The 56507-nt window shown below is 49.7% G+C and carries 56 protein-coding genes and 1 riboswitch (2 of these 57 cut by a window edge); of the genes, 33 read left to right on the top strand and 23 right to left on the bottom strand.

Annotated elements, in window-relative coordinates:
• From C0068_RS01195 to C0068_RS01180, 4 genes are all read left to right on the top strand, one after another.
• Positions 1–868 carry the 3' portion of a type I glyceraldehyde-3-phosphate dehydrogenase gene (locus C0068_RS01195; RefSeq protein ID WP_103682665.1) on the top strand. It extends 134 nt beyond the left edge of the window, so 868 of the gene's 1002 nt are visible here — the last part of the coding sequence; the start codon falls outside the window, past its left edge; it ends in the stop codon at positions 866–868.
• A gap of 120 nt (positions 869–988) precedes the next feature.
• Positions 989–2152 (top strand): phosphoglycerate kinase, encoded by a 1164-nt coding sequence (locus C0068_RS01190; protein ID WP_103682664.1) that lies wholly within the window; start codon positions 989–991, stop codon positions 2150–2152.
• Between the two features lie 100 nt (positions 2153–2252).
• The gene (fba, locus tag C0068_RS01185) at positions 2253–3317 is read left to right on the top strand and encodes a class II fructose-bisphosphate aldolase (RefSeq protein ID WP_103682663.1); all 1065 of its coding nucleotides are present in this window, start codon (positions 2253–2255) and stop codon (positions 3315–3317) included.
• 263 nt (positions 3318–3580) lie between these two features.
• Positions 3581–3949 carry a hypothetical protein gene (locus C0068_RS01180; RefSeq protein WP_146047814.1) on the top strand — a complete coding sequence of 123 codons (369 nt, stop codon included), beginning with the start codon at positions 3581–3583 and terminating at the stop codon, positions 3947–3949.
• 65 nt (positions 3950–4014) lie between these two features.
• Here the strand turns inward: C0068_RS01180 and C0068_RS01175 are convergent, their stop codons facing one another.
• Positions 4015–4698, bottom strand: a complete 684-nt coding sequence (locus tag C0068_RS01175; RefSeq protein ID WP_146047813.1) for a hypothetical protein — start codon at positions 4696–4698, stop codon at positions 4015–4017.
• Positions 4699–4898: 200 nt separating this feature from the next.
• Here C0068_RS01175 and C0068_RS01170 point away from each other — a divergent pair, with 200 nt between their 5' ends.
• The 4 genes from C0068_RS01170 (at position 4899) to C0068_RS01155 (ending at position 9927) form a co-directional block, all read left to right on the top strand.
• The gene (locus C0068_RS01170; protein WP_103682660.1) at positions 4899–6344 is read left to right on the top strand and encodes a coniferyl aldehyde dehydrogenase; all 1446 of its coding nucleotides are present in this window, start codon (positions 4899–4901) and stop codon (positions 6342–6344) included.
• A 233-nt stretch (positions 6345–6577) separates the two neighbouring features.
• Positions 6578–7051, top strand: a complete 474-nt coding sequence (locus C0068_RS01165; protein ID WP_103682659.1) for a (2Fe-2S)-binding protein — start codon at positions 6578–6580, stop codon at positions 7049–7051.
• Entirely contained in the window at positions 7048–9183 is a 2136-nt protein-coding gene (locus C0068_RS01160; RefSeq protein WP_199176074.1) for a xanthine dehydrogenase family protein molybdopterin-binding subunit, read from the top strand. Before C0068_RS01165 ends, C0068_RS01160 begins: the two co-directional genes overlap by 4 nt.
• Positions 9184–9315: 132 nt before the next feature.
• Entirely contained in the window at positions 9316–9927 is a 612-nt protein-coding gene (locus C0068_RS01155; protein WP_103682658.1) for a hypothetical protein, read from the top strand.
• 12 nt (positions 9928–9939) lie between these two features.
• Here C0068_RS01155 and C0068_RS01150 read toward each other — a convergent pair whose 3' ends face one another.
• Complete coding sequence (locus C0068_RS01150; RefSeq protein WP_103682657.1) at positions 9940–10479, bottom strand: pyridoxamine 5'-phosphate oxidase family protein; 540 nt, start codon at positions 10477–10479, stop codon at positions 9940–9942.
• A 331-nt stretch (positions 10480–10810) separates the two neighbouring features.
• On the bottom strand, positions 10811–11401 hold the full coding sequence (locus C0068_RS01145; protein ID WP_158249890.1) for a TetR/AcrR family transcriptional regulator: 591 nt from the start codon (positions 11399–11401) through the stop codon (positions 10811–10813).
• 165 nt (positions 11402–11566) lie between these two features.
• On the opposite strand from C0068_RS01145, the gene C0068_RS01140 reads away from it, so the two are divergent.
• On the top strand, positions 11567–12934 hold the full coding sequence (locus C0068_RS01140) for a cytochrome P450 (protein ID WP_103682655.1): 1368 nt from the start codon (positions 11567–11569) through the stop codon (positions 12932–12934).
• Between the two features lie 178 nt (positions 12935–13112).
• Here C0068_RS01140 and C0068_RS01135 read toward each other — a convergent pair whose 3' ends face one another.
• On the bottom strand, positions 13113–13991 hold the full coding sequence (locus C0068_RS01135) for a TIGR03619 family F420-dependent LLM class oxidoreductase (RefSeq protein WP_103682654.1): 879 nt from the start codon (positions 13989–13991) through the stop codon (positions 13113–13115).
• 168 nt (positions 13992–14159) lie between these two features.
• The gene (locus C0068_RS01130; RefSeq protein ID WP_103682653.1) at positions 14160–14420 is read right to left on the bottom strand and encodes a hypothetical protein; all 261 of its coding nucleotides are present in this window, start codon (positions 14418–14420) and stop codon (positions 14160–14162) included.
• 235 nt (positions 14421–14655) lie between these two features.
• On the opposite strand from C0068_RS01130, the gene C0068_RS01125 reads away from it, so the two are divergent.
• Together C0068_RS01125 and C0068_RS01120 are read left to right on the top strand one after the other, a co-directional pair.
• A complete protein-coding gene (locus C0068_RS01125; protein ID WP_103682652.1) occupies positions 14656–15630 on the top strand; it encodes a class 1 fructose-bisphosphatase in 975 nt (324 codons plus the stop codon).
• Positions 15631–15662: 32 nt separating this feature from the next.
• On the top strand, positions 15663–16496 hold the full coding sequence (locus tag C0068_RS01120; protein ID WP_103682651.1) for a 23S rRNA (adenine(2030)-N(6))-methyltransferase RlmJ: 834 nt from the start codon (positions 15663–15665) through the stop codon (positions 16494–16496).
• 59 nt (positions 16497–16555) lie between these two features.
• On the opposite strand, the gene C0068_RS01115 is transcribed toward C0068_RS01120, so the two are convergent.
• The 4 genes from C0068_RS01115 to C0068_RS01100 all read right to left on the bottom strand — a co-directional run bounded on the left by C0068_RS01115 (position 16556) and on the right by C0068_RS01100 (position 20780).
• Positions 16556–17578 carry an LLM class F420-dependent oxidoreductase gene (locus C0068_RS01115; protein ID WP_103682650.1) on the bottom strand — a complete coding sequence of 341 codons (1023 nt, stop codon included), beginning with the start codon at positions 17576–17578 and terminating at the stop codon, positions 16556–16558.
• A 205-nt stretch (positions 17579–17783) separates the two neighbouring features.
• Positions 17784–18404 carry a class I SAM-dependent methyltransferase gene (locus tag C0068_RS01110; RefSeq protein ID WP_103682649.1) on the bottom strand — a complete coding sequence of 207 codons (621 nt, stop codon included), beginning with the start codon at positions 18402–18404 and terminating at the stop codon, positions 17784–17786.
• A gap of 101 nt (positions 18405–18505) precedes the next feature.
• Positions 18506–18970 (bottom strand): 6,7-dimethyl-8-ribityllumazine synthase, encoded by a 465-nt coding sequence (locus C0068_RS01105; RefSeq protein WP_103682648.1) that lies wholly within the window; start codon positions 18968–18970, stop codon positions 18506–18508.
• A 90-nt stretch (positions 18971–19060) separates the two neighbouring features.
• A riboswitch (FMN riboswitch) is annotated at positions 19061–19215 on the bottom strand.
• 194 nt (positions 19216–19409) lie between these two features.
• Positions 19410–20780: an FAD-dependent oxidoreductase gene (locus tag C0068_RS01100; RefSeq protein WP_103682647.1), complete on the bottom strand. Its 1371-nt coding sequence runs from the start codon at positions 20778–20780 to the stop codon at positions 19410–19412.
• A gap of 207 nt (positions 20781–20987) precedes the next feature.
• Here C0068_RS01100 and C0068_RS01095 point away from each other — a divergent pair, with 207 nt between their 5' ends.
• Genes C0068_RS01095 through C0068_RS01085 form a run of 3 tightly spaced genes read left to right on the top strand, consistent with a single transcriptional unit; the run spans position 20988 to position 23641 of the window.
• Positions 20988–21545, top strand: a complete 558-nt coding sequence (locus C0068_RS01095; RefSeq protein ID WP_158249889.1) for a chorismate--pyruvate lyase family protein — start codon at positions 20988–20990, stop codon at positions 21543–21545.
• 60 nt (positions 21546–21605) lie between these two features.
• Positions 21606–22490 (top strand): 4-hydroxybenzoate octaprenyltransferase, encoded by an 885-nt coding sequence (gene ubiA, locus C0068_RS01090; RefSeq protein ID WP_103682645.1) that lies wholly within the window; start codon positions 21606–21608, stop codon positions 22488–22490.
• Entirely contained in the window at positions 22487–23641 is a 1155-nt protein-coding gene (locus C0068_RS01085) for a GNAT family N-acetyltransferase (RefSeq protein ID WP_233208698.1), read from the top strand. The genes ubiA and C0068_RS01085 overlap by 4 nt, the downstream gene beginning before the upstream one ends.
• A 16-nt stretch (positions 23642–23657) precedes the next feature.
• Here C0068_RS01085 and C0068_RS01080 read toward each other — a convergent pair whose 3' ends face one another.
• Positions 23658–24041, bottom strand: a complete 384-nt coding sequence (locus tag C0068_RS01080; protein ID WP_103682644.1) for a hypothetical protein — start codon at positions 24039–24041, stop codon at positions 23658–23660.
• 26 nt (positions 24042–24067) lie between these two features.
• Positions 24068–25381, bottom strand: a complete 1314-nt coding sequence (gene trhP / locus C0068_RS01075) for a prephenate-dependent tRNA uridine(34) hydroxylase TrhP (protein WP_103682643.1) — start codon at positions 25379–25381, stop codon at positions 24068–24070.
• A 301-nt stretch (positions 25382–25682) separates the two neighbouring features.
• Here trhP and C0068_RS01070 point away from each other — a divergent pair, with 301 nt between their 5' ends.
• The gene (locus C0068_RS01070; protein ID WP_103682642.1) at positions 25683–26351 is read left to right on the top strand and encodes an OmpA family protein; all 669 of its coding nucleotides are present in this window, start codon (positions 25683–25685) and stop codon (positions 26349–26351) included.
• 233 nt (positions 26352–26584) lie between these two features.
• Entirely contained in the window at positions 26585–28171 is a 1587-nt protein-coding gene (locus tag C0068_RS01065; RefSeq protein ID WP_158249888.1) for an OmpA family protein, read from the top strand.
• 96 nt (positions 28172–28267) lie between these two features.
• Here C0068_RS01065 and C0068_RS01060 read toward each other — a convergent pair whose 3' ends face one another.
• Complete coding sequence (locus tag C0068_RS01060; protein ID WP_103682640.1) at positions 28268–28870, bottom strand: DUF938 domain-containing protein; 603 nt, start codon at positions 28868–28870, stop codon at positions 28268–28270.
• Between the two features lie 81 nt (positions 28871–28951).
• Here C0068_RS01060 and C0068_RS01055 point away from each other — a divergent pair, with 81 nt between their 5' ends.
• Positions 28952–29410: an EVE domain-containing protein gene (locus C0068_RS01055; protein ID WP_103682685.1), complete on the top strand. Its 459-nt coding sequence runs from the start codon at positions 28952–28954 to the stop codon at positions 29408–29410.
• Between the two features lie 23 nt (positions 29411–29433).
• On the opposite strand, the gene yaaA is transcribed toward C0068_RS01055, so the two are convergent.
• From yaaA to C0068_RS01040, 3 genes are all read right to left on the bottom strand, one after another.
• Complete coding sequence (gene yaaA / locus C0068_RS01050; RefSeq protein ID WP_103682639.1) at positions 29434–30210, bottom strand: peroxide stress protein YaaA; 777 nt, start codon at positions 30208–30210, stop codon at positions 29434–29436.
• Positions 30211–30221: 11 nt separating this feature from the next.
• Complete coding sequence (locus tag C0068_RS01045; protein WP_103682638.1) at positions 30222–30725, bottom strand: DUF4265 domain-containing protein; 504 nt, start codon at positions 30723–30725, stop codon at positions 30222–30224.
• 104 nt (positions 30726–30829) lie between these two features.
• The gene (locus tag C0068_RS01040; protein ID WP_103682637.1) at positions 30830–31477 is read right to left on the bottom strand and encodes a hypothetical protein; all 648 of its coding nucleotides are present in this window, start codon (positions 31475–31477) and stop codon (positions 30830–30832) included.
• 68 nt (positions 31478–31545) lie between these two features.
• Here C0068_RS01040 and C0068_RS01035 point away from each other — a divergent pair, with 68 nt between their 5' ends.
• The 4 genes from C0068_RS01035 to C0068_RS01020 all read left to right on the top strand — a co-directional run bounded on the left by C0068_RS01035 (position 31546) and on the right by C0068_RS01020 (position 34837).
• Positions 31546–32064: a TRAP transporter small permease subunit gene (locus tag C0068_RS01035; RefSeq protein WP_103682636.1), complete on the top strand. Its 519-nt coding sequence runs from the start codon at positions 31546–31548 to the stop codon at positions 32062–32064.
• A complete protein-coding gene (locus C0068_RS01030) occupies positions 32057–33427 on the top strand; it encodes a TRAP transporter large permease (protein ID WP_103682684.1) in 1371 nt (456 codons plus the stop codon). Before C0068_RS01035 ends, C0068_RS01030 begins: the two co-directional genes overlap by 8 nt.
• An 82-nt stretch (positions 33428–33509) precedes the next feature.
• The gene (locus C0068_RS01025; RefSeq protein ID WP_103682635.1) at positions 33510–33899 is read left to right on the top strand and encodes an acyl-CoA thioesterase; all 390 of its coding nucleotides are present in this window, start codon (positions 33510–33512) and stop codon (positions 33897–33899) included.
• A gap of 83 nt (positions 33900–33982) precedes the next feature.
• Entirely contained in the window at positions 33983–34837 is an 855-nt protein-coding gene (locus tag C0068_RS01020; RefSeq protein ID WP_233208697.1) for an SDR family oxidoreductase, read from the top strand.
• An 86-nt stretch (positions 34838–34923) separates the two neighbouring features.
• Here the strand turns inward: C0068_RS01020 and C0068_RS01015 are convergent, their stop codons facing one another.
• Positions 34924–36060, bottom strand: a complete 1137-nt coding sequence (locus C0068_RS01015) for a TRAP transporter substrate-binding protein (RefSeq protein ID WP_103682634.1) — start codon at positions 36058–36060, stop codon at positions 34924–34926.
• A 16-nt stretch (positions 36061–36076) separates the two neighbouring features.
• Entirely contained in the window at positions 36077–38248 is a 2172-nt protein-coding gene (uvrD, locus tag C0068_RS01010; protein ID WP_103682633.1) for a DNA helicase II, read from the bottom strand.
• A 134-nt stretch (positions 38249–38382) separates the two neighbouring features.
• Here uvrD and C0068_RS01005 point away from each other — a divergent pair, with 134 nt between their 5' ends.
• The gene (locus tag C0068_RS01005; RefSeq protein ID WP_318261742.1) at positions 38383–39249 is read left to right on the top strand and encodes an SIS domain-containing protein; all 867 of its coding nucleotides are present in this window, start codon (positions 38383–38385) and stop codon (positions 39247–39249) included.
• An 83-nt stretch (positions 39250–39332) separates the two neighbouring features.
• Here C0068_RS01005 and C0068_RS01000 read toward each other — a convergent pair whose 3' ends face one another.
• Complete coding sequence (locus C0068_RS01000; RefSeq protein ID WP_158249887.1) at positions 39333–41498, bottom strand: molybdopterin-containing oxidoreductase family protein; 2166 nt, start codon at positions 41496–41498, stop codon at positions 39333–39335.
• Between the two features lie 249 nt (positions 41499–41747).
• Between C0068_RS01000 and C0068_RS00995 the strand changes: the two genes are divergently transcribed.
• From C0068_RS00995 to C0068_RS00950, 10 genes are read left to right on the top strand one after another with little or no spacing between them, the layout of a single operon-like run.
• Positions 41748–42476: a thermostable hemolysin gene (locus C0068_RS00995; RefSeq protein ID WP_103682630.1), complete on the top strand. Its 729-nt coding sequence runs from the start codon at positions 41748–41750 to the stop codon at positions 42474–42476.
• Positions 42469–44007 carry an AMP-binding protein gene (locus C0068_RS00990; protein ID WP_103682629.1) on the top strand — a complete coding sequence of 513 codons (1539 nt, stop codon included), beginning with the start codon at positions 42469–42471 and terminating at the stop codon, positions 44005–44007. Before C0068_RS00995 ends, C0068_RS00990 begins: the two co-directional genes overlap by 8 nt.
• Positions 44008–44049: 42 nt before the next feature.
• Positions 44050–44721, top strand: a complete 672-nt coding sequence (locus tag C0068_RS00985) for an iron-containing redox enzyme family protein (RefSeq protein WP_103682628.1) — start codon at positions 44050–44052, stop codon at positions 44719–44721.
• Positions 44722–44748: 27 nt separating this feature from the next.
• The gene (locus C0068_RS00980; protein ID WP_103682627.1) at positions 44749–45540 is read left to right on the top strand and encodes an SDR family oxidoreductase; all 792 of its coding nucleotides are present in this window, start codon (positions 44749–44751) and stop codon (positions 45538–45540) included.
• Between the two features lie 30 nt (positions 45541–45570).
• Entirely contained in the window at positions 45571–46242 is a 672-nt protein-coding gene (locus tag C0068_RS00975; RefSeq protein WP_103682626.1) for a tetratricopeptide repeat protein, read from the top strand.
• A 23-nt stretch (positions 46243–46265) separates the two neighbouring features.
• Positions 46266–46928 carry a response regulator gene (locus C0068_RS00970; RefSeq protein WP_103682625.1) on the top strand — a complete coding sequence of 221 codons (663 nt, stop codon included), beginning with the start codon at positions 46266–46268 and terminating at the stop codon, positions 46926–46928.
• A complete protein-coding gene (locus C0068_RS00965; protein WP_103682624.1) occupies positions 46925–48253 on the top strand; it encodes a sensor histidine kinase in 1329 nt (442 codons plus the stop codon). Before C0068_RS00970 ends, C0068_RS00965 begins: the two co-directional genes overlap by 4 nt.
• Positions 48254–48284: 31 nt before the next feature.
• Entirely contained in the window at positions 48285–48635 is a 351-nt protein-coding gene (locus C0068_RS00960) for a cupredoxin domain-containing protein (RefSeq protein WP_404810268.1), read from the top strand.
• Between the two features lie 41 nt (positions 48636–48676).
• Positions 48677–49489 (top strand): FTR1 family protein, encoded by an 813-nt coding sequence (locus tag C0068_RS00955; RefSeq protein ID WP_103682623.1) that lies wholly within the window; start codon positions 48677–48679, stop codon positions 49487–49489.
• Positions 49479–50198 carry a hypothetical protein gene (locus C0068_RS00950; RefSeq protein WP_103682622.1) on the top strand — a complete coding sequence of 240 codons (720 nt, stop codon included), beginning with the start codon at positions 49479–49481 and terminating at the stop codon, positions 50196–50198. Before C0068_RS00955 ends, C0068_RS00950 begins: the two co-directional genes overlap by 11 nt.
• Before the next feature lie 10 nt (positions 50199–50208).
• Here C0068_RS00950 and C0068_RS00945 read toward each other — a convergent pair whose 3' ends face one another.
• From C0068_RS00945 to C0068_RS00925, 5 genes are all read right to left on the bottom strand, one after another.
• On the bottom strand, positions 50209–50583 hold the full coding sequence (locus tag C0068_RS00945; RefSeq protein ID WP_103682621.1) for a hypothetical protein: 375 nt from the start codon (positions 50581–50583) through the stop codon (positions 50209–50211).
• A gap of 49 nt (positions 50584–50632) precedes the next feature.
• Positions 50633–51511: a dihydrodipicolinate synthase family protein gene (locus tag C0068_RS00940; protein WP_158249886.1), complete on the bottom strand. Its 879-nt coding sequence runs from the start codon at positions 51509–51511 to the stop codon at positions 50633–50635.
• Positions 51512–51641: 130 nt separating this feature from the next.
• Positions 51642–53732 carry an ATP-dependent DNA helicase RecG gene (gene recG, locus C0068_RS00935; protein WP_103682619.1) on the bottom strand — a complete coding sequence of 697 codons (2091 nt, stop codon included), beginning with the start codon at positions 53730–53732 and terminating at the stop codon, positions 51642–51644.
• Positions 53732–54670: a hydrogen peroxide-inducible genes activator gene (locus tag C0068_RS00930; protein WP_103682618.1), complete on the bottom strand. Its 939-nt coding sequence runs from the start codon at positions 54668–54670 to the stop codon at positions 53732–53734. The genes recG and C0068_RS00930 overlap by 1 nt, the downstream gene beginning before the upstream one ends.
• Before the next feature lie 93 nt (positions 54671–54763).
• Complete coding sequence (locus tag C0068_RS00925) at positions 54764–55753, bottom strand: NAD(P)H-quinone oxidoreductase (protein ID WP_103682617.1); 990 nt, start codon at positions 55751–55753, stop codon at positions 54764–54766.
• A gap of 123 nt (positions 55754–55876) precedes the next feature.
• On the opposite strand from C0068_RS00925, the gene C0068_RS00920 reads away from it, so the two are divergent.
• Positions 55877–56507, top strand: partial view of a Rossmann-fold NAD(P)-binding domain-containing protein gene (locus C0068_RS00920; protein WP_103682616.1) — the 5' portion only. Its footprint extends 236 nt past the window's final position; 631 of the gene's 867 nt are visible here — the first part of the coding sequence; it begins with the start codon at positions 55877–55879; the stop codon falls past the right edge of the window.

Here is a 56507-nt window from a genome sequence, read left to right as displayed (position 1 = left end):
CCTAACGCGATACGACAGCACTCACGGGCGTTTCCCTGGTTCTGTGGAACATCGTCACGGCAGTTTAGTGATTAATGACGACGTGATTGCAGTTAGCCATCACGATGATATGGCGAATGTTGACTGGACTCGCCATAACGTCGATGTGGTGTTGGAATGTTCGGGTGTGATCAGCCGCTACGCGGACTTAGAGGCTCATATTGAACGCGGTGCTCGCCATGTTTTGCTATCGCAACCCGGCGAGCCGGGTATCCCGACAATTGTATACGGGCTAAACCACCAAGAACTTGATCCCGAGCAGCGCATTGTTTCTAACGCGTCCTGTACAACAAATGGCATTGTGCCGGTGATTGATGTTTTAAATAAGGCTTTTGGCGTGCGCTCCGGTTGTATTACGACTATTCATTCGGCGATGAATGATCAGCCGGTATTGGATGCATATCACCACACTGATTTGCGTAAAACCCGTGCGGCTGGCCTTTCAATGATTCCAGTCGATACCGGATTAGCGGCGGGTATTGGCCGTATTATTCCAGAGCTGGATGGACGTTTTGCAGCGAGGGCGGTGCGTATTCCCACCCACAATGTGTCGGCAATGGAATTAACTGTCAGTCTGGATGCCGACGTCAGTGCTGAAGATGTAAACGCAGCCTTAAAGATGGCCGCAAATGGGCGTCTATCTGGCATTTTGGGATATAGCGACGAACCCTTGGCGTCCTGTGATTTTAACCACGATCCGCGCTCGGCAATTGTCGACGCAGGGCAGACCCGAATAGCTGGTGAACTAGTTAGCTTATTTACTTGGTTCGACAATGAGTGGGGCTACGCGAATCGCATGTTGGATGTGACAGCATTCTGGCTGTCCTAAGATGTTTTTGCGGTCTGTGAATGGCTGGCGTCAACGCTAATGTTTAGCGCATAAAATTTTTATTTTTAAGCCTTCATGGCTTATCTGAAACAGACTCTCGAAAAGGCAGGGGATAAAAACATGGCCGTAATTAAAATGCAGGATTTGGATCTGGCGGGTAAACGCGTACTGATTCGTGAAGATCTGAATGTACCCATTGCCGATGGCAAAGTAAGTTCAGATGCGCGCCTGCGTGCGGCACTGCCAACCTTGAAGTTAGCGATTGATGCCGGCGCGAAAGTCATTGTGATGTCCCATCTTGGTCGTCCGACCGAGGGTGAGTTTGATGAGCAGTACTCTCTTAAACCCGTTGCCGATTATTTAAGCGAGGCACTGGGGGCGCCAGTAGCACTTTTAAATGATTGGCAAAATGGTGTGTCTCTCGAAAACGGCCAGCTCGCGCTACTAGAGAACGTGCGTTTTAATGCCGGCGAGAAAAAAGACGACGAGACCTTATCAAAAGCCTATGCAGCACTTTGCGATGTATTTGTAATGGACGCATTTGGCACGGCGCATCGCGCCCAAGCATCGACCCACGGCGTAGCTAAATACGCGCCAATTGCTTGTGCTGGCCCCTTGCTAGCCAGTGAATTAGAGAACCTAGAACGCGCCTTGGCAAACCCAGCACGGCCCTTTGTTGCTATTGTTGGCGGCTCAAAAGTATCGACGAAATTGACCGTGCTCGAAACCTTGTCAGATAAAGTTGACCAACTCGTAGTAGGTGGCGGCATCGCCAATACCTTCCTTGCGGCGGCCGGCTACAATGTGGGCAAATCCTTGTACGAAAAGGACCTGATTCCGCAGGCTAAAGCCTTGATGGAGAAGTGTCACATTCCGATTCCGACGGATGTGATTACTGGTAAGCAATTCGATGTGAATGAGCCCGCAACATTACGCCCAGTTGAAAACATGGGTAATGACGATATGATTTTCGATATCGGTCCCGTGTCCTCCGCATGTCTTGCCGAAATACTAAGGCAGGCCGGCACCATTATATGGAACGGCCCTGTTGGTGTGTTTGAGTTTGATCAATTTGCCGACGGCACCAAAGATATCGCCTGTGCTATTGCTGAATCCTGCGCTTTTTCCATCGCGGGCGGTGGTGATACCCTAGCCGCCGTAGATAAATTCGGCATCGCCGATCAAGTGTCGTACATCTCGACCGGCGGCGGTGCATTTTTAGAATATGTAGAAGGTAAAGTCTTGCCGGCGGTAGCAATCTTAGAAGAGCGGGCAAAAGGTTAAGGGAGGCGCTGGACGGTAGATGGAAGACGCTTTGTTCTTAGCCTCTCCCGTCTTCCGTCCAGCATCTAGCAAACAAATTAAAACTTAAAAGGAACTCACGATGGCACTTATTAGTCTGCGTCAAATGTTGGACCATGCCGCCGAATACGGTTATGGCGTGCCGGCATTCAATGTGAATAATTTAGAACAAACCCGCGCCATTATGGAAGCGGCCCGCGAAACCGATAGCCCCGTTATCATGCAGGCTTCTGCGGGTGCGCGGAAGTACGCTGGCGCGCCATTTCTACGCCACATGATTTTGGCGGCAATTGAAGAATTTCCTGAAATACCAGTGGTTATGCATCAAGACCACGGCACCAGCCCCGCAATTTGCCAGCGCTCTATGCAGCTGGGATTTAGCTCGGTGATGATGGACGGCTCATTATTAGAAGACGGCAAAACACCCGCTGATTACGATTACAACGTTGATGTGACCCGTAAAGTGGTTGATATGGCCCATGCCTGTGGCGTTTCGGTTGAGGGTGAATTGGGTTGCCTAGGCTCGCTGGAAACAGGCCAAGCCGGTGAGGAAGATGGCGTTGGCGCAGAGGGCACATTGTCTCACGATCAAATGCTGACAGATCCTGAAGAAGCGGCCGACTTTGTTGCTAAAACTGGTGTTGATGCTTTGGCAATTGCCTGCGGAACTAGCCACGGCGCTTACAAATTTACCCGTCCACCAACAGGGGATATTTTGGCAATCGACCGTATCAAAGCGATTCATGCCCGAATTCCAGACACGCATTTAGTCATGCACGGCAGTTCTAGTGTGCCGCAGGATTGGTTGGCCATTATTAATGAATACGGCGGCAAAATTCCTGAAACCTACGGTGTGCCGGTTGAGCAAATTGCTGAAGGTATTAAATACGGTGTGCGTAAAGTAAATATCGACACGGATTTGCGTTTGGCATCGACCGGTGCGATTCGTCGCTTTTTGGCTAATAACCCCAGCGAATTCGACCCGCGTAAATACCTGAAAGAAACCATTACGGAAATGAAGGCAATCTGTGTTGCACGCTATGAAGCCTTCGGTACCGCAGGCAATGCGTCTAAAATCAAACCAATGAGTTTAGAGGCGATGTATATGGAATATGAATCAGGTCGTTTGAATCCAAAAGTTAAGTAAATTTTTGACTGGCTGCCCAAGTTCTTGGGCAGCCGATTTCTGCTCTTTCTATTTTTAATCCCCTTTTATTTAATTGCGTAAATTGATTATTTTCGCACTATATCTGTCATAAATAATTATTAGCTTAATGGCCCTTGAATTATGTGAATTTTGTTCTCATATAGTTGCCGTAGCGCGTAGTGAAATTAATCACAAAAAGTGCTTTTTGATCCTTGCGGATACTATTATTAATTTTTTTTAAAAGGTAAGTTATGGATATCTCTATGCTGCAGAAGCAATTGCAGGAAGAACATAAGGCGTTGGATAAAAAATTTAAGTTCATCACTGATTTGCAGGCATTGATGACAAAATACGATCAAAGTACAGAGGATTTATTAGCAATACTGTCCTCGGCTTCAGCTACGCCAGTCAGCAAGCGTGGTAGAAAGCCTGGAATTAAAAAATCAACGGCTAAAGTTAGTGCTAGTTCAGCGTTAAAAAAGCCACGTAAGAAAGCGGCACCGCGCCCGCTGCGAACGTTTAAGCACCCTAAGTCTGGTGAGGTAACGGAAACTCGTGCACCTCAGGTAGACAAGGTGATAAAAGCCTGGGCTAAAGAGCTAAAAGTAGATTGGCGAAGCTTAGAAGTATAAGTATTAAAGGGGGCGAAGCCCCCTTGGTTTCTTTTTCGGTGCGACAGATGCAGTATTCGGTAAGATCAGGTTTGGCGTTTAACAGTCGCAAATAGTAAGTAACTCATTATGCTAATCCACGCGGCAAAAATACCCAGTGGTACCCAAAAAGGAAACAAGCCATTCCATGCAAATACACCTGATTTAAAGAAAAATGGCAGCATGGCAGGAATGAGCAATACTGCTACCCACAGAGTGAAATAGCCGGCCCAGCGCGGAAATATTGGTGTGGCATTTTTGTCTGTAAGTATGGCGGCGCCTAAGCTAAGTGCTTGCAGTAGAAACGGGGGCGCGGGGGTGATTAATAGCAGCCAGCCAATGTCATTTAACAATAAAATAAGCTCGGCATCTCGTTCGGGTCTGAAAGCAGCAAATTCAAAGAAAAAAGCAGGTAGTAGAAAAAACAAGCTGCCGATGGTGCCGCCCATTAATTGCCCTGGGCTGAAAAAGCCGTTCTCGCCTTCTATTGTTTTTATTGCTGCAGACAAGCTAATACTCCAAGCGATATAAAATGCCGAGGCGAGCATCATGAACAACATTCCGATGCGGATACCTGTCACATTATTTTGATATATTGCAGCTACCTCGGCTGCCGATGCACTTGGTTGGTGAGCGGGGATGTAGTGCGCAAAAACCAACATACCTACGCCAAGTAAAAACATAAAAATGAAGCCTGACCATGCGCCGGCTAGGTGAGATCGTGAAAGCATTGTGCTGTCCCTATATTATTTGGTGGGGTCTATAGTAGGTTTTCACATGTTGAGAATCTAGAAATGGTTTTATGGGGGTGTGCTGGTGGGCATGATCCGAGGGTGAGACCTCGTTCATCGCAAGGTGTATGATTGGTTTGATATGCTCCATAAAATAACGTCTAAAAAGCACACATAATAATCTGGAAGGGGTAAGCGCCATGAATAGCAGTGTTGAAATAGCGGAAAATATTGAACAAGCATCTGTCTTGCAAGGGGCATTTAAAGCCCAGCGGTCGGCATATTTGGCTCAGCCAATGCCAGATTATAATCAGCGTAAGCAAGATTTATTGACCTTGAAGCGTATGATCAATGAAAACCGCGATGCCATTATTGCTGCAATATCAGAGGATTACGGCAATCGCTCGCGCCATGAAAGTTTGTTTGCTGAAATTATTACGGTCACTGACGGCATCAACGGCATTATTAAAAAGATGAAGGGCTGGATGAAGGTTCAGCGTCGTCATGTTGACCAGATGATGTTTCCTGGTGGTAAAAATAGAGTGATTCCTCAGCCGCTAGGTGTGGTTGGTTTGATTATTCCGTGGAATTTCCCGATTAACCTAAGCATGACCCAAATTACTGCAGCCTTTGCGGCGGGTAATCGTGTCATGGTGAAAATGTCTGAAAACTCCATCGCCCTTACTCGCTTGCTAATCTCGATAGTGCCGAATTACTTCCCGCCAGAAAAATTGGTGTTTTTTGAAGAAACCGGGCAGGTGGGAATAGAGTTTTCAACCATCCCCTTTGATTTATTGGTGTTTACCGGTTCTGGTCAAACAGGCCGTGCGGTGATGGCGGCGGCAGCAAAAAATCTTACGCCGGTGGTGCTAGAGCTAGGTGGTAAGGCGCCGGCCATTGTTGATCCGGATTACCCGTTAGAAAAAGCGGTAGATCGCATTCTATTTATTAAGCAGTTTAATGCTGGGCAAATCTGCACCAACGTCGATTATGTGTTTGTTCACCATAGCAAAATTGAAGAGTTTGTCAGTGCATCGCAGGCATGGGTGAAAAAGCACTGCCCTGACATAAATAGCCCTGATTACACGTCGATTATTGATGGTCGCTCTATGCTGCGCCTAGAGGGTACGCTGGAGGATGCGCGTAGCAAAGGCGCACGGGTAATTAATTTACATGGCGAGCAAGGAAGTGACTCGGCAACACGTAAGATGCCACTGCATTTGATTTTAGATACCACCGCCGACATGAATATTCGCAGCCGCGAAACCTTTGGGCCGCTGTTGCTGGTGATGGGCTACGATAAGCCAAGTGAAGTGATTGACTACGTCAATGCCAACGACCGGCCACTGGCAATTTATCCCTTTACCAATAAGCGCGCATTACAAGATGAATATATTGAGCGGATCATGTCCGGCGGTGTGACGGTTAACGACGCGTTGTTCCATGTGGCGCAGCACGATATTCCTTTTGGCGGCGTTGGCCCAAGTGGAATGGGGCATTACCATGGTTATGAAGGGTTTGTGACATTCTCTAAATTGCGGCCGATTTATTACCAGCCGGCGTTTTCGCCAATGAAATTTTTGCGGCCACCCTATGGTAAGTTTGCCACGCAGTTTTATGATTTTTTAGTGAAGTTTAAGAGTTGAGGCGGTAAAGTTTAGTCTTGTTCGTTTTTCTTTGATCAACGTGCTGTTCAATACACTCATTGAGTAGCACGTTGAATGTGATAGTGTAGGCGCGCGGTGTGCTCGCTTAAACTTAGATTTTCATTTTAGTATCGCTGCGGACGTTCAAGCTCAGCACTTTATTTATTACTGTTAATTGCTACCCCTTCCTGTTTTTGAAACGCAATGCTCACCGGAACAAACGGAGATTCGTCATGGCTATAAATTTTACTCTTAACGGTAAGCCGGCTGAAGTTGATGTCGCGCCCGACACCCCATTGTTATGGGTCTTGCGTGACGAGCTGAAAATGACCGGCACCAAGTTTGGTTGCGGCATTGCCCAATGCGGTGCCTGCACTGTGCATTTCAATGGGAACGCGATGCGCTCTTGCTCGCTTCCGGTACAGGCGGTAGCAGGTCAGAGCGTGACGACGATAGAAGGTGAGCACAGTCCAGAGGCAAAGGCCTTGCAAACCGCTTGGGAGGAACTCGCTGTCTACCAATGTGGTTATTGTCAGTCGGGGCAATTAATGTCCGCCGTTAAATTGTTACGGGATAAGCCAAAACCTAGCGACGAGGATATTGATCAGTTTATGTCTGGCAATATCTGTCGGTGTTCAACGTATCAACGCATTCGCGCGGGAATTAAGCAGGCCGCGTCGAGCTTGGCCACGGAGGTAGTGGCATGATGAGTACTCAAGCGGGATTAAGCCGCAGATTGTTTCTTATTCGCAGCGCACAGGCCGGCGCGGGTTTGACGCTAGGCATGAGTATAAGCGGTCAATTATTGGCGGCGGGCGAAACAGGCGATTTTGAGCCAAATGCCTTTGTGGCTATTCAAGCGGACAACACCATTGTTATTACCATTAAACATTTGGAAATGGGCCAGGGGACGTTTACCGGATTGGCGACGCTTATTGCGGAGGAGCTCGACGCAGATTGGTCGCAAATAAAGACGGTGGGCGCGCCGGCAAATACTAAAAAATATGCAAATTTGGCGATGGGGCTTCAGCTTACCGGTGGCAGCACCGCTATCGCTAATTCATATACCCAAATGCGTGAGGCGGGCGCTACCGCTAAAGCGATGTTGCTCGCTGCCGCCGCTGAGCGCTGGAAACAGCCGCTTTCAAGTCTGGCGGTTAAATCTGGCAAGGTAATTCATACCGCGTCTGGCCGTCAGGCTAGCTTTGGTGAATTGGCGGCTGCTGCGGCTACGCAAGCAATGCCCAAGAAAATTACGCTCAAAGACCCCAGTGAGTTTGTGCTTATTGGCAAGGCCAAGCTGAGCCGGAAAGACAGCGGTAAAACCGATGGCACGGCCATTTTTACCCAAGATGTGCAATTGCCAAATATGTTGACCGCCGTGGTGGCGCATCCACCACTATTTGGTGCCACCTTAAAGTCTGTCGATGCCAGCCAAGCAAAAGCGCTGCCGGGCGTGAAGGCTGTGGTACAAATTCCCAGCGGCGTGGCGGTATTGGCAGAGAGTTTTTGGCAGGCGAAAAAAGGCCGCGATGCGCTTAAATTGCAATGGACTGGCGGCAGTGAGCGAAGCTCTGCAGATATTATTGCCGACTACAAAAAGCTGGCTGAAAAACCCGGTTTGAGCGCGGCTAAAAAAGGCAGTGTGGCGCCAGCCTTGGCCAGCGCTAAGCATGTTTTAGAGGCGGAGTTTGAGTTCCCCTTTTTAGCTCACGCGGCGATGGAGCCCATGAACTGCGCCTTGCAGAAGACAAAGAGCGGCGTAGAAATGTGGTATGGCTGCCAAGGGCAAAGTTGGGATCAGCAAAATGTGGCCAAGGTCTTTGGCATTGCGCCTGAACAGATCACTATCAATACCCTGTATGCCGGCGGCAGCTTTGGTCGCCGTGCGACGACCTTGTCTGATTATCCTGTCGAATTGGCGGAAATTGTGAAAGCTTGGGGTGGCCCAGCGCCGGTCAAACTCGTGTGGACCCGAGAAGACGACACCCTCAGTGGGTATTATCGGCCGATGTATGTCCACAAAGTGACGGCGGCGTTGAGTGCGTCGGGCGAACTCAGTGCGTGGCAGCAGCGTATTGTTGGTCAGTCTATTATGGGGGCGGGAAAATCCGTGGATCACACCTCGGTTGAGGGTGCATCAAACCTTCCGTACGCAATTCCTAATCTCAGCGTTGAGGCCCACAACACTCAAGAAGCGGTACCGATTTCGTGGTGGCGCAGCGTGGGTTCTACTCACACCGCGTATGCGGTAGAAACCTTTATCGACGAGCTGGCTCACAAAGCTGAGCGCGACCCCGTCGAGTTTCGCTTGGCGCTGCTAAAAGATGAACCTCGCTACCAGGGTGTTTTAAAGCTCGCGGCAAATAAAGCGCAGTGGTCTAAACCCTTGCCTGAAGGGCATTTTCGCGGTGTAGCACTGCATAAATCTTTTGGCACCTATGTCGCTCAGGTGGCGGAGATTGCAGCGCAGAAAGACGGCAGATTCAAAGTTGTTAAAGTGACCTGTGCCGTTGACTGCGGTGTGGCGGTAAATCCCGATGTGATCGCTGCGCAAATGGAAGGAGGGATTGGTTTTGGGCTGTCGCCACTGATGTTCAGTGAAATCACTCTAAAAGATGGCAAGCCTGAACAGCGTAATTTTGATGCCTATAAAGTATTGCGTATGCGCCACATGCCCGAGGTTTCGGTGCACATTGTGCCGTCTGCAGAAGCGCCGACGGGGGTGGGTGAGCCCGGCACGCCGGTCATCGCTCCGGCAGTGGCCAATGCCTTGTTCGCCGCAACGGGCAAGCGCTTGCGTAAATTACCTGCGGGGGGCGAATACTTCACCGCATAAAAATCTGTTTTCATCTACTCTTCGTACATATTGATTGAAAGGTCAATTTTGTGTGCGATGACTGTGCTTCCCTGCGGAGCGCAGTCATCGTGCTTGCAGAATAATAAAGACTAATAGTCCGAAGGAGGGTGTATGAAACGACTAATTACGGTGTTGCTAGGTGCGTGCTTGTCGATGGCGGCACAGGCAGATAGCGCAGATGTATTAACAGTGAAGGAAATGGTTGAGCTTACTCAGTACCATCGAGTGGGGGCTGATCGTGATCCGGTGCTACGCGGTATGAGCATCACAAAGCGTATTCCAAAAGGCTGGGTAGACGACGTCAGCGAACGCTATATTCGCACTATTGTTGATGATGAAGGTATAACGCGCCACCAGGTATTGTTGGAAGTGAGGTATGTTGGGGGCTGGCGCTACTACCGCGCAGCGAGCCTGGCAGATGGCCAAGAACTGGCATTTAACGCTGAAGAGCGTCGGTTTTCTCGCTGCTCAAGTGCCTTCCTCAAATGTGATCAGCGCGAAGTCGTCACCGCAGAGCTTAGCCACGAACAGCTTAAAGACGCGATGACAAACGGCTTGGCAGTGTATTTTGACGCTAAAAAGCCGGGTCGAGATACCGTGGCGCAGTTTCCGCCAGCCTACGTCTTAGCCTACCTAATTAAGCTAGACGGTGAAGATGCCGTGTTGCCTGCTGGTGGCGAGACAGAAAAATCTAAAATCGTCGCCATAAATGCCAGCAGGTGATTTTAGGGTTTTCTAGGGCGTTAGCCAGCGTAATATTCCGGCAGATATTTCTGCCCGCTGGTGCCCTTCTGGGTTCAATGACAGCCAATCCATATGGGTGATTTTGGCGCTGATAATAGCCAAATGATGGGTATGACCTAATTCCATTGGCGCCTCAGCGGGTAAGGCATCGCCCGGAGACAGAGGTGATAGATAGTCTTGTCGTGCGGGACTTTGTTCGACTTGCCGCCAAGCAGCATCTACGGCGGCACCAGTAGTTTCAATCGTGATCTGCGCAGTTACGCGCAACTGCCAATTTAGCGCATTACTCCAAAATACTATTTGAGCCTGGGGCGAAGTACTTAACTGCGTCACTTTCGGGCTGCGGGAGTCGGTAAAAAATTGCAGTACTTGAGAGTCGCTATCCACATTTCTTAGCACTACCGTGCGAGCGTGAGGCAATCCCCTGCTATCAATACTCGCGAGCACCGGCGTGCGCCAGGGATGCTGACGATCATCTTTGGCGAGGGCGAGCTGATTCCAGATGGTGTGTGGCAGGTGTATTAAATCCATATGAGAAGCTCGTTTAAAAATATGCTGGTCGTCATTTTTAGATATTGCCTGAATTAAAAGGTGGTGTCTGGCAGAGTTTGCTTATCAAAATAAGAACTAGAAGTACTTTGATTTTATGGTCGAGAAATACAGATATTGAGAGGCCTTTTGAAGCTCGTGTGTGTTTAGCTTATGTATTAAACGTCAATTAGGTTGTCTTTTAGGGGTGAAGGCTGAGGCCTTGCCGCAGTGTTTATTGAATATGCTTAACTACCCATAATCTTCATATATAACAATATTTTGCATCGCCAAGAGTATGGTATGCCTTTTGTGCCAACTTAAAGTAGAGCCTTTACACGGCTCCCAAATATCCGATTAGTCGGAATAGGTATTCGGCTTTTGCTTCGCGTTCTTCGAAGGGGCACATGAGTAGGTTTTTGGCCATGCCGTTAACGAGGTCGAAGGCGAGGCTGGTGATGTCTTCTGCGCTGAGTTCTTTGATGACGTGTCCTTTGTCTTGCATTCCCGCAATCATGACTGTCATTAAGTCTCTGAATTGTTGATTTTTTTCTCGCTCTGCTAGAAGGCTGGCGTCGTGGGTGAGGGCAAAAGTGTGTAGGTTGAGGCGCACTCGCCATTCAAGGTCTGATTCTACGTCTAGGGGTAGGCCAGCTTTAATGACGGGGAAAAACGATTGGATGTTGGGGCTTTCGTCGGCAACGGCTTCTTGCATGCGTAGGTCTATGCGTTGGTCTGCCCAGCGGAATGCGGCGATGACGATTTCTTCTTTGCTGCTGAAGTAGTGAGACAGTACGCCTATGGAACAGCCAAGCTCCTTGGCTAGTGCGCGGGTAGTGAGTGCTTCCAAACCTTTGTTCGCGATCAAGCGGGCGGCTGCGGCTGCCACTTCTTCACGGCGGCTGTCGTGATCTACTTTCCTCAATTTTCTTACCTTGTGCTTATGGTGTTTGACGCGTCTTCGCCATTGTAGGCGAATAATATACCGAAGATGACCAATATTTCATATCGGACGCTTGATATGTATGTTGTGCAAGCCTATGATTGGCTCAAATAACAATGTCATCGCACCCCGTTTGGAGGGCCGATTATGAGTACCGCAGCAAACCCTGATTATAAGTTAGCCAAGAACAATGAAAACCTAGATCACATTCCGGGTTCATTTGGCCTGCCGATTATTGGCCAGACCTTTCAGTTGGTGAATGACCTTTATGGCACCATTGATAATCAATATAAAAAATATGGAAACGTGAGTCGTTTCGGTTTGGCTGGGTTTCGCGGTGCTTTGTTGGTCGGCCCCGATTTGTACAAAGAGGTTTATTTAGACAAAGATAAAAACTTCTCTGCTGAAATGGGTTATATGGGATCATTGGGGCGCTTTTATAAAGGGGCTCTTTTACTGCGTGACCACGAAGAGCATAAATTCCAGCGCCGCATGATGCAGTCGGCGTTTAAGAACGATGCGATGAAAGGTTACATCGGTACGATGGGGCCAATGATTGGCGACGCAATTGCTGATTGGGGTGATAAAGGGGAGTTATTGTTTTTCCCTGCGATTAAACAAATTTTATTAGACGTTGCCGCGCAGATTTTTGTTGGTTTGCATGAGAGTGATGAGCGTGCTGCCAAACTGAACAAGGCTTTTTTAGATATTGCTAACGGCTTGATGGGGATAATCACCAAAGAGTTGCCGGGTACAAAATATCGTAAGGGCAAGATTGGTGAGCGTTATCTTAAAGAGTTTTTTGGCGGTTTAATTGCTGAGCGTCGCGCCGGTGATGGGGTCGATACTTTTAGTTATTTTACTCGCGAAAAAACCGAAGACGGTGAGTATTTTTCTGACGAAGATATTATTGCGCATATGAGCTTTTTGCTGTTTGCTGCTCACGACACGACCACAAGTGCTTTGAGCCATATGCTATATCACTTGGGTCAAAACCAAGAGTTGCAGCAGCGTTTACGCGATGAAGCAATGGCTATTGATAAGCCCTATTTAGAATATGAAGATTTAGAAAAAATGCCGCTGATGGAGGTGGCAGTGAAGGAGGGGCTGCGTTTGCATCCCTCGGTTATGATGATGCAGCGCCGCACTATTAATGAATGTGAATTGGGTGGCTATACCTTGCCGCCGAATACAATTTTATTCTTGGCGCCACAACATAATCACCGTATGGCGGAATATTGGGATGAGCCTGAAAAGTTCGACATTGATCGTTGGTTAGAGCCGCGCAATGAGCACAAGCGCCATACCTTCAGCTTTGTTGGTTTTGGTGGTGGTGCGCATAAATGTATCGGTATGCACTTTGCGTTGATGCAGGTTAAAAACTTTATGCATCAGTTCTTGCGCGAATATGAATTTAGTTTGGCGGATAATTTCAGCAGTAAAATGCAGACCGTTCCGCTGCCTAAGCCAGTAGATGATTTGCCGATAGTCGTAAAGCGTATTGCTAAGGGCTAACTAAGAGCGCGGGTGACTTGGGTTTTGTCTGGCTAAGATGAAGCCCACATTGCTATGAAGTGAGCGTGTTTTTCATTTCATCGAACAAGTCGATTATTTAATTATTTTTATTCCTAAGCCATATCCCTGTGGGATATGGCTTTTTTCTGAGTTTTAAAAATGCAGTGAGTTTGTGATGTTATTGCTTAGACTTTGCAATGACTTCATTTGCGTACCAGCTCATCATGCCAATTTTTTCTTCTACAGTTTTGTCGTCCGCCTCTGATGCGTAAACATCACGGAATGCGACGAGCACCTCATCAATACCAATATCTTCTAAGCGTTTTATGCCATCGGCAGAATAGGCTTCGGCGGTCATTGCATGAAACTCAAAGGGTAGATGGTCGCGGCCGTATTCCTTGCGGAACTCATTAATTTTATCGACCATTGTTTTTATCGAGTCTAACTCACCGCCGGCGGCGATCCAGCCATCACCTAAGCGTGCGGCGCGGCGTAGAGCAGGTGTTGAATGTCCTCCAACTAAAATGGGTGGGCGAACCGTTGGTACGGGGCAGATTTTTATTTCTGGCATGTCGAATATTTCGCCTTTGTAACCGAAGTACTCGCCAGTCATTAAGCCGTTGATGATTTCAATCATCTCATCCATGCGCTTGCCGCGTTTATCCCATGGCACGTTTGTTACTTCAAAGTCTTCTGCCCAAGGGCTTATGCCAACGCCGTAGCCGAAGCGATTGCCGGTAAGAATGGCAAGGCTAGATAATGATTTCGCAATTAGGGCCGGTTCATGTACCGCCAGTTTGTGCACCGATGTGGTGAAGCGAATTTTGCTGGTGAGTGCGGCTAAATGCGCAGTGAGCAAAAAGGGTTCGATAAATGGTACGCCGTCTAAAAATTCTCGACTGCCATCACTATTGTAGGGATATTTAGAGCTGCCTTCTTTGGGGTAGCAAATGCTGTCTGGCATGGTGATGGTGTCAAAGCCGAGCTTTTCCGCCTCGATTGTTAGCGGGAGGTATTGTTCGGTCGGACACATGCTGTGGTGGTAGGCGAATTTCATTGCAGAGATTCCTCGGCGGTCATTATTGTTTTGGTGTTTGTGTGGGTTATACACACGCAAGCTGTGATCCCTTGACAATAATACAAAGCGAAATTCGTCGCCTCATCCGAACGGCGCAGCAGTGCTAAGAAATAGGTGATTTTTAGTGCTGCCGCGCGATTTTCTGCCTTACATCATGTCGCGTTCTAGATCCCGCAGGCGCCGAGAATAGTAGCGGCAGTTTTTCCATATCCAATCTTCTTTGGCGCGGCGGGCTTTTTTCATTGCAGCGCCGCTGGCGTAGCCCTTTAATTTTTTGCCTTTTCCTAGGGCTTGCTCAAGTCGCACAGCTTCTATTTTGCGGGCGCGGCAGGCATCCCAGTTGGAGGCATGTAAATCTGCGCTCAGAAAAAGGCTTAATGAGAGGGGGAGTGCTAGCGATTTTTTCATAATGACCTCCGTGTCATTGCTGAAAGTTGTCCGATAACAATAAGCCACTAGTTGGTCAGTTGCAAAATTGGCGGCCTTATTTCTTGCTTTAGATTTTCGGCGGATTGTCGAATGAATGCCTCTGGAAAACGAGGTACGGCTATAAAGCGCCGTGTTAGCCCTTGGCGCTCCTGTCTTCTATCTACCTCGAATGGCATAATAGCTGCAGTATTCATTGCAAATTGGAATTTATTACATGAGCAGAGTTGCCCTGCCCCAGTATTTAGAGAACGCTGCCGTCGCCGCGGAGCTGCAATCTGTCATTCTTGGTCTAGCCGAGGTTAGTGTTGATATTAGTAAGTCTTTGGCCAAAGGTGCGCTTGCTGGCGTTCTAGGCGCCGCCGGTGCGGAGAATGTACAGGGTGAAGATCAAAAGAAGTTAGATGTTATTGCAAACGATATGATTAAAGACGCATTAGCTGCCCTTCCTGCGGTAAGGGGGCTCGCGTCGGAAGAAGAGGCAGAGGTAGTGCATTGCCATACCGCCGGTAGTTATTTGGTGACCTTTGATCCGCTGGATGGCTCGTCGAATATCGATATTAATAGCATGGTTGGCACCATTTTTTCGGTGCTGCCTCATCGCGGTGAAGCGCCGGTGACGGAGCAGGACTTTTTGCAGCCTGGCCGTCATCAGCAAGCTGCGGGCTATGTTTTGTACGGGCCGTCGGTCATGTTGGTGTTAAGCACCGGCAATGGTGTGGCGATGTTTACCCTTGACCAAGATAACGGTACATACTTGCTTACCGAATCTGAGGTAGTGATTCCCGCAGACGCCAAAGAGTTTTCGATCAATATGTCGAATCAGCGTCATTGGGCGGCGCCAATGCAGGCTTATATTGCTGATTTAATCAGTGGTAAAGATGGCCCGCGCGCTAAGGATTTTAATATGCGTTGGGTTGCGGCAATGGTGGCAGACGTGCACCGCATATTATGCCGTGGTGGTTTATTTACCTATCCTTGGGATAGCCGCAAGCCGGATCAGGCGGGCAAGCTACGCTTGATGTACGAAGCTAATCCTATGGGATTTTTGGTAGAGCAGGCCGGTGGCGAAATTTGGACCCCCGAGGGTAAGATTCTCGATATTCAACCAGAGCATATCCATCAACGCGTTCCCGTCATTTTGGGTGCAGCGAATGAGGTCGCGCTTTGCGTTGACTACCATCAGCGCTGAAATCACCCAGCCCAGTACCGGAATATTAGCTAATGCTTAGTTATCGCCACGGCTTTCATGCCGGTAATCACGCCGATGTACTTAAACACCTAGTCGAGGTGCTTATTCTCGACTACCTCATGCAAAAGCCCACGGCGCTGTCTTATATTGATACCCATGCGGGGGCGGGGTTCTATCACTTTGCCAGTAGCTTTAGCGCTCAGAATCGCGAGTTTGATACGGGTATCGCCAAGCTACGTGCTAGCCCGCTTGCTTTGCCTGAGCCCTTGGCAAGGTATTTAGAGGTGGTAGCGACATGCTGTGCTGGCGAGGCAGAAGGCTATCCCGGTTCGCCAGCCATTGCGCTGGCGATGTTGCGTGAGCAAGACAAGGCGCATCTGTTTGAATTGCACCCCAACGATCATCAAAATTTGAGTAAGCGTTTTAAGGGCCGTGCTCGTATTAATGAGGCGGATGGCTTTGCCGGCTTGAAGGGTTTGCTGCCGCCCCCGAGCAAGCGCGGCTTGGTCTTGATTGACCCGCCATATGAAGATAAAAATGATTACCGCAATGTGATTAACGCATTAAAAGACAGTCAGCGTCGTTTTCCCAATGGGGTGTATGCGCTGTGGTATCCGCTAATACCCAGAGAAGAATCCAAAGACCTAGGTCGCCGCCTAAAAGCCTTGTCGCCTAATAATTATCTTCACGCGCAATTGTGTGTGCAGGCTGAGCAGGGCAGCCACGGTATGTATGGCAGTGCGATGTTTGTTATTAATCCGCCGTGGCAGCTAAACGCACAGTTGCAGGAAGTGATGCCGGTATTGCAAACCCTATTAGCGAACGACGAGAGCAAGCCTTTTGTTCTCGATGCCGTGATCGCCTAAAGTTTTGGCAAAAAAAGCCCGTCGATTTTGGCGGGCTTTATAGCGCTGGGGTTTAAGACTTACACCACTTCGCTGGCAATAAACTCCATAGTGTCTATTGACGTTTCAAAGTGATCGCGGTGGCCGATGATAAGGGTGCTGACATCGGATTTTTTCCAGTCTTGTAGGCGTTCTTTAATACGTTCTTTGGGGCCGACTAGCGAGATTTCATCTACCAATGCATCTGGCACGGCTTTGATAGCTTCGTCATGTTTACCTTCGTACCACAGGTCCTGCACTTTTTCGGCCTCTTCACCAAAGCCCATTCGTCCCATGAGATTTTTGTGGAAATTGTCTTGCCGCGCGCCCATGCCGCCAAGATAGAGTGCCATTGTCATTTTGCCTGGGTACATGGCTTCCTCTAAATTGTCGTTAATTATGCAGTTCACCATGGCGTTTATTTCAAAGTCGTCTGATTTATTGGCTAGGCTGTCGTCGAAAATATTCATGCGGTAGGGCGACACAAATATGGGCATCCAGCCGTCGAATTTCTCCGCCGCTAACGCGATATTCTTGGGGCCTTCCGCGCCGAGGAAAACCGGAATTTTTTTGCGTAAAGGGTGGGTAATACTCTTTAAGGGCTTGCCGAGGTTTAGGCTGTTTGGGCCCTTATATGGCAGATTGTATTGCTCACCACTAAATTCTACTGGTGCCTCGCGGGAAACCGCTTGCTGAAAAATATCTAGCCATTCGCGTGTGCGCTCAAGTGGGCGCTTAAACTGTTGGCCGTACCAACCCTCGACCACCTGCGGCCCAGATACGCCAACCCCCAAGCATAGGCGGCCATTGGACAAGTGATCTAAGGTCATGGCGGTCATTGCGGCGCATACTGGCGTGCGGGCAGATAATTGCATCACCCCTGTGCAAAGGCGAATTTTACTCGTTGTGGCGGCAATGGCGGCGAGGGGGGTAAAACAGTCCGAGCCGTATGCCTCTGCGGTAAACACGGAGTCGAATCCCATCTTCTCAGCTGCTTGGGCCAATTCTAGAAAACGGTCGGTGGGGTGCTTTTGCCAATATCCGAGATGTAGTCCGAGTTTCATACCAAATCCTCTTTATTATTCCGCTAAGGCTGTAAGGATTATACGGCGCGAATAGGGAGAACTAGATGACATCTCCGCTCAAATACAGGGTATTGGAGGTGACGAAAAAGATCAGGATGACTGCGGAAAATGGGGTGTGGAGAGGCTGCGGTGTAGAGAATATTTACATCGTGGCCGCCCCATAGGAGCGGCATAGAGAGCTAGGCTAGGCCTTTACGGCTTCGCCGTAGTACATAAAGCCGGCAATTTTGGGTACGCCTTCGGCGTAGCAGGTTTCCAGTTTGTTTATGGTAAAACCGCAGCTGGTGATGGATTCAGCGATGGGCCGATTAAGATGGCAGCCGCCCACCAGTTTTTTCCAGACGGGCGTTACTCTATGCTGCCAGTTTTGCACTGCGCTGGTTTCGGCTAGACCGTGTTCGCAGAATAATAATTTGCCGTTGGGCTTAAGCACACGGTGCATTTGCTCTAAAGCGCGTTGCCAGTCGGGGATGGTGCAGAGGGTGTACGTTAGCAAAACGGTATCGACGCTATTGCTATCAAGTGGAATATCTTCACCGCGTAGATCCAGCCATTTTACCTCTATTGATGATTTGTCGAGATTGCGCTGGGCCTTTTTGCGCATGCCCTCAGAGGGTTCCAGTCCCCAAACAAAATCTATATTGTCGGGCTCATACAGCGCTAGATTAATGCCGCTGCCCATGCCGACTTCTAAGACCACGCCCCTAGCGAGGGGAACGACTTTTTTACGCAAGTCCATAATAGACGCCATCGAACAGGCTTTGTCGATGATGACTGGCAGTATTTTATTATCATAAAAGCCCATAGCTAATTCCTGCTGTTTTACATGGCCGGCAAATTTACCGGCCTAAAATGCAGATTAGCACAGGCTTGCGGAGGAGTCCGCAGCGCTTAAAAGCGGCCTTATTAAGCTTTAAGTTTGGCGAGACTAGCAAGGGTGCTAATACAGGCAGATGCCGCTTCTGCACCTTTCACCACAAAATGCTCGCGGAAAAAGCTGATGTGCTCCTCGCTGTTGTGGAAATTGTGGGGGGTAAGCACTACGGAGAATACTGGGGTTGTGGTTTCTAGCTGTACCTGCATGAGGCCAGACACGACGGCTTGGGCGACATATTCGTGCCGGTATATACCGCTATTGGTCACCAGACCTGCGCCGACGATGGCGGCGTATTTGCCGGTTTGAGCGAGGAGTTTGGCGTGCAGCGGAATTTCAAAGGCGCCGGCGACTTCAAAGCACTCTACGTTTATATCGCTACGTGAGGACATTTCCTTTTGAAAGGATTCTTTGCAGCGGTCGACAATGTCACGGTGCCAGCAGGCTTGAATAAAAGCGACGGTTTGCTTTGATGATGTTGTGTCTGTCGATGTCATGTTTTTGTCCCAAGTGAATACGGCAGGGCAAAGATGAGCTGACAGACCAGTGTGGGCGTAGCGATGGAAGCTAGGCGTGGTGGCGTGTAACGATCTTTTCTCATAACCGGACTCTAACCGTCGGCTCTGGAATCGCACCAGATCTGCTGTCCTTATGAGCTGTGAGGCTCAATAAGCGCCCGCGGGCTACATGTTGAAACATGATTACCGCCGGTGGGGACTTCCACCCCGCCCTGAGAACCCCCAATAGGCATATAGGCGCTATCGGGGCGCGCGAATATTAGCAACCTGCGGCGGATTTGTATACTCGCAGCCAATATTTGCTGAGTGAGCTTGGTCTCGGCATTGTGTGAATGGATTGAACAGGCCGTGAGGTTTGGATGAAAAAAAGGCGGAGTGTTTAGCCCCGCCCTTTGTCTTTTTCTAGGCTTTATAAACCCTAGGGCATAATCGCCGGCAAGAGTTTTTGCAGCGCCATTTTTTGCTTGGTGCCTTCACCGGTAAGAGCAAAGCCTAGCAATTCGCCGTCGGTGCTGACAAAGCGTGCAACCACATTGATACCGTCTTGCTCTATTTCCCATGTGCCTTTGGCGTCGCGGGGCGCAGGGCTGACCGTGACGGGGCAAGCTGGGGTTTTAATGGTGACCGGCATAGCTGGGTAGCTCACTTCGGTAGCCTCACCACTGAGAGTTTTTGCTAGGGCGCGAGCTTGGGCCATTAGTGGCGCAACATAGACCAAAACGTGGCCAGCGACTTCCGCGCAGTCACCCATTGCGTAAACATTGGGTGCGCTGGTTTCTAGCAGGCGGTTGGTGGCGATACCGCGATTTACTGTCAAACCCGCTTCTTGTGCTAGTTTGATTTGCGGGCGCACGCCAACGGCAGACAACACCAAGTCGCAGCTGATGGTTTCGCCGTTATTCAGGCTGACGATCAAACCCTCGCTTGATTTGTTCACCTCAGTGACCAGTGGACCGAAATGGAATTTTGCGCCCTTGGCTTCGAGTCCGGCTTGCACCGCTTTACCGGCAGCTTCTGGCAGCAGGGTCGGCAGACAGTAGCCAAGCGGGTCAACGGTTTCGGTCTCGATACCGCCATTAAGCAGATCGTTGGTAAATTCGCAGCCGATTAAACCGCCACCAATAATGCAGACCTTCTTCACATTATTTTTTGCAACGGCGGTGCGGAAGTCGTGGTAGTCCAGCAGGTCGTTCACTGAATATACGTATTCCAAGGCATTACCCTGAATGGGCGGGCGGATAACATCGGCGCCTAAAGCCAGTACCAATTTCTTGTAGTGAACTTGGGTTTCTTTGTCGCCAATGGTAATGACTTGGGCAGCGGTATTGATGGCGGTGACTTTGGTCGAAGTCCACACGCTGGCATTTAGGTCTTCACCCATGCCGCCGGCGTCTTTCTGCGCCAGTGCATCAGCGTCGGTGTTTTTGGTAAAGCCAGTAGAGAGCATGGGCTTAGAGTATGCGCGGCCGTCATCAGAGGTAATCATGATGACTGGGCTGTCTTTGTCGTATTTGCGCAGTTCGCGCACTAAACCGTAGCCCGCTAAACCGGTGCCGATGACCACAATGGCGGCTTCGCTACTGGCGGAGGCGGGTTCATCGTGGTGGGGAAGGTCGCTTTCCTCGGATTTCTCAATCATCTCGAAGTCTTCTTTACCCACACCGCAGTCTGGGCATAGCCAGTCGTCGGGCACGTCTTCCCAGCGCGTTCCTGCTGCGATACCAGAATCAGGATCGCCGACTTTCTCGTCGTAAACCCAGCCACAAACAATACATTCCCACTTACTCATTAAGCCAATTCCTCATAAACCATATGCTTCTGTCAGCGAAGCTTAAAATATTTTTTTGATAGATATCATCGCCTGTTTGGTTGATATCATCGCTTGCAAGTCGCAGGTGATTCGCGCATTCTGCCGCCACACATTTGTTTAGATTGCTGCGCGTTTATGGTGTGGCAGCGCTTATGTTCAGTGACCTTCAACACTGGAAGCCGAGTATTGTACGCTTTTCAAACATCACGATTCCACAAACAAGAGCCAAACTGGCTAGATTGTAAGAAATTTCCTCGTTCTGCCCTGCCCGCAAAAGACGCGCGCTGGCTGCTCGACACTGGCTCCTTGACCGCCCATTTGCGCCGCGTGTCCCAGGGGCAGTTTCACGTAGAAGTGCTATTTCAGCGCTGGCAAATCCCGCGTCTGTCTGAGCGTCGCTTGCTGGGTATGGGTGATCGCGACTGGGGTTTGATCAGAGAAGTTCGCTTGCATTGCCACAATGAACCTTGGGTTTACGCCCGCAGTGTGCTGCCGGCTACCTCCTTGGTTGGGCGTTTAGATCGTTTGCGTACCTTGGATAACCGACCCTTGGGGCATTTGCTGTTTACTGATCCCCATATGTCCCGCGACCGCTATGAAATCTGCCGAGTGCCGGCAATGGCTGTGGGGGCGCCTGAGTCAGAACAAAACGATGGCTTGTGGGGGCGGCGTTCGCGGTTTTTGCTCAGTGGGCACCCAATTATGGTAAGTGAGATATTTTTGCCGGCGTTTCGGCCTTGGTAGTTTTTCATCTGGCGTGGTCGTGCTGATATACTTTTGCCATAAGACTTCGACGGCTACGTTATGAGCGCACTACTCCAGCACCTTAAAAAGCAAACTCCCCAATATTTGGCCTTGATGCGAGTTGATCGCCCGATAGGTACGTATTTGGTGTTATGGCCGACCCTGTGGGCACTTTGGTTTGCTGCAGGCGGTTTTCCGGCTTGGCATGTATTGATTATTTTTGTGGCCGGCACTTTTTTAATGCGCTCTGCGGGCTGCGTGATTAATGACTTTGCGGATCGAAAAATTGATGCCCATGTTAGCCGCACCAAGCAGCGCCCATTTGCCACCGGCGCGGTGACGGAAAAAGAAGCATTGCTGCTGTTTACGACCCTCTGTCTCGTTGCCTTTGTCTTAGTTCTATTTACCAATCTACTTACCGTTTTATTCTCCTTTGGCGCTGTCGCCTTGGCGGCGTGCTACCCCTTTATGAAGCGCTACACCCATTTACCCCAATTAGTGCTGGGCGCGGCCTTTGCGTGGGGAATTCCGATGGCCTTCACCGCCCAAACGGGCGAGCTGCCGCCACCGGCAGCGTGGTTGCTTTACATCGGAGTGCTGATTTGGACGGTGGCTTACGACACGTTTTACGCGATGGTTGACCGCGAAGATGATTTGAAAATTGGCGTGAAGTCGACGGCGATTTTGTTTGGCGACGACGACAAAGTCATTACCGCTATGCTGCAGGTATGCGTGATCATTGTATTGCTAATGGCGGGGCCGCGTTTTGATATGAGCTTTATGTACTACGCTGGGCTGATGGCTGCGAGTGGTCTGTTTGTTTATCAGCAGCAGCTTATTCGCTACCGCGAAACCGACAAATGCTTTAAGGCATTTTTAAATAATAACTGGGTGGGCGCGGTTATTTTTGCGGGTATTGTGCTGCACTATCTTATAGGGGCGTGAGCATTAGTAAACTGGAGCTAGAGTTTGTCGCCGCGATAGACGAGGTGGGTGCTGAGGCTTGGAATAGCGCGGCGGGTGTAGACTACCCCTTTACCCGCTATGAGTTTTTATATGCGCTTGAGGCAAGCGGCGCGGTGGCGAAGGATAAGGGCTGGCAGCCACACCATCTGATATTACGCCGCGAATCTCAAATAGTCGGTGTTATGCCTTTTTACCTCAAGACCCACAGCTACGGCGAGTATGTGTTCGACTGGTCTTGGGCCGACGCCTATCAGCGTCATGGTCGTCCCTATTACCCCAAATTATTGTCTTCGATTCCGTTTACGCCGGCGACGGGGCCGCGTTTGTGTTTGGTCGACGAGAGTGATCGCGGTGAAGTAATGGCGGCCTTAGCAAAGGCGCTGCCCGTGCACGCGGCGGAAATTGGAGCTTCATCAGTTCATATTCTATTTTCGCGGGCAGAAATGGCAAATATCTGGTCGCAGGAAGGCTTTATGCAGCGAATTGGGCCGCAATATCACTGGTATGATCGCAATTACGGTGATTTTGAGGGCTTTTTCGCTGAGTTCAGCTCCCGCAAGCGCAAAAGTTTGCGCAAGGAGCGCCGCGTTGTTGCCGAGCAGGGCTTAAGCCTGCAGGTATTGGCGGGGGCGGAGGTAAGTGCAGAGCAGTGGCGTTTCTTTTTTCACTGCTATCAACTTACCTATGCTAAGCGCAGCGGTCATGGTGGGTATTTGCCAGAGGCGTTTTTCACCCAGTTAGCGACCACTATGCCTCAGCATTTGGTGATGGTATTGGCCAGTCACGGCGATGAGCCGGTGGCGGTGGCCTTGAATTTTCGTGACAAGCACACCTTATATGGCCGCTACTGGGGCTGTATCCGCGAGTATGAATTTCTGCATTTTGAAGCCTGTTACTACCAAGGCATTGAATACTGTTTACGCGAGGGGCTGCGGCATTTTGACCCCGGCGCACAGGGCGAGCATAAAATTCAGCGCGGCTTTACCCCAATTTTGACCTACTCAAACCACTGGTTGGCCGATGCCGATTTTTCCAATGCGGTGCAGCGGTTTTTAGATGACGAGCAGCTTCACGTTGGACAATACCTGCGTGAAGCTAGCGAGATGTTACCCTTTAAAAAAGCCGACTAAGTGCCGGCCACGAGTATTACTGCTGGGCGTTTTTTAAAACCCGTTCTACATAAAGTAAGCAGAGAATTGGCAGCACGAAGCTGCAACTAATTTGAACCGCGTGGATAATCTCGCCTAGCGTCCATTGGGTGTCGCGGCTGTACCAGTAAGCAATAATTGGCATGGCGATAAAGATGAGTGTTGGTAGGTAACGCCATAGATAATAGCTGGTGCTAGACGCCGCTTCGCTATCGGCTCGGCGGTAGCAATAGAAGGTGATTAACACCACCAGCGCACCGATAATTAGCACATAGTAATTCCCGAGAATCCCCGTCAGTAAATTTAAAATTGCGCCGAATACTAGGCTAATTAGGCTGACGTTAACGAGTCCGCGCAGTATGCGTAATTTACTTCGTTCCATATTGGCTCCTGCTGTTATTTGACTGTCTATGCGTGAATGTCTTTGACCAGCAGACCATATTTTAGTGCGGCTTCGGCCAGCGGTTGATCGAGGGGAATGTGCACGCGATGCCCTGAGCCGGGTGCGGCGGTAATGGACTTTCCGTGTTTATCGCTCAAGGTTTTCAGCGTAAAACGGGTATTTCCCCCTGGCATCATTAATTCTAATGTGTCGCCGGTTTCGAAGCGATTTTTAACATCGACAGTAATGACAGAGTCGCGGGCATCCACAATTTCACCTACAAACTGCTGCTGTTGAGCATTGCTTAAACCCATTTCGTAGTTTTGGTATTCCTTGGGTGGGTGGCGGCGATAAAAGCCCTCGGTATAGCCACGGTTGGCCAGTGTTTCTAACTCGTCCATTAAATGCATATTGAAGGGCTTGCCGTGGGCGGCGTCGTCTATGGCTTGGCGATACACCTGTGCGGTGCGGGCAACGTAGTAATGCGATTTGGTGCGGCCTTCAATTTTAAGTGAGTGCACGCCCATCGCGGCCAAGCGCTCAACGTGCTGAACTGCGCGCAGGTCTTTGGAGTTCATAATATAGGTGCCGTGCTCGTCCTCGTAGGCGGGCATAAATTCGCCGGGGCGCTGGGCTTGTTGAAGTAGCACGGGTTCAGTTACGGGCTGGGGTTCGGGGATATAGGTTTGCACCGGCACTAAATCACCGGTTTCGTCTTCTTTGGCATCGTGGGCTTGGTATTTCCAGCGGCAGGCATTAGTGCAAGCGCCTTGATTAGGGTCGCGGTGATTCATATAGCCAGAAAGTAGGCAGCGACCGGAATAGGCGATGCAGAGCGCGCCGTGCACAAAGACTTCAATCTCCATCTCGGGCACACGCTGACGAATTTCTTCAATTTCATCCAGTGCCAGTTCGCGGGAGAGAATCACGCGCTGGATACCGTTTTGGTGCCAGAACTTAACTGAGGCCCAGTTCACCGCATTGGCTTGAACGGATAAATGGATGGGCATATCTGGCCAGTTTTCGCGTACCAGCATCATCAGCCCTGGGTCGGCCATGATCAGGGCGTCGGGCTTCATTTCGATAACGGGGGCGAGATCGCGCAAATAGCTGCGGATTTTGTCGTTGTGTGGCGAAATATTCGACGCCAAATAGAATTTTTTGTTTTGGCGGTGGGCTTCTTCAATGCCGCTACCCAGGGTTTCGATGTCTTTGAACTCATTATTTCGCACCCGTAAGCTATAGCGCGGCTGGCCGGCATAGACAGCGTCGGCGCCATAGGCAAAGGCATAGCGCATATTGCGGAGGCTTCCGGCGGGGGACAGGAGTTCAGGGATCATGGTGTTTTCGCCTTGGAATAGCATTTGACGTCAGGATGCATATGGTAGCGTAAACCTAGGCCCCGTTCACACTAATTGGCTTGTGACTGCTCAGCGCCTTTTGGATATGACCAAGCTATATTTTCTTGTCTAGATAGAGGCGTCTTTCTGCAGCAGTGATATTCCAACTTAGGTGAATAGGCCCTAAGTATTCTGCGCTATTGGTGCTTGGGCTCGGCTTGGTTACACTCGATGTGATTGAAGAAGTACCCCAGCCGTGGGAACGCAAATTTTGAATATATTCATCACAAATCTTTTGTTTATGTCTCTAACGTTGGCTGCCTGTGCGCCAGCCACGGTGCGGCCGCCTGATGCCGATGGCGATGGAATAGCAGATGCCGATGACCGCTGTCCGGCTAGCAAAGCTGCGGCGGAGGTAGATATATACGGCTGTGCAGACAGTGATGGCGACGGCATCATCGATACCGTCGATCTCTGCCCGCGCACGCCAAGGGATAGCGTTGTCGATCAATTTGGTTGCATGGACAGCGATAACGATGGCGTAAAAAACGGTGAGGATCACTGTCCTCGTACCGCTGCAGGTGAGCGAGTTATGCGCAATGGCTGTTCGGCGCGGCAAACTGTCGAGTTGGAAAGCCTGCGATTTGAGCATGGTAGTAGCACCCTTGATGCGCAGGCCCGCGAGCGCCTATCGCGCTTGGCTGAGCTACTTCGCTCAACGCCGGAATTTCGTGTGGCACTGCAGGGGCATAGTGATAGCAGTGGATCGGCTGATGCGAATTATCGTTTGTCGCGAATGCGGGCAAACAAGGTAAAGGCTGCTCTTATTGAGTTGGGTGTACCTAAGAACCGTATTTCCATTCAAGCCTATGGTGATGCGATGCCGCTTGCTGACAATGACACTGCCGAAGGCCGAGCCCGAAATCGACGAGTTGCTTTAAGGGTAATTCGAGCTGGTTTGCTTAAATAGGGCAGTAATTCAGGTGTTTGGGTACGCATTCGCATAGCCTTTATTAAATGCCACTTTACTGTTTCTATAAGAGGGTTTAGGATTTCTTGGTTTTTAAACGTTAGTTCGCACACATTTTAAATAAAATTTTACGTTATTATGCGCCACTATGCCCTAAAGTGTGTATTAAGCCTCGTGCTGACGTGGTAATTTGCGCTTTATAAGGTATAACTTCAATGAATCAGGGGATGTTTATGAGCAAGCAATGGAGAAATGCTCTTGCTGCCGGTGTGATTTTAGCATCAGCGGCAGGTGCGGCGACGGCCCAGGCCGAAAAGGAAAAGGGTTACTACATTGGTGGTAATGCCTTTTACAACGAAGTATTTGATGCTGATGGTACGGTAACTACGTCTAATGCTGGTGGTATTCCAGGACTTAGTGCTATTCCTGTCGTTGGCGATTTGCTTAATGGTTTGTTAGGTGGTTTGGGTGGCGGCGGTGGTGCAAATGCCAACTTTGAAACTACTTATGACAGAGATTTCGCTTACGGCTTTACCTTTGGTTACAAATTTGAAAGCCCGTTCCGTCTTGAATTTGAATACCGTCAAGGCGAAAACGATGTAGATAGCATCAGCGGTGGCGGTGTGTCTTTAAATAGCGATAGTACGCTAGAAGTCACCTCGATGATGGGTAACTTGTGGTACGACTTCTCGGCCGGTGAGCGTCTACGTCCTTATATCGGTTTTGGTTTGGGTCAAGCAAATCTAGATTTTGGTAACGGTGATGACGACGTTACTATCGGTCAATTGGGTGCGGGTATTACATACTACTTGACCCCACGTTTAGCACTTGATGCGGGCTACCGTTACAGCGTTGCAGATGATGCTAGTTTTAAAGATGCTGGAACCGAAACAGAGATTGAATACAGCGCGCAAAGCCTGTTGGTTGGTCTTCGCTATAATTTCTTCGACGCGCAATATGGCGTACAAGATGCTGATGGCGACGGCGTTTCTGACGAAATGGACGAGTGCCCAGGTACTCCACGCGGCGTACAAGTAGACAGCGTTGGCTGCCCACTTGATGGCGATAACGACGGTGTTGCTGACTATCTTGATCAGTGCCCGAACACACCAGCTGGCGCAGAAGTTAATGCGGTTGGTTGCCCGCTAGACGGCGACAATGACGGTGTTGTTGATGCAGATGATGCTTGCCCTAACACACCTGCCGGCGAAGCGGTTATGTCTAACGGCTGTGCAAAAGATCAGGCTGTGGTTCTACGTGGTGTGAACTTCGAGCTGAATAGCGCTAAGTTGACTATGAACGCAGAGACAATTCTGAACGACGTGGCGGCAACGTTAACTAGCTCGCCTGGCTTCAATGTTGAATTGCAAGGTCACACTGACAGCACTGGTAGCGATAGCTACAACATGAACCTGTCGCAAAACCGTGCTAAGTCAGTGAAAAACTACTTGGTTGGTAGCGGTGTTGAGAGCAGCCGTTTGACTGCAACTGGCTATGGTGAAGAGCAACCAGTAGCTAGCAACGATACTAAAGAAGGTCGCGCTGAAAACCGTCGCGTTGAGTTGAAAGTATTGGGTAGCGACGCAGTTGCTGAGCCAATGTCTTACGACGAGCCAATGGTTGAAGACGAGCTAATGGTTGAAGACGAGCTAATGGTTGAAGAAGAGCTAATGCTTGATGATTCAGCTGTAGAAGACGAGCCTATGGTTGAAGAAGAGCCAATGGTTGAGGAAGAAGCAGACGACGTTATGATGGACGAGCCTGCTGCTGAAGAAGAGTATCAGCCATACGAAATGTCTGAGGATGAGTTGGATTACTAATTTGCCATTAGGCAGTTAGTTTAGCTCAGAAAAAACCCGGCCTTGGCCGGGTTTTTTTATGCCCATCATTCTTGCTAATTGGCGTGAGGTGTTGACCTATAGCGGCTTTGCCAAGCGCTGCCAAATAAGCAATTGATTGTTGGCGGGCATAGTGTGGTCTGCCACAAGTTGAAACCTCGCGTGGGCAGCCAGCTCACGTATCGCTTCAAAATCTCGGATGCCACTAACGGGATTGTTTCGCTTTAACCAAAGGTCGAAGTCCGCGTTGCTGGGGGAGGTAAACTCACCGCCGTACTTAAATGGGCCGTAAATACAGAGTAGCGCATTAGCGTTTAACTGCTTGTCCACTTTATTGAAAAACAATTCAACCTCGGGCCAGTCCATAATATGCAAAGTGTTGGCAGAAAAAATGGCATCGTATTGTTGGTTGGGCCAATTTTCATCGCGAACATCTAAGGTGAGTGGCGCTGGCAGTGTGGTGCCTGCAAGCCAGCTTTGTATTCCTGGAATATTTTCTGAGCGATCGCTGCACTGCCAAATAAGTTGGGGCATATTTGCAGCAAAGTAGACGGCGTGCTGTCCCGTGCCACTACCGATTTCCAGCACATGCTGGCATTCTTGTAGTACAGTTTTTAAGTGATTCAGTATGGGCTGCTTATTGTTCTCGCAGGCTTGGGAGAAGGGTTTAGCGTTGCTCATGGTACGACCGCCGAAGGTGTGTGGCGCCAAGTGATGGCGAATGTAAAAATTCAGTTTAGCGTTTATAAGGGGATTACAACAATGGCCTACTGGTTGATGAAATCTGAGCCTGATACGTTTAGCTTAGACGATTTGCGGAGCCGACCCGATAGTACCGAGCACTGGGATGGTGTTCGGAATTACCAAGCTAGAAATATGATGCGGGACCAAATGAAGCGCGGGGATAAGGTTTTCTTTTATCACTCGTCCTGCCCTGTTCCGGGTATTGCTGGAATTGCCAAGGTGGTTCGGGAAGCGTATCCGGACGGTAGCGCACAAAACCCTGAGTCGCGTTATTACGACCCTAAGGCGAGCGCTGAGAATCCACGCTGGTTTATGGTGGACGTAAAATTTGAGCGCAAATTTAAGCGCTTATTACCCTTGTCTGAGCTGAAGGCAGAACCCGCATTGGCCGAGATGACCTTGCTTAAAAAAGGAAATCGCCTGTCAATTATGCCGGTGAGTGAAGATGAGTGGCAGCAGATATTGTCGATGGTTTAAGTGCTGGCAATTGTCGCGCAGGTTTATACCGGCGCGTCTCTTAAAAACACCCATTCCCGCGCAGTTGATTGTTCGGCGCTAAAATAATAGCCCTCGCTATCGAAGGATTTAAGTTGTTCAACATCTGTTAGGCGCTGCTTGATAATATAGGCCGCCATCAAGCCTCTCGCTTTTTTTGCATAGAAACTGATGATTTTGTACTTGTCGTTTTTAAAATCCTTGAAGACTGGCGTAATAATGTCAGCCTTGAGGGTTTTGGGTTTAACCGCGCTAAAGTATTCATTGGAGGCGAGATTTACCAGCACCTGAGAGTTGATTTCGGCTAGCTGCTTATTCAGTGTTTGGCTTATTTTGTTGTCCCAAAATTCATATAAATTTTTGCCGTCTTTGTTTTTAAAGCGCGTGCCCATTTCTAGTCGGTAGGGCTGGATTAAATCTAGGGGCCTTAGCAGGCCATAAAGCCCAGAGAGAATACGCAAATGTTGCTGTGCGAACTCAAAATCTTCCTCATTGAAGCTGTCGGCATTTAAGCCGGTATATACGTCGCCACGAAAGGCTAGTGCTGCCACTTTGGCATTGTCTGGTGTAAATGGCCGCGACCAGTTCATGAAGCGTTGGTGGTTTAATTCGCCGAGCTTTGGGCTGATTTTCATCAGCGCTGAAATATCGTCAGGGTTGAGCTTTTGCAATTGCGAGATCAGTTTTTGCGACCGTGCTAGAAAGTCACCCTGTGTGAATTCTGCTGTGTGGGAAGGCGTTTCGAAATCTAGCGTTTTGGCCGGAGATATAACAAGTAGCATGTGGTTTCCTATCAGGCTTGCAGCAGTGCTTGCCACCAGTTAAGAGCTTCGCCGCTTTCGGCATCGTAGACATTGCCATAAATCCAGCTGGCCTTGTCGCCGTTAATCCATTTGTTCATTAGCTGTTCGATGGCGTTAAACCCTACGCCAAAATGAATGCTGTAGACCACGGCCCGCTCGGTTTTAATATCTACGTGGCCGGACAGCTTTTCTATTTCTGCGGTGAGTTGCATTTCTAAGGCCTCATTGGGCTCTCGGAAAAACACCCGAATACACAGATTGCCGCCGCGCTCTACGACGATAAAGCGGCCGCGGGAGTCAGGGTTGAGATTTATGGTGTCTAGGGCTGCCACGCCGCGTACAAATAGCGGCGACTTGAGCAGGCGGTAATCGCCTTTGTTTTGCAGCGGCGTTGCAAGCACCTTCTCAAAAATGGGCTGATTATTTACAGGGTGGTTGCCGGCATATAATTCCAGTAGGGTTTCCTGGTCGGGAAAGAGCGCGTCATCTGTCATAGGTATTTGCATTATTACGGCGATTGGAGGTATTGGTGGGCAATGATACCGATTTTACTCGTCCACCGCACGGCAAGCATCTGCTGTGCGGTGGACGAGTAGCGTTACTGATTGGGGAATTGAATGCCGATTGGTGGCGGGGTGTAAAAATTGTCGGGCCGTGCTTGCTGACTAATGCTGATTAATTTAAAACCACCTTCAACCTGTAAAACGCCGCTGTCTTTTTGTTCATTGAAGGCATTTTCCAGTGCCAGCAGCTTATTGCCTCGCTCGTTTTTCATTGAGCTGGCAAAACGACGGAAGAAATGGCGTAGGCCGTCACTGGCTTTGACCACATCTGCGCGGTCGGTGAGTACAGTAAGGTATTTCGCGCGGCCATCGCTAGCAGTGTAAACTCGGCCCTTTATGCCGGCAACATCGCTGAATTGGCCGGTAGGAGTTAGGCTTACCGCCTTGGAGTCGGGTATAGTCAGCTGCTGCTCATTTTGGGCGTTATTGAGAATGCCGCCCATTTCATCGACATTCATGACGACGCGGGCGCCGCCTTGCTGGAGCACGGCAATGGCTTGGTCGCCATTGATAATAGAATAGCCAAGCTGGCCGCGATCTACGCGAATGTGTTGATCGTCGCGATAGCTGAGTACAATAGTTTCTTTACCCATTGCATACCGCGCAACAAGGTCTGCCTGCGCGCTGCCGGCGTTTAAGCTACAGGCAAAGCCGAGCAGGGTGAGAATAATAATAGAACGCATAGTGTCTCCTTGGCATCTGTGTCCGCAGAATAGCTATAATGCGCAGCTAATTGAGGGATACCCGAATAGTGAAGCAGTGTGTTTATTTAATAGATGAGTTTACTGAGCGACTTGGACGTCTGCTTGCGTGGTTAATTCCCTTAATGATGCTCGGTACCGCAGCGGTTGTCATTATGCGTTACGGTTTTGGGCAGGGAATGACCGCTTTGCAAGAGTCGGTCACGTATTTGCACGGCACAGTCTTTATGCTCGGCGCCGCATATACCTTAAAGCACGGTGGTCATGTGCGGGTGGATATCTTTTATCATCGCTTTTCGCCACGGACTAAGGCATGGGTTGACAGTATTGGCAGCATAGTCTTTTTGTTACCTCTCTGCGGCTTGATTCTGATTACGAGCTGGGAATTTACCACCAACGCTTGGTCGATACGTGAGGCCTCGGTTGAGCCCGGCGGTCTGCCTTTTGTTTATCTTCTCAAGTCTTTGCTGCCACTGATGGCGATAAATCTCGCCTTACAGGGCGTGGCTGAATTACTGCGAAACGCGATGATATTGGTTGAAGCGGAGGCTGAGCCCCGTGCTGATTGAGTTGCTACCGCTGCTAATGTTTTTGGTGATATGCCTAGTATTAATGCTGGGTTACCCCGTGGCATTCAGCCTTGCGGGCACCGCCATGTTATTTGCCGGCATTGGTATTAGTATCGGCCATTTTGATGCCTCGTTTTTATCCTCTTTGGCCGGTCGTTTATACGGGACTATTACCAATGTCACTTTGATTGCGGTTCCTCTATTTGTCTTGATGGGGGTATTGCTGGAAAAAAGTCGCTTAGCAGAAGAGCTGCTGAGCAATATGGCGGCTTTATTTGGCCGTCGTCGCGGTGGTTTGGGATTCTCGGTGATCTTGGTTGGTATGTTGTTGGCGGCAAGCACCGGTATTGTTGGTGCGACGGTGGTTACGATGGGCTTGATGTCACTGCCGACTATGCTAAAGCGCGGTTATGATCCCAGCTTAGCGACGGGCACCATTTGCGCGACGGGCACCTTGGGGCAAATTATTCCTCCCTCCATCGCCTTGGTGTTATTAGGAGATACCTTGTCTAGTGCTTATCAACAAGCACAGTTAGATTTGGGCGTGTTTAGTCCTAAAACCTTGTCGGTGGGGGATTTGTTTATTGGTGCGCTGGTGCCAGGCCTAATGTTGGTTGGTCTCTATTTGCTCTATATGGGTTTTGTCGCTTTGAGGCAGCCTGAGCGCGCGCCAGCGGCAACTGACCTCGACCCGCCGCCGCTAAGTGCGCTATTAAAAGGTTTATTCCCGCCAGTTGCGTTAATTCTGACAGTATTGGGTTCGATATTGCTGGGGGCTGCCACGCCAACTGAAGCAGCGGGGGTGGGGGCCCTGGGCGCGGCGCTGATGGCGGCGGCCAAGGGGCAGCTCGGCTGGGCGCGTGTTGGTGAAGTTGCTAGAGAAACCCTGAAAGTCACCTGCATGGTCTTTATGATTTTAATTGGCGCTGCGGTGTTCTCATTGGTGTTTCGCGGCTTTGGTGGCGATGATTTAATCCAGCACTTTTTTGCGCAACTTCCAGGTGGCGTGATTACCGCAACCTTGATAGTCATGCTGGTGATCTTTTTTCTCGGTTTTATTCTCGACTTTATTGAAATTACGTTTGTGGTCGTGCCAATTGTTGGCCCAATATTATTGGCGATGGGTGTTGATCCCATTTGGCTGGGAATAATGATTGCGCTTAATTTACAGACCTCATTCTTAACCCCGCCCTTTGGGTTTGCGCTGTTTTATTTACGTGGTGTCGCACCACCATCGGTCACTACCGCAGATATTTATCGCGGCGTTGCGCCGTATATTGCACTGCAATTGCTCATGCTTACCCTGCTGGCATTATGGCCCTCATTGGCGACGTGGTTGCCGTCTTTTATTAGAGGTCAATAATGATAAGTCCTACATTGACAATTGCTTTGGGCACACGTTAACTGTGCGTCTTTAAATACTATCTACCAAGAGAATACTTATTATGCGTGACATAGACGACACGCCTCAGCCAACCGGCGTGCTGGCCTTACAAACGGTTGCAATGCCAGCCGACACCAACCCCAGCGGAGACATCTTTGGCGGCTGGCTAATGTCGCAAATGGACTTGGCGGGCAGTGTTACCGCATCGCGCCGCGCAGGTGGTCGAGTGGCGACTGTTGCGGTTGATGCAATGGCATTTATGACGCCGGTTCGGGTTGGCGCAGTAGTGAGTTGTTACACCGAAATATTAGACGTGGGCCGCAGCTCTATCCGTGTTCGTGTCGAAGTGTGGATAACGAGCATACACCAAGACGAACCCGCGAAAGTGACCGAAGGTGAGTTCGTCTTTGTAGCGATTGATGGCAACGGCCGCACCCGCGTTGTCGATTGAGGACGGCCTGCTACAGAAAGACGATGTAAAAGCATTAGGAAACAAGCCAGACTAATAGCGAACGACAATAATGGAGAATAATAATGTCGATGCTGAATAAAGTCTGTCTCATCACTGGGGCCACCAGCGGAATCGGTAGAGAAACCGCGTTGGCCCTAGCCGAGCAAGGCGCAGAACTTTTTATTGTGTGCCGCAATGCTCAAAAAGGTGAGGCCGTATTGGCGGAAATCATCAGCCAAAATCCCGATTGTAAAATCACACTCTTGCTTGGTGACTTGGGTTGTCAGGCGGATATTCATCGCATTGCTCAGCAATTTCTAGAAACCGGCAAGCCGCTGCATTTACTGATGAACAATGCGGGGGTGGTGAATACCCATCGCAAGCTTAGCCGCGACGGCATTGAAGAAACCTTTGCGGTAAATCACCTCGCTTATTTTTTGATGACCGAATTATTGCGCGAGCGCTTAGTTGAAAGCGCCCCAGCTCGCATTGTGAGCGTGGCATCTGAAGCCCATAGCTTTGTTAAAGGTCTGCAATTTGACGACTTAGAGTACGAGTCAACGCCCTATAAAACATTTAAAGTTTATGGGCATTCAAAGTTGTGCAATATTTTATGGACTCGGCGACTGGCTAAGCAATTACAGGGCACGGGTGTGACGGTCAATTGCGTTCATCCTGGGGCAGTCAGTACGGGCTTAGGCCATCAAGACCATGCGGTGATAGGTAAAATAGTGGGCTTGTTGCTCAAGCCATTTTTTCGCAGCGCTGCGCAGGGGGCTAAAACCTCTATCTATGTTGCAACATCGCCAAATGTCGAAAATATTACCGGCGAGTATTTTTCAGACAGCAAAATCAAGCGAGTGAAGCCCTGGGCAAAAGATGACGAGGCTGCGGAAAGGTTGTGGAAAATTAGTGAAGAATATTTAAAACTGGCGTGAATTTAAGAATAAGGCTTTGCTATTTAAACGCCTCGCTATAAACGAGTCTCTTAAATAGCAGGGTATTTTTAAGAAGTAATCAACTGCTACAAATCCCGCGAATTGATATACGACTGCTCAGAAATGTGGTGGTATTCCTTGGCACCTTCCATAAAGTTTTTCCAACTTGTGTAAACCCGTTTTGTTAGCGGGTCGGTATTGGCCAATTCTTTTAAGTAGTCGTCTGAGGCTTGGTGCAGTTCGCGAATGACATCGTCGGGTAGCTTGCGTAACTGCACATGATGAACGTCGACGAGTTCGCGCAGCGCCGCATTATTTCTTGCGGTGTATTCGTCTAGCATATCGGCGTTGGCGTAGCGTGCTGCGGTTTCTACAATAGCTTTTAAATCTTCTGGTAATGCGTCAAAGGCTTGTTTGTTGATGATGAGTTCTAATGTAGAGCCCGGTTCATGCCAGCCTGGATAGTAGTAATATTTTGCGACTTCATGAAAGCCAAAGGCGAGATCGTTATAAGGGGCTACCCATTCGGTTGCGTCAATCACGCCGGTTTGCAGTGAGGTGTAAAGCTCGCCACCGGGCAGCGTTACCGAGGTGCCGCCAAGACGATTCCACACCTCACCGCCCGAACCGGGGATGCGCATTTTTAAACCTTTTACGTCAGCCACTGAATTAATTTCTTTATTAAACCAGCCTGCCATTTGAACGCCGGTATTGCCACCCGCCATCGGCACTAAATTGAAGGGTGCGTAGGCTTCGCGCCACAACTCCAAACCGCCGCCGTGGTATAGCCAGCCGTTCATTTCCTGTGCGGTCATGCCAAAAGGGACGGCGGTAAAAAAGATAGACGATGCTAGTTTGCCCTTCCAATAATAAGCAGCGCCGTGACCCGCTTCGGCACTGCCGGTAGAGACGGCGTCAAAAACGCCCATTGCTGGGACTAATTCGCCTGCACCGTATACCTTGATGAGTAAGCGGCCTTGGCTCATTTTGTTTACTATGGCGGCAAATTTTTCAGGCGCAGTGCCAAGTCCGGGAAAATTTTTGGGCCAGGTGGTGACTAATTTCCAGTGAAATACCTGTTGACCGCTGGCGCTACTTTCTTGGCGCTGGCTGCTGTGGTCTTTACTGCGTTCGCCCACATATAGCCAGCTCATGGCGACTAATGCTGCCAGTAAAGCTAAGATAATGAGTGGTGAGTAATTGGCTTTGCTAGCCTGATTCATTGTTATTATTCCTGCCTTACAATAACTGCAAATTCGCATATTGCAGCACTAACCATTTGCTGCCTTCGTCTTCAAAATTGACCTGAACCCGCGCACTGGCTCCTTGACCTTCAAAGCTGATCACCACGCCGGCACCAAAAATACTGTGCAGCACTCTTTGCCCTAAGCCAAAGCCAATAGAGTCTGCAGCAGCTTGTTGAGCGCTAGTGGCGCTTTGGGCATAGCTACTGGGGCGGCTCACGGTATTGTTAATTCGCACTTCGTCTATAAATTCGTTGGGAATTTCTCGAACAAAGCGCGACAGGCTATTAAAGCTTTCTTGTCCGTGTAGGCGGCGTGATTCTGCATAGCTTAAAAATAATTTTTGCTCGGCGCGGGTAATGCCCACGTAGGCTAAGCGGCGCTCTTCTTCTAAACGCTCAGGGTCGTCCATCGACATTTTATGTGGAAAGAGATTCTCTTCCACGCCGACCATAAACACTGCGGGAAACTCCAGCCCTTTGGCGGAGTGCAGGGTCATTAATTGTACGCTGTCTTCGTGCTCGTCAGCCTGTTGATCGCCGGCATCAAGTGCGGCTTGATCTAAGAAGGCACGCAGTGGTTCGGCGTCTTCATCTTCAGGGCTATAACCCCGCGCGGCGGTGATTAATTCCTGTAAGTTTTCAACTCGGGCTTGAGCTTTCTCGCCTTTTTCTTTTTCGTGAAAGGCGATCAAACCGGATTTGTCGATGGTAATGCTAACTTGCTCGTCCAATGACAGGTCTTGGCATTGGGTGGCGAGGTCTTCAATAAGCGATAAAAAGCCCCGCAGTGCGTTGCCGGCGCGGGCTGGCAGCATGCCGTTTTCGATTATCGCAAGGGCAGAGCGCCATAGCGATAATTGATGTTGGCGGGCGTATTCTCGCAGTATTTCTACCGTGCGATTGCCAATGCCGCGAGTAGGGGTATTGATAACGCGTTCGATGGCAGTGTCGTCGTCGCGCAGCGCAATAATACGCAAATAGGCGAGGGCGTTTTTAATTTCTAGCCGGTCATAGAAGCGTTGGCCACCATAAATACGGTAGGGCACGCCGGCGCGAATTAAATACTCTTCAAGCACGCGGGACTGGGCATTGCTGCGATACAGCACGCCGATGTCGCTGCGGCGATAATCGTCGCGCAGTAATTCGTCAATTCGATCAGTAACAAAGCGGGCTTCGTCCTGTTCGTTAAAGGCGGCGAATAGCGCGATCTTGTCGCCGTCTTCGCCCTTGGTCCAAAGTTCTTTGCCCATTCTTTGGCTGTTATTGGCAATCAGCGCATTGGCAGCCTTGAGAATGGTGCCGGTAGAGCGGTAGTTTTGTTCTAGGCGCACAATTTGGGTATTGGGAATATCTTTGGAGAACTGCTGAATATTCTCTATGCGCGCACCGCGCCAGCCGTAGATGGACTGATCATCATCGCCAACGGCGGTCATCGCCATCCCGCTGTTGGTCAACAGCCGCAGCCAAGCGTATTGCACCGCGTTGGTGTCTTGAAACTCGTCTACCAATACATGTTTAAAACGCTGCTGGTAGTGATCAAGAATCGCCGGATTATTGCGCCAGAGCTCTAGGGCGCGCAGTAATAGCTCGGCAAAGTCGATGACGCCCTGCTGCTGGCAGACTTCCTCGTAACGGCGGTAAACCTTGAGCATTGTGGTTAAATAATGATCGCCGCCAAAGTCATCGATATGCGCTGAGCGACGCCCCTCATCTTTGTGGCCATTAATAAAGTACTGGGATTGGCGGGGTGGCCAGCGGGTGTCGTCCAACTCTAATTCGCGATGGATGCGCTTTAATTGGCGAAGTTGGTCGTCACTGTCCAGAATTTGAAAATTGTCGGGCAGGCCGGCTTCGCGGGCATGGGCTTTGAGTAAGCGATGCGCCAAACCGTGGAAGGTGCCCACCCACATACCGTGATTTACGTTGCCGCCAAGCAAGGCTTCAATCCGGCCGCGCATTTCGCGGGCAGCTTTATTGGTAAAGGTCACCGCTAGAATGCTGTAGGCAGATAGGCCTTCGACCTTTATCTTCCAAGCTATGCGGTGCACCAATACTCGTGTTTTACCACTGCCGGCCCCTGCTAATACCAGCGTGCCGGTGCTGTCAGCGGTGACGGCGTCACGCTGTGCGTCATTGAGATCATCAAGAATATAAGATACGTCCATGGCGCCGTATTCTACTGGGATTAGTCCGCGCTGGCACCGCTAATCTCCACTGAGTGGCAATTTGCTGGCCGACAAGGGCCAATATTGCCGTCCTGCGTTACAATGAAAGCGGCCATATCAATAATAGAGCGTTGGTGGATAGTAATTTGAGACCCAGAAACATCATCCGTGCGATGGAAACCAGCCGCGAGCAAATGCGCCGATCTGAGCGTAAAGTGGCGGACTATATTCTGGAAAATCGCAAAGAAGTGATTCATATGCGGATTGTTGATCTTGCCCAAGAGGCGCATGTCAGCGAACCAACGGTGGTCCGGTTTTGCCGAGCGGTCGGCTGTGATGGTTTTCAAAACTTTAAAGTGGCGCTGGCACAGCATATTGCCCACAGCCCAGAGTACGAAGAATTTAGCTTTGGCGATGAAGACTCCGCTCGGCAATACACCTTCAAGGTCTTTGACTCGACGATGGAGGCCTTAAAAAAAGTCCGCGACAGTATAGAGGTAACAGCCATAGAAAAAGCCGTCGAGCTGCTTGGCAATGCTCGCCGTGTCGAATTCTACGGCTTTGGTGCCTCTGCCGCCGTAGCCACCGATGCCCAGCACAATCTGTTTCGCCTGCAAATTTCTGCCAGCGTTTATTCTGATCCACACGTGCAAGCGATGTCGGCAATGTCCTTAAGTCAGCAAGATGTCGTGGTGGTGATATCCCAGTCTGGCCGCACCAAGGCATTGCTAGACGCCATAAACTTGGCCCAACAAAATGGAGCCCCCGTCATCGCATTGGCGCCCAGCGGCTCACCCGTCACTGCAGCGGCGGACCTCGCAATATATATTGACGTAGACATGGATGAGGGCGACTACACGCCACTGCCATCGCGCCTCGCACATATGGCGGTGTTAGATATTCTCGCGGTAGGAATTTCCCGAAGCAAAGCGGGTGTTCGCGAGCATTTAAAAACCATAGAAAAAGGTCTGCAGGTGCTGCGTACGGATATTAAAGAGTGAGTTGCTTGGCAAGAGAGTGAGAGGTGTTTTTGCCTTAGGCTCCGTTAACCACATGTGCTCATTATCAATAAACACGGCAGCAATTATGCCTCCATTACGCTCATTACTTTGACCCTCGTGCCGTTTAGTCTAGGCACCCGCGATAGCGGATCAAGGTCAGTATTCGATACAAGAATATTTCTATTTACTCCGCCGTTATAGCTGCCTTCTCCCGTTTTAGGGTCAAAGGTGCGATAGCCCCAGCCGTGTTCCATTACCGCAACGCCGCTGCGAATGTCCTTAGATAATTTAGCCTTGGCTTGAAGTCGATTAGTTGCAGAGCTGACGGTAACCGTTTGGCCGTCAATGATGCCGAGCTTTTCACCATCGGTGATATTTATTTCGATGGTGTCGCCGCTCATTTCATGGTCTTTCATTCCCGTCATACTGGTTTCGACAGACCAAGAATTCATCATCTTCATTCTCCGCCTACCGATTAGCTGTAAAGGGTAGGCGGAGGTGTCTTCAGGATTTTCTTTGAGACGCTTTTTGAGCAATTCAATAAACGGGGGCGGCGCTATATTTACTTTGCCATTGCTGGTGGTGACTTTTTCGAATAGTGCGCCAAATTCTGGGCGTGTGTTGAGGTCGCCAATTCCATGTTGAGCATTTTGTATGTCTTTCCATTTAAACCTGCCTTCAGAACGAATAAGTAGCCGCGACAGCCATAGTGGTGAGAACCCGTAATTTTTATTGCCCGTCCATGTTGCTAATTTCATGCTGGCTTTAACGACAGGGTTTAGCCATTTTTTACCTATTACAAAGGGCTTGTTCATTGCAATGGCAAGGTCGCGTAAAAACTCCCATTCGTAGCGCATGCCGTTGGGCAGCTCCACTGCGGCACGGCTCATTTGTGCGCGGGGCGTGGGGCTGAGCGCTTGCAGAAGGGGGTTGATGTCGGTGCGCTCTAGGAAATGGTCGCCGGGTATTAGCCAATCTGCATGGCGGTGACTTTCACGCTGAAAATGATCGATTACAATAAAGCATTCTAGTTGTGAAAGTGCGGCGTCGAGTTTACCGCCATCTGGGCCAGAAATTACCGGGTTGCCGCTGTTCATTATTAATGCGCGTATTTGGCCTTCACCGGGGGTGGTAATTTCGTCGGGGAGTTCTGCAATGCTGTGGGAGCCGGCAATGTTTTTGTTGCCCCGTAAGCGGCTAATGGCATCCGAAGGTGGAAACAGGGCATCGCCCGCTTTTAAAAAGTCGAGAATACCGGCGGCGTAATAAATGCCGCCCTCTTGCTCTACCCGATTAGTTATTAAATTTAATGCCTGTACTAGCCACAAAGCGAGGACGCCATTGCGACCTTGGCTCACACCGGTTCGACCAATTGCCATCGCCCGCGGGGCCTTCGCGAATTGCTCGGCAAGTGATTGTATTGTGTCTTGTGGGATATCGCAGAGCTGGCTTAGGCTGGGTAAATCAGCACTTTGAGCAAGCTGTTTAAGCGTCGCTAGGCCATCAAGATATTGTGCAGGGGCCTTGTCCCACCCATTGTCGAAGATGATTTTGATGATTGCTAGTAACAGTGCCCAGTCCGATTCGGGTAGCGGTGCAATATGTTGGCTGGCTTTGACGGCGCATTCAGTTTTGCGTGGATCAACAACGACAAGCTCGGCTCCGGCTTCTTTGCGGGCCAGTATGCGTTTCCAGCCATCTGGTGAATAGCCTATCCAACACATGCCGCTAATCTGCGGGTTGGTGCCGATCAGCAGGTAATAATCACAGTGGTCTATATCTGGCTGCAAACTGACCCAGGGGTTGCCATAAAGATTTTCTGATACAACATGCAGAGCATTTTGATCGACAGAGGCGACCCAAAAGCGGTTTTCGGTGCCGATGGCGTCAAGAAACATTGAGAAGAACAGCGCCCCCCCAAAGTTGAAGCCATTGGGATTGCCGGTATAACTGCCAACCGCATTTGCGCCGTGATTATCGATAATTCTGTTTAAGCGCGAACTGATATCGCGTATTGCCTCTTCGTAACTGGTTTCGACATAGCGGTCACCAACGCGTTTCATTGGCTTGGTGATGCGCTTTGGGTGGTTTAAAGCGAGGTGAGATTTCGCCCCTTTTATACAGTAGTCTCGCCAGCTATAGGCATTGTCTTTATCGGGCTCAATTTTGATAACGGTATTGTTTTCTGCAGTGACTTTTAGCCCGCAGGCCTGTTCGCAAATACCGCACACGGTATAGCTGGTTTTCATTTTACGCTCCGATGTTTTTATCGTTATTGCTTGTTGGCGTTGATGTAAAGGCATGGCGATGCCACCGCCCATACTACTGCTATAAATTATTGTGTCAACAGGAAATAGTTTCCTTTAGTGTAGGGTTGTGCATTCTTACTGCACATCAATCTGCCAACAATTATTTTGCTGGATATTATTTCTCTTAAGTCTTTCTTAAAAATTGCTGCTTAAGCTGCAAGCATGAAATCTCGGTAGGAGGGTGCCGGAATGTATTTACCGACAGATGCAGTAAAAAATGTACTTAGCAGTAGCTTAGACACCGGCTCTAAGTACAGAGAGTCATTAGAGATGTCGCCGCAACTTTCTATTGTTGGTCGCAATGCGCCGGAACGCGCTGAGTTAGAAGCGTATATCGCGAATAAGTTTTTCAACACTTACGGCGCTAAATTACGTGAGTTTTTGCCTCTACTGCTGGTGATGCGGGCTCGCCGAGAAATTTCTGGTGTGCTTGGTATACGTCGAGGTCGTCACGGCCACGCATTGTTTATAGAGCAGTACATGAATACGCCTGCGGAAGCTGTACTTGGCGATTTATTGGACCGTCAGATTGCGAGAGATAGTTTAGTCGAGATCGGTAATTTGGTATCAACATGGCGCGGTAGTAGCCAAATGTTATTTATCGCATTAGCGTCGTTGATCTGCAATGCCGGTGCAGAGTGGGCGGTTTTTACGGCAACGCCCGAGGTGCAAAAATTACTGAGCCGCTTGCGGGTCGTGCAGTATGCATTGTGTGAGGCTGACGGTAGCCGAGTTGGTGTGCAACTACCAGACTGGGGAAGTTACTACGATACCAAGCCTAAAGTTATCGCAGTCAATGCTCGCCACGCGGTGGCAATGTTTGAAAATCAGCCGATGACGTCCATGTTATTGAGCAGTTGCGACGCACAGCTGGCAGCTGCCGACGGGAGTCGCGATTTGCGAGCGCTCTATGAGTAAGATCATTTTGACACTGAGAGATATTGCTAAAGATTCGGGTAGTCTTCCCGCGCTTCAAGGAGAAAGCCGCTCTGTAAGTTATGGTGATTTGCTTATTGCAGTGCAGGATCTGGCGGCGCAACTAAGCGTCTTGGGCGTTCAGCGTCTTGGTCTTGCTGCTGATAATGGACCAGAATGGATTATTATTGATTTAGCTTGCCAGTTAGCGGGTATTCCCCTAATTCCGCTCCCTGGCTTTTTTACACCACAGCAAGTACTTCACGCCGTTGAGAGTAGCGGTGCCGATATCTTGCTTAGTGACAGTCGAGACTTTGCCCAACTTAGTAAAAGCCTCTTTGGCGAAAGACTAAGTGACGTTTCTGTGCAACTTGTCGGCTTATCGTCGATGCGCGCCTTTCGAATGCAGGCCTCGACAGATAAAAGTGTGCTGCCAGCGGATACCGCAAAAATTACTTATACCTCGGGTTCAACTGGACATCCAAAGGGCGTATGCCTGTCAAATCTCGTTCAATGCAATACCGCCTCTGCGTTAAATGAGGCTTTATACGACACACCATTGCATCGCCATTTAGCGGTATTACCGCTTGCGACGTTATTAGAGAACGTGGCGGGAGTTTATAGCGCCCTGTTGCGAGGCTCGCTAGTGATTTTGCCGTGCTTGGCAACACTAGGTTGGGCGGGTAGCTCAGGTTTAGACATCGCCAGTTTGGCCGCCACACTTAGCGCAATGCAGCCCGATAGTGCGGTAATACTGCCACAAATTCTAAAAGGTCTTATCGCGCAAAGAGACGCTGGCAACTGGTCTGCGCCGTCAAGCCTTCAGTTTCTTGCGGTAGGTGGGGCGCGGGTCGCGCCAGATTTAATTGCGCGGGGCCGCGAACTTGGCTTACCGGTGTACGAAGGTTATGGCTTGTCAGAATGTGGCTCAGTGGTAAGTGTTAATAGACCCGGCGCAGATAAATTGGGCTCGGCCGGAAAAGTTCTACCGCATTGCAGAGTCAGTATCGCAGACGCGCAGGTCACGGTTGGCGGAAGTATCTACCTAGGTTATTTACAAAACAATGTCGACGCTCTGGAGATGACAGAAGTTGCCACCGGAGATCTTGGCACCTTGGACGATGACGGATTTTTATGGCTGCGCGGTCGCAGTAAAAATTTACTAGTGAATAGTTACGGTCGCAATATTTCCCCTGAGTGGCCGGAGAGTGAATTATCTGCGCAAGCTAACATTCTGCAATGCATGGTGATTGGTGATGGCGAAGCCTATTGCAGCGCCTTGATTTATCCTGCTGCAAGCGCCAGCCGCGATCAAATAGATGAAGAAATAGACAGGTGTAATGATGTGTTGCCGGATTACGCCCAGATAAAAAGATGGGCGACGCTGCCTAAGCCGCTTAGCGATATCGATGGCTTGCTAACCGCCAATGGCCGCCTGCGTCGCAAAGAAATTTTAGCGTATTACAGCGATCTCGTAGCCGAGTGCTATCGCGAAGTTGAATTCGACAACAATATCCCTGCAGCGGTGTATTAAGCCGTTCTCGTCGCCGCATCTGAAAACACAAAGGAGTAAACAATGGGATTTTATGAGCAGCTTCAATTAGACACCGCCGCTGAAAGAGAATCACTGTATACCATCGATTTCATTCAAGATGGTGTTGGCGGCAAGTTAAATCTAAATGACTATATTCAATTTTTGACCCAAGCCTATCACCATGTAAAACATACTGTACCGTTGTTAATGGCCTGTGGCGGTCGTCTTGACGAGCGCTATGAGTGGCTTCGAGTCGCGATTGCGGAATATATTGAAGAAGAGCTTGGCCACCAAGAGTGGATACTGAATGATATTGCCGCCTGCGGTGGCGACGCCGAGCAGGTGCGCAATAGTCGCCCCGCAGGTGCGACTGAGCTAATGGTGTCTTATGCCTACGACATGATCAATAGAGTTAATCCAGTAGGTTTTTTTGGCATGGTTCAGGTGTTAGAGGGAACTAGTATCGCGATTGCTGACAATGCAGCAAGGGCAATTCAACAGAGCTTAGGTCTACCCAAAAAGGCCTTCAGTTATTTAACTTCTCACGGCGCTTTAGATATTGAACATATCGATTTTTTTAAAGGCCTGATGAACCGAATCGACGATAAGCACGATCAAGAGCAAATTATCCACAGTGCAAATATGTTCTATTGTTTATACGGCAATATCTTTCGTGAACTGGGTCGGCGCGGAGGCATAAAACATGCGGCCTAAACTATTGCGATTGAGGAATAGCTAGCCATGACGACATTAAATGTTGTGTTAACCGGTGCTTGTGGTGGAATTGGTCGGGTGTTGGCTATTGCCTTCGCCAGTGCCGGACATAACTTGGTGCTGGTTGGCAGAAACGCAGAAGCATTGGCTGCCTTGCGAGAAGGTTTAGTAAGACCGCGTAGTCACCGTTACTTAGTGGCGGACTTGTCGTCGGCTGCGGCAATTACCGAGCTATGTACGGATGTCGCAGACGGTCCACCGATAGATGTGCTGGTGAATAACGCCGGCGTATCGTCCTTCGGCCTATTTGCAGAAACCGATGATGCGCTAGTAGAACACATGTTGCAGTTAAATGTTTTGGCGCCAATGCGTTTGTGCAAAGGTTTAATGCCACTATTGTTAAAAAGTCAGAACGCGGCGGTTATCAATATTGGTTCAGGCTTTGGCAGCATCGGCTACGCGGGCTTTACCGCTTATTGTGCGAGCAAATTTGGCTTGCGTGGATTTACCGAGGCGCTGCAGCGCGAATTGGCCAATGAAAATATCGCCATACACTACTTAGCGCCGAGGGCGGTAAATACCGCAATGAATTCTGACAAGGTGGTTGCTATGAATGCGGAGCTTGGCAATACCGCCGACGAGCCAGAAGTTGTTGCCGATGCGGCGCTAGCGATGTTGGGCTTAAACAAAAGTAGCAATCGCTATTTGGGTTGGCCAGAACGTTTCTTCGTACGTCTCAATGCGCTGTTCCCCGCTGTGGTGTCGGGCGCGCTGAAAAAGCAGTTAGGCGCGATATTACGCCACGCAAAATCCATTTAAATCTAAGTCACTTTGGAAGGGCTGGCGCACATGAAAATAATCACTCTAAGGGTTGGTCTCGCGCTGTTGTTATTTACGGTAGCACTTTCTGCATTCAGTGATGACGGCGGTATAAAAAGTGAATTAGCCACTAGTGCGGCTGTTGCTGAACTGCAGACCCGCTGGGCAACGGCGCAATATGCGGAGGATAAGAGTCAGCAAGAACACGATTTTGAATCATTGCTACTTAGAGCCAATAACATGATAAGTGCCGAACCAGATAATCCAGATTTTTATGTTTGGCGGGGTATTATTAAGGCGAGTTATGCTGGCGTAAAAGGTGGTTTGGGTGCCTTGAGTTTGGTAAGGGAAGCGAAAATTGACTTAGAGCAAGCTATCGCTCTAGGAGGCGGCACATTGCAGGCGGCTGCCCGCACCAGTCTTGGCTCGTTGTACTTTCAAATGCCGGGTTGGCCAATCGGCTTTGGCAGTGATAAAAAGGCAGAGACTTATTTGCTGGAAGGTTTGGCGATGGCGCCAGACGATATTGATAGCAATTACTTTTACGCCTTGTATTTGATCGATCAAAGACGGGGCGAAAAGGCGCGCCAATATTTAGAACGGGCGTATACTGCGCCTAGACGTTTGGGGCGTGATTTTGCTGACCAAGAGCGTCGCAGAGAAGTGCTAGAATTAATTACTGAACAACAAAAAGAAAAATGACTTAGTAAGGGGGCGCCGAATTCATGCGAGTGTTGTTAGTTGAAGATGATATATCACTAGCCGACGGCACCGTAAAAGCGCTCCGCCGTGCTGGCTATGCAGTCGATCACGCTGCAACTGGGAGCGACGGGCGACGGTATGTCGAGGCCGGTCAATTAGATATTGTGATTTTGGATCTAGGCCTGCCAGATATCGATGGCTTAACACTGCTGCGTGAGCTGCGACTATTGCAGACCGGTGTGCCCATACTGATTTTAACTGCGCGCGACGCCCTCACCGATAAGGTTGCCGGATTAGATGCGGGCGCAGACGATTACCTCACCAAACCCTTCGCGTTTGAAGAATTGCTGGCGAGAATTCGGGTGCTGTCGCGTCGCAATGCACCCGTTCGGGAGCCGGAGCTTAAATTTGGCAATGTGCTTATTAATATTGCCAGTCACGAAGTTCGCTTAGATGGTGAAGTGCAGAAACTATCGCGTCGCGAGTTTGCTATATTGCGGGCGCTGGCAGATCGTCCAGGTCAGGTGTTCTCTCGCGAGCAGTTAGAAGAGAAGTTGTACAGTTGGGGCGACGAGGTTAGTAGCAATACTGTTGATGTGCACGTGCATAATTTACGGAAAAAATTAGGCCATAATTTGATTAAAAATATCCGAGGTGTTGGGTTTATTCTTGGAGCTAGTGAGTGAGTTCACTGCGCCGATTTTTAATAGTTAGCATTTTGTCGGTATTGATGTTGGTCAATTTCATTGCTGCTTTGCATGGCTATAAATCGAGTATGGCCGAGGCAGAAAAATTATTTGATCAAAAGCTTACCGCAATGGCACTACAATTATCTTCCGTTCCCTTGCGGAGCCAGAATAATTCACCCGCGCCAGACAATGAGCATATGGTGTTTCAGTTGTTTAATGCCGATGGCAAATTGGCGTGGCGCTCGGTGCATGCGCCAGATCAGTATATCGCTGCGAATGAGGGCTTTAGTGAAAATAACTTTAATGGCTATCGTTGGCGAACGCTAAGTTATTTTAACTTTGTGAATGGCCATCGAATAATGATTGCCGAGCGAATGGATCTTCGTTATCGCCTTGCTGAGCGGGTGATCCTTGAATCCATTGTGCCGGTTGTTGTGGTGCTTCCGGTGGCTGCATTGTTAATCTGGTTGATTGTAGGTCATGGTCTAAAAAGTTTGGAATTGTTAGCGGGAATACTGAGAAAAAAGGCAGCTGACGATTTAAGCGTAGTGAGTATAGATAATACCCCAATTGAATTGACGCCAGTCATTGCGTCGATGAACTCGCTACTACGCAGACTTGATGATTCCTTTGAGCGGGAGCGGCGATTTTCTGCAGATGCTGCCCACGAGCTGCGCACACCAATAAGCGCGATAAAAATGCATTTGCATAATTTGCGCGATGAGTATCCAGAGCATAATTCTTCGCTAAATAGTTTAGAGCGAGATGTTGATCGCTTGGCGCACTTAGTAGAGCAAATGCTGTTATTGCATAGAACCACGCCGGATCATTATCCCGCTAAATTTGAGAGCCTTTCGCTCGCTGCGCTTGCGAGTGAAATTATCGCGACGAACTACGCAGACTTTTCCAAAAAGGAACAATCGATAGAACTGCATGGCGATGAGGGTAGGGTAAGCGGTGATCGCTTTGCATTGCGCATAATGCTGCAGAATCTTCTAAACAATGCATACAAATACACCCAGCGTGGCGGTTTTATAAAGGTAGTTATTGACACAGGGCCGGACTCGGTTCGATTAACTGTTAGCGATAACGGGCCTGGAATAAGTGCCGAGGTGAAGTCTAGGGTGTTTGAACGTTTCTATCGGGTTGGTGGAGATCGCCATGCCTCAGGTTCATCAGGTTGTGGTCTTGGCTTGTCGATTGTGGAGCATATTGCAGAACTACATCGAGCCTCTATTTCAATGTCTGAAGGTGAGGGTGGTATTGGCTTAGCGTTCACGGTGGTATTTCCACTTTCATTTGTATTCGGTGAGTTGACATGAAATTACACAATTGTTCGTGTGGAGAGAGTAGGTGACGAAATTGCGAACAGTATTTTCTAAACAAGGCCTTGTTGTTTTTACATTGGCGTTACTCAGTGGCGCGAATACCTATGCGGATAAGCCAGAATTTGAGCTGGCAATTGAACAGCATTTATTTGAGCCTTCGGTCCTCGTTATACCTGCTAATACCAAGGTGAAACTTTGGGTGAGCAATAAAGATTCGACACCTGAAGAGTTTGAGAGCTATGAGCTAAATAGAGAGAAAGTGGTACTTGGTGGCCAGCGAGCGCTAATCTTTATTGGTCCATTGGCACCGGGGGAGTATCCCTTTTTTGGCGAGTTCAATCCCAAAACCGCGCAAGGGAAAATTATTGCCAAGTGAATTGGTGGAGTGAACGGTGTGACAATGAAAAGTGACGTGCCATGTTATTAACCAGCGTAATTATTATCATACGAGAGGTTCTAGAAGCGGCCTTTCTAATAAGTATTCTCCTGTCTTTATGCGTTCAGCTAAATTTGACGAGGCATTGGTTTAAGTGGAGCCTTGCCGGCGGTGTTGCCGGTTCCATTGCTTTAGGTAGCCAGTTTGGCTGGGTGTCAAATTTGTTTGGCGGTATAGGCCAAGAGCTTGTAGATGCTGGCTTGCAAGTATTTATATACCTTTGTCTTTTATACATTTGTTTTAAATTCATTGATCACTATTTTAAGCCATCGGCTTCGAACGCTACGTTTCGTGCAATTCTGACCGCTGTGATTGCATGCGCAATGACCCGCGAGGGTTCGGAAATTTATATTTATTTGCTCGCGTTTCAAGACCTACCAGAAGGTGGCATTAGCTTGTATAGCGGTTCAATTATCGGTTTTGGTATTGGCTTAAGTTGTTGTGCTTTATTTTACTATTGGATATTGAGCTTCTCAGTATCCCGCTCATTGCTACTTGGCTGTGTGTTGCTGACCACCATGGCAAGTGGAATGATGCTGCAAGCCGCTAAAATGCTTATTCAAGCGGATTTGCTCCCCGATGGTCAGTTGTGGGACAGCAACGGCCTGTTGGCCGAAGAAAGTCTTGCTGGGCAACTACTCTATGCCCTAGTCGGCTATGAGGCTACTCCAGCACCCGCGCAGTTGATGATATATATGGCTAGTGGTTTAACGATGGCGGGCGTGATGATAGCTCGTTACCAATACTGGCGGCACCGGCAATTACCTAAAGAAGCAAACCAGTATGGCAATTAATATTTATCGGTTCATTGTTGGATTTGCTATTTACATCAGTCTAGTCAGTTTAGTTAAGGCTGATGGCTTGGCGGTAGATCGCATTTATGCGCCTTATGTAAATAGTTTAGAAAAGGAATTGGAGTATCGCATTAGCAGTGCTGAGGGCGGATCAGGAGCGTCAAGTGATTATATTATCCAGCGACTTGGCTTTGGCGCAGCCGTAAATGACAGTATTGCCCTAGAAGCGTATTTGAGTGCGGAGGGAGAGGAAGACGCTGATCGCTTAAGTGGCTATGAGCTAGAGCTACGCTGGCAACTTAGTGAGCAAGGCGAATACGCTGTCGATTGGGGTGCAGTATTTGAGTATGAGCACAGTCGCGATAGTAAGCTTGAGGAGCTAGCAGGAAAGCTAGTTGCATTAAAAGAGTGGGGGGCAATGGTGACGACGGCGAATGCCAGTCTTATTTATGAGTCAAGTGATGTGGCGGGTGAGGAGTTTGAAACTGCGTTGTCATTGCAGGCTCGATATCGTTATCGACCAATGCTTGAACCTGCTTTAGAGTTTTATGCGGCAGAGGATTATCGCGGAATGGGCCCTGTGTTAGTTGGCGCTATTCGTTTGGCGGCGGCAAACAGTCTGCGCTGGGAGGTGGGCACGATATTTGGTTTAGATGATCGCAGCGCAGATTATGTTTTTCGCTTAATGCTTGAGTATGAATTTTATTAGCTTTGCTGCGCTATTTGGTTGCCTTAAAATTCTCTTGTATGGTGTAGCGAAAAAACATGGGGAAGGTGTTTTTAATATAAACCTGTTCCTTCATCATATGGCGGGCACTAATTCCGCGGCTTAGTTTAACGATTACACCGCGTGGATCTAGTCGATACACCTCGCCTTCAATTTCCTCGCTGTCTTGATCGTGAAACAATATGTTGCCACGCAGATACTCGCCTATTTGCAGCGGTGCATTTGGATGTTGGGCCAGCAAAATACCTTGCTCCGAAATTTCTAAAACTCGGTATGCGGTGTCTTTATCCACCGTTAGCGGTGGTTGCGCGGCTCTGGGATAAGGTAGCCGAAAGAAGCGCCGTAGATTATTTATTTTAGATGCCATCTATCTGTTGTACCCGATTATGCTAAGAAGGTCGACTAAAAATGGCAGCTTACACTGGAATTTCCGCTGCGCGTAAAGCGCGGCGTAGATTTGAATAATCGCTTGCCTGCGGCAGGGTTGGCGGGTGTTCGCCTTCAGGGATACAACCCATTTCGACCAGTGCCCATTTTACTGGAATGGAATTTGGGTCTTCTAATAGGGCTAAGTGAAGTGCCTGTAGATGCGTGTCTAGTGCTTCAGCATCCACAGAATTACCAGCTTTTGCTAGAGCATATAATTTTAGCAATAGAGATGGATTGACGTTTGCCGACACAGAAATACAGCCCTGGTAGCCCGCTAGCATTTGTCGGTAGGCGCTTGTGTCATGGCCAGCATATAGCGTGAAGCCTTTAGGTAGTTTGAGCTTGAGTAATTCCTGTGCACTTGTTGCTTTCGTCGAGCCGTCGACAAAACCTTCAATACCGGAAATCAGTGCAAGTTCGGCAATACCAATGGGCGATAAAATATTTGCATGATTGCGTTCTGCGCGGGCTAGGGTCGGTAGCTGAGCGGCTTCGGCAAGGCTTGCAAAATGTTTCAGCAACGCATTTTTGGACATCGCTTCTTCTTTAGTTGGCGCGCTGATTAATACCGCACTGGCGCCATACTCATTTGCAATGCTGGCGAGCTCAACGGCATGCTCTGTATTGTCGCCACCTAGGTCGGCAATGATGGGTATGCGGCCATCGGCTTGCCAAAGGGCGCGGCGCAAAAGCTCCGTGCGTTCGTCGATGTTCATAGTTGAAGACTGGCCGGTAGAGCTGCCGATCAGCAGGGCAGAGCTGCCGTTGTCCACATGCCAATCCACCAAAACTTCTACTGTTTCGTAATCTGGCGCACCGCTACTTTGGGTGGGGGTGATAAGGTCGACAATAACTCCATTTATCATGTGCTCAAACCCTGAGTTATGGATGTGAGAAATAAGTATAGTTGCGGAATTGGAGGGTGTATAGCGAATGGCCGTTAGGGATAATAAGTGTGTTTCGCTTCGAATAGCATGGATGCTGCTGCTAGCGTGATTAGACCGAGGCATATACCGTTCGATTAGAAAGCCAGCGTTGAATGAGGGGTTTTACGTGGGATGGATGGGCTTGCATGATGTGCTGCGCTTGCGCGCGCACGTCGTCGAGTAAATCGGTATCTCTTTGCAAGTCCGCGATTTTAAATGTCATTAATCCAGTTTGGCGGGTGCCGAGTACTTCGCCCGGACCGCGTAATTGTAGGTCTTGCTCGGCAATGACAAAGCCGTCGGTGCTATCGCGTAGCGCGCTTAGGCGCTGTTTACCATTGCGGGAAAGGGGTGACTGATACAGCAAGACGCAAAAGCTCTGGCGACTGCCACGGCCAACTCGGCCGCGCAATTGGTGCAGTTGGGCAAGGCCAAGGCGCTCGGCATTTTCGATAATCATTAGGGAGGCGTTGGGCACATCCACGCCCACCTCAATAACCGTGGTGGCTACGAGTAAGTTTATTTCGGCGGCTTTAAATTCCGCCATTACAGCGGCTTTTTCTTTTGCCTTCATGCGGCCGTGCACTAAGCCTACCCGCAATTCCGGTAGGGTTTCTTTTAATAACTCCCAGCTTGCTTCGGCTGCCTGGGCCTGCAATTTGTCTGACTCTTCTATTAAGGTACATACCCAGTAGGCTTGTTGGCCGCTAGCGCATACTGCGCGCAGGCGCTCCATGACGTCGTCGCGACGATCATTGGCGAGCACCACGGTATTTACCGGCGTGCGGCCTGGCGGTAACTCGTCGATCACTGAGGTGTCGAGATCGGCATACGCCGTCATCGCCAAGGTGCGCGGAATCGGTGTGGCGGTCATGATTAATTGATGGGGCTGGCCGACATTGGCGGCTGCCTTTTGCTTGAGTGCTAGGCGCTGGTGAACCCCAAAGCGGTGTTGCTCATCAATAATCACTAAGCCGAGCTTGGCAAATTCCACATCGTTCTGAAACAGGGCGTGGGTTCCCACCGCGACATGGGCGTCGTGATTGGCGATGGCATCGCTTTGTTGCTGGCGCGCCTTGCCCTTGAGTTTGCCGGTCAGCCAGGCCACGTTCAGGCCCAGCGGCTCCAGCCATTGACTAAAATTTTGATAATGCTGTTCAGCTAGAATTTCGGTGGGTGCCATAATCGCCACTTGGTAGCCGCTGGCCACGGCGCGCAGTGCGGCAAGTGCGGCGACGGCGGTTTTACCGCTGCCAACATCGCCCTGTACTAAACGCAGCATGGGGGTTTGGCCGTGTAAGTCTTTGGCGATTTCTGCGGCGACACGTTTTTGAGCGCCGGTTAGTGTGAATCCCAATTGCGCTAAAAATGCTTTTTGCAGTGTGTTGGGGCCATCGAGTGGTGGTGCACCAAAGCGCTGGGTTTCACGTCGCAACTCTTGTAAGGCCAGATTGTGAGCAAGTAATTCTTCAAAGGCCAAACGCTGTTGGCTGGGGTGGCGGCCGTCTTGCAATTGGCTGATAGATGCGTCGGTAGGCGGGTGGTGTAAATAGCGTAGGGCATCCGCCAAGGTCCAGCGAGCGCGGCTGATTTGCGGCGGTAGTGCTTCGGCGGGTAGCCATTCAGTAACGGGGTTACTATCCAAATATTGCAGAGCTTGGTCGCACAGTTTGCGCCAGCTAGTTTGGGCAAAGCCTTCGGTACTGGGGTAAATCGGGGTTAGTCGCTCCTCTACCGCAACAGGGGCGTCGTCGTTAATAACACGATATTCGGGGTGATAGAATTCTAAGCCGCCGCTGCCGCGACGGGCTTCGCCATAGCAGCGCAGTTTGGTGCCGGGGGTGAGCTGGGCTTTTTGCGCGGCATTGAAATGGAAGAAGCGCAGGGTCGTGGTGCCGGTATTGTCTTGCAGTCGGCACACCAAACTTCGACGCCGGCCAAACACGATATCAGACAACAAGATTGTCCCTTCAAACACGACGTCAGTATTGAGTTGCAAGGCGCCTAGCGGCGTAATACGGGTGCGGTCTTGGTAGCGCAGGGGTAAATGGAATAATAAATCTTGAATGGTGACGATACCGAGCGCGGATAACTTTTCTTGCAGGCGCGGGCCGACCCCCTTTAAGGCATTCACGCTGATCTGATCTAAGGGTTTTGTCATTAGGCCGCGCTGGCACTTGAGTTCGCGCCAAATGCCGGCGCGGCGGCTTTAATGGCTTTGCTAATAACGTCGATGGCTTGGTGGCGGGGAAAGCTGGTGCGCCAAGCAAGGGCGACGGTGCGGATGGGTGGGTTTGCAAACGGGCGAGTGCACAATACACCGTCGCCATAGGGCGCTACCTGCGCAGCTGACAGCGGCAGTATGGTGATGCCGAGTTTAGAGACCACCATGTGTTTAAGGGTTTCTAAGGAGCTGCCCTCTACCACGGATTGCAATAGGCGATCGCCGTTGGCAAAGGTTTGGCGTAGGCCTGGGCAGGCGGCCATGACTTGATCTCGAAAGCAGTGCCCTTCGCCGAGCAGCAATACGTTTTCGTTGAGAAGGTCTTCGTGTTGTAGCTCTGCCTTTTTGGTTAGCGGGTGGTCATTGGGCAGTAAGACCACAAAGGGTTCTTCGTATAAGGCTTGGGTAACAACGTCGCTTTCATTAAAGGGAAGGGCGACAATAATGGCGTCTAGTTTTGAAGAGCGTAATCTTTCCCGCAGCGTGCCGGTGAGATTTTCTTCTATATAAAGCGGCATCTCTGGCGCGAATTCTCTAATCACGGGAATGCAGCGCGGATATAAATACGGCCCAACCGTATGAATGGCGCCAATCGCCAGCGGTGTGCCTAAGGGGTCGCGACCTTGATTGGCCAATTCGCGAATGTGGTCAGCCTGTTCCAATACAATCTTGGCCTGCCGAATAACCTGCTCGCCAACGGGGGTGGTTTGTATTTGGCCGCGGCTGCGCTCAAACAAGGAAATACCTAGTTCATCTTCTAGCTTTTTAATAGCGACGCTCAGGGTGGGCTGGCTGACAAAGCAATTCTCGGCAGCTTTGCCGAAGTGGCCTGTTTCTTTTAAAGCGAGAATGTAGCGTAATTCTGTCAGCGTCATAAATTATCCGGCGTTATAGTTAAACTCTATGGCGCTTAATACTACATTCTCGATAGGGAAAGGCAATCTAATGTCGCCAATCGATAGGTCTTTTTAGAAGCTGAGCAAAATTTTGCCGATGTGCTCACCGCCTTCCATTCGCCCATGTGCCGCGCTCACCTCGTCGAAACGAAATACTTTGTCGATAAGGGGGCTAAATTTACCCTCTGCGATTAAGGGGTAAACCTGCTCTTCAATCTCTGCGGCTATTTTTGCTTTTTGCTCGCCACTTTGGGCCCGCAGCGTAGAGGCGGTGATGGTGAGGCGTTTCATCAACACCGGTACAAAATTGACCTCTGTATTAAAGCCGGCCTGGAAGGCAATGAATACGATGCGGCCATCGTTAGCCGCCAGTTTTAGATCTTTTTGCACGTAGTCGCCGCCGACCATATCTAAAATGACATCCATGCCCTTGCCGGTGGGTGTGTCGGCTAGCGAGGTGAGGAAATCATCCGTTTTGTAATTTACCGCTTTTATTGCACCGAGTTTTTCACAGGCCGCGCACTTCTCTGCACTGCCCGCGGTGGTATATACATTCGCACCAAAGGCCTTGGCGAGTTGAATGGCGGTAGTGCCAATGCCGCTGCTGCCGCCGTGAACTAAAAAGTTTTCTCCGGCTTTTAAATGGCAGCGCTGAAATACATTGTGCCAAACGGTAAATAGAGTCTCGGGTAAGGCGGCGGCGTCTCTAAGGCTAATGCCTTGGGGAATGGGTAGGCACTGGCTTGCGGGCGCGACGGTATAGTCGGCATAGCCACCGCCGTTGCATAGCGCGCAAATCATATCACCGACTTTCCAGCGGCTTACCTCGCTGCCGATCGCAACGACTTCACCGGAAACCTCTAGGCCTAATACGGGGCTTGCGTCAGCTGGCGGTGGATATAAGCCGTAGCGTTGCATTAGATCGGGGCGGTTGATTCCTGCGGCGGCAACTTTAATCAGCACTTCATTGGCGGCGGGACTTGGCATTGCTTCGCTGCTAATGCTAAGACTGTGGTCGTCCTTGTTTACACTAACAATGTGGCGGGTAGTAGGGATGCTCATAGTCGTCCTCCTGATTGTTAAGGTGGTAAGATCAGCGCGGAATTTTAGCTGCGGCTTAGATCTGCATATTAACAAAGATTATGACCGACTCAGGCGGGCATTCACAGCGGAGAGCACTTTAGGATGGCTGAGCAAAAATCACTTTTAATTATAGGTTGCGGTGATATTGGCAATGGCTTGGCCGATATCTATTTGGCTAGGAATTGGCAGGTTTTAGGTATGCGCCGCAATATCGATAAGCTGGCGGCGGGGATTACTGCGCTAGCGGCTGATGTGTGCGAGCCGCAAACTGTCGCCAAGTTAGGGCCCTTGCAGGCCGATTATTTGCTAATAACGCTGACGCCTGCGGGCTACGGCGCAGAGGGTTATCGCGCTGTATTTGAAGACGGGCTAAATACTGTCCTAGCGGCGATGGCGACACCGCCGAAGCTAGTGTTGTTTGTGTCGAGCACCGGGGTTTATGCCCAAGCGCATCATGAGTGGATAGACGAGGGCAGTGCAACTGAGCCGGATCGTTTTTCCGGTAAGAGCTTATTGAAGGCTGAGCAGATTGTAGCGGCCACTCAATGGCCCTATGCGAATATTCGCTTTGGCGGTATTTACGGTAGTGGACGTTGGCAAATGCTGAATAAGGTGCTGGATGGCGATTGCGCACCGGCTGAACCGGTGCATTACACCAATAGAATTCACCGCGATGACTGCGTCGGTTTTTTAAGCCATTTAATCGACAAGGCCGAAGCGAATGAGGCGATAG

The organism is Zhongshania marina, assembly GCF_002915595.1.
In the GTDB taxonomy this organism is placed as follows: domain Bacteria; phylum Pseudomonadota; class Gammaproteobacteria; order Pseudomonadales; family Spongiibacteraceae; genus Spongiibacter; species Spongiibacter marinus_B.
The sequence above is the reverse complement of the archived record's forward strand: the minus strand, read 5'-3'. Positions and strand labels throughout refer to the sequence as shown.

What these genes read in the sequence shown, in the direction of transcription:
- C0068_RS01190 (WP_103682664.1), top strand. Translation starts at nt 989, where the DNA reads ATGGCCGTAATTAAAATGCAGGATTTGGATCTGGCGGGTAAACGCGTA.
- fba (WP_103682663.1), top strand. Translation starts at nt 2,253, where the DNA reads ATGGCACTTATTAGTCTGCGTCAAATGTTGGACCATGCCGCCGAATAC.
- C0068_RS01180 (WP_146047814.1), top strand. Translation starts at nt 3,581, where the DNA reads ATGCTGCAGAAGCAATTGCAGGAAGAACATAAGGCGTTGGATAAAAAA.
- C0068_RS01175 (WP_146047813.1), bottom strand. Translation starts at nt 4,698, where the DNA reads ATGCTTTCACGATCTCACCTAGCCGGCGCATGGTCAGGCTTCATTTTT.
- C0068_RS01170 (WP_103682660.1), top strand. Translation starts at nt 4,899, where the DNA reads ATGAATAGCAGTGTTGAAATAGCGGAAAATATTGAACAAGCATCTGTC.
- C0068_RS01165 (WP_103682659.1), top strand. Translation starts at nt 6,578, where the DNA reads ATGGCTATAAATTTTACTCTTAACGGTAAGCCGGCTGAAGTTGATGTC.
- C0068_RS01160 (WP_199176074.1), top strand. Translation starts at nt 7,048, where the DNA reads ATGATGAGTACTCAAGCGGGATTAAGCCGCAGATTGTTTCTTATTCGC.
- C0068_RS01155 (WP_103682658.1), top strand. Translation starts at nt 9,316, where the DNA reads ATGAAACGACTAATTACGGTGTTGCTAGGTGCGTGCTTGTCGATGGCG.
- C0068_RS01150 (WP_103682657.1), bottom strand. Translation starts at nt 10,479, where the DNA reads ATGGATTTAATACACCTGCCACACACCATCTGGAATCAGCTCGCCCTC.
- C0068_RS01140 (WP_103682655.1), top strand. Translation starts at nt 11,567, where the DNA reads ATGAGTACCGCAGCAAACCCTGATTATAAGTTAGCCAAGAACAATGAA.
- C0068_RS01135 (WP_103682654.1), bottom strand. Translation starts at nt 13,991, where the DNA reads ATGAAATTCGCCTACCACCACAGCATGTGTCCGACCGAACAATACCTC.
- C0068_RS01130 (WP_103682653.1), bottom strand. Translation starts at nt 14,420, where the DNA reads ATGAAAAAATCGCTAGCACTCCCCCTCTCATTAAGCCTTTTTCTGAGC.
- C0068_RS01125 (WP_103682652.1), top strand. Translation starts at nt 14,656, where the DNA reads ATGAGCAGAGTTGCCCTGCCCCAGTATTTAGAGAACGCTGCCGTCGCC.
- C0068_RS01120 (WP_103682651.1), top strand. Translation starts at nt 15,663, where the DNA reads ATGCTTAGTTATCGCCACGGCTTTCATGCCGGTAATCACGCCGATGTA.
- C0068_RS01115 (WP_103682650.1), bottom strand. Translation starts at nt 17,578, where the DNA reads ATGAAACTCGGACTACATCTCGGATATTGGCAAAAGCACCCCACCGAC.
- C0068_RS01110 (WP_103682649.1), bottom strand. Translation starts at nt 18,404, where the DNA reads ATGGGCTTTTATGATAATAAAATACTGCCAGTCATCATCGACAAAGCC.
- C0068_RS01105 (WP_103682648.1), bottom strand. Translation starts at nt 18,970, where the DNA reads ATGACATCGACAGACACAACATCATCAAAGCAAACCGTCGCTTTTATT.
- C0068_RS01100 (WP_103682647.1), bottom strand. Translation starts at nt 20,780, where the DNA reads ATGAGTAAGTGGGAATGTATTGTTTGTGGCTGGGTTTACGACGAGAAA.
- ubiA (WP_103682645.1), top strand. Translation starts at nt 21,606, where the DNA reads ATGAGCGCACTACTCCAGCACCTTAAAAAGCAAACTCCCCAATATTTG.
- C0068_RS01080 (WP_103682644.1), bottom strand. Translation starts at nt 24,041, where the DNA reads ATGGAACGAAGTAAATTACGCATACTGCGCGGACTCGTTAACGTCAGC.
- trhP (WP_103682643.1), bottom strand. Translation starts at nt 25,381, where the DNA reads ATGATCCCTGAACTCCTGTCCCCCGCCGGAAGCCTCCGCAATATGCGC.
- C0068_RS01070 (WP_103682642.1), top strand. Translation starts at nt 25,683, where the DNA reads ATGTCTCTAACGTTGGCTGCCTGTGCGCCAGCCACGGTGCGGCCGCCT.
- C0068_RS01065 (WP_158249888.1), top strand. Translation starts at nt 26,585, where the DNA reads ATGAGCAAGCAATGGAGAAATGCTCTTGCTGCCGGTGTGATTTTAGCA.
- C0068_RS01060 (WP_103682640.1), bottom strand. Translation starts at nt 28,870, where the DNA reads ATGAGCAACGCTAAACCCTTCTCCCAAGCCTGCGAGAACAATAAGCAG.
- C0068_RS01055 (WP_103682685.1), top strand. Translation starts at nt 28,952, where the DNA reads ATGGCCTACTGGTTGATGAAATCTGAGCCTGATACGTTTAGCTTAGAC.
- yaaA (WP_103682639.1), bottom strand. Translation starts at nt 30,210, where the DNA reads ATGCTACTTGTTATATCTCCGGCCAAAACGCTAGATTTCGAAACGCCT.
- C0068_RS01045 (WP_103682638.1), bottom strand. Translation starts at nt 30,725, where the DNA reads ATGACAGATGACGCGCTCTTTCCCGACCAGGAAACCCTACTGGAATTA.
- C0068_RS01040 (WP_103682637.1), bottom strand. Translation starts at nt 31,477, where the DNA reads ATGCGTTCTATTATTATTCTCACCCTGCTCGGCTTTGCCTGTAGCTTA.
- C0068_RS01025 (WP_103682635.1), top strand. Translation starts at nt 33,510, where the DNA reads ATGCGTGACATAGACGACACGCCTCAGCCAACCGGCGTGCTGGCCTTA.
- C0068_RS01020 (WP_233208697.1), top strand. Translation starts at nt 33,983, where the DNA reads ATGTCGATGCTGAATAAAGTCTGTCTCATCACTGGGGCCACCAGCGGA.
- C0068_RS01015 (WP_103682634.1), bottom strand. Translation starts at nt 36,060, where the DNA reads ATGAATCAGGCTAGCAAAGCCAATTACTCACCACTCATTATCTTAGCT.
- uvrD (WP_103682633.1), bottom strand. Translation starts at nt 38,248, where the DNA reads ATGGACGTATCTTATATTCTTGATGATCTCAATGACGCACAGCGTGAC.
- C0068_RS01000 (WP_158249887.1), bottom strand. Translation starts at nt 41,498, where the DNA reads ATGAAAACCAGCTATACCGTGTGCGGTATTTGCGAACAGGCCTGCGGG.
- C0068_RS00995 (WP_103682630.1), top strand. Translation starts at nt 41,748, where the DNA reads ATGTATTTACCGACAGATGCAGTAAAAAATGTACTTAGCAGTAGCTTA.
- C0068_RS00990 (WP_103682629.1), top strand. Translation starts at nt 42,469, where the DNA reads ATGAGTAAGATCATTTTGACACTGAGAGATATTGCTAAAGATTCGGGT.
- C0068_RS00985 (WP_103682628.1), top strand. Translation starts at nt 44,050, where the DNA reads ATGGGATTTTATGAGCAGCTTCAATTAGACACCGCCGCTGAAAGAGAA.
- C0068_RS00980 (WP_103682627.1), top strand. Translation starts at nt 44,749, where the DNA reads ATGACGACATTAAATGTTGTGTTAACCGGTGCTTGTGGTGGAATTGGT.
- C0068_RS00975 (WP_103682626.1), top strand. Translation starts at nt 45,571, where the DNA reads ATGAAAATAATCACTCTAAGGGTTGGTCTCGCGCTGTTGTTATTTACG.
- C0068_RS00970 (WP_103682625.1), top strand. Translation starts at nt 46,266, where the DNA reads ATGCGAGTGTTGTTAGTTGAAGATGATATATCACTAGCCGACGGCACC.
- C0068_RS00955 (WP_103682623.1), top strand. Translation starts at nt 48,677, where the DNA reads ATGTTATTAACCAGCGTAATTATTATCATACGAGAGGTTCTAGAAGCG.
- C0068_RS00950 (WP_103682622.1), top strand. Translation starts at nt 49,479, where the DNA reads ATGGCAATTAATATTTATCGGTTCATTGTTGGATTTGCTATTTACATC.
- C0068_RS00945 (WP_103682621.1), bottom strand. Translation starts at nt 50,583, where the DNA reads ATGGCATCTAAAATAAATAATCTACGGCGCTTCTTTCGGCTACCTTAT.
- C0068_RS00940 (WP_158249886.1), bottom strand. Translation starts at nt 51,511, where the DNA reads ATGATAAATGGAGTTATTGTCGACCTTATCACCCCCACCCAAAGTAGC.
- recG (WP_103682619.1), bottom strand. Translation starts at nt 53,732, where the DNA reads ATGACAAAACCCTTAGATCAGATCAGCGTGAATGCCTTAAAGGGGGTC.
- C0068_RS00930 (WP_103682618.1), bottom strand. Translation starts at nt 54,670, where the DNA reads ATGACGCTGACAGAATTACGCTACATTCTCGCTTTAAAAGAAACAGGC.
- C0068_RS00925 (WP_103682617.1), bottom strand. Translation starts at nt 55,753, where the DNA reads ATGAGCATCCCTACTACCCGCCACATTGTTAGTGTAAACAAGGACGAC.